This is a genomic window from Saccharothrix sp. CCNWYY140 (assembly GCF_037401995.1).
GTDB lineage: Bacteria > Actinomycetota > Actinomycetes > Mycobacteriales > Pseudonocardiaceae > Actinosynnema.
The window spans coordinates 1-50,916 of record NZ_JBBEGC010000052.1 but is presented as its reverse complement, the minus strand read 5'-3'; the positions used below and the strand labels follow the sequence as shown (position 1 = coordinate 50,916).

The 50,916-nt window shown below is 72.2% G+C and carries 56 protein-coding genes; 44 read left to right on the top strand and 12 right to left on the bottom strand.

All coding sequences use genetic code 11. The features are described from left to right. Window positions 1-118: 118 nt before the first annotated feature. The 4 genes from purU to WBN91_RS22460 are packed head-to-tail and all read right to left on the bottom strand — an operon-like array spanning window position 119 to window position 3,026. Window positions 119-970 (bottom strand): formyltetrahydrofolate deformylase, encoded by an 852-nt coding sequence (gene purU, locus WBN91_RS22475; protein WP_337727164.1) that lies wholly within the window; start codon window positions 968-970, stop codon window positions 119-121. A gap of 31 nt (window positions 971-1,001) precedes the next feature. Then, window positions 1,002-1,736, bottom strand: a complete 735-nt coding sequence (locus tag WBN91_RS22470; RefSeq protein ID WP_337727159.1) for a maleylpyruvate isomerase family mycothiol-dependent enzyme — start codon at window positions 1,734-1,736, stop codon at window positions 1,002-1,004. A 10-nt stretch (window positions 1,737-1,746) separates the two neighbouring features. Continuing rightward, window positions 1,747-2,550 carry a class I SAM-dependent methyltransferase gene (locus WBN91_RS22465; protein ID WP_337727160.1) on the bottom strand — a complete coding sequence of 268 codons (804 nt, stop codon included), beginning with the start codon at window positions 2,548-2,550 and terminating at the stop codon, window positions 1,747-1,749. Further along, window positions 2,529-3,026: a DUF2505 domain-containing protein gene (locus WBN91_RS22460; RefSeq protein WP_337727161.1), complete on the bottom strand. Its 498-nt coding sequence runs from the start codon at window positions 3,024-3,026 to the stop codon at window positions 2,529-2,531. The genes WBN91_RS22465 and WBN91_RS22460 overlap by 22 nt, the downstream gene beginning before the upstream one ends. On the opposite strand from WBN91_RS22460, the gene WBN91_RS22455 reads away from it, so the two are divergent. Continuing rightward, a complete protein-coding gene (locus WBN91_RS22455) occupies window positions 3,025-4,131 on the top strand; it encodes a UDP-N-acetylmuramate dehydrogenase (protein WP_337727162.1) in 1,107 nt (368 codons plus the stop codon). The two genes, WBN91_RS22460 and WBN91_RS22455, sit on opposite strands and share 2 nt — an antisense overlap. A gap of 299 nt (window positions 4,132-4,430) precedes the next feature. Beyond that, on the top strand, window positions 4,431-5,345 hold the full coding sequence (locus WBN91_RS22450; RefSeq protein WP_337726419.1) for a hypothetical protein: 915 nt from the start codon (window positions 4,431-4,433) through the stop codon (window positions 5,343-5,345). Here the strand turns inward: WBN91_RS22450 and WBN91_RS22445 are convergent. After that, window positions 5,342-6,073 carry an SDR family NAD(P)-dependent oxidoreductase gene (locus WBN91_RS22445; RefSeq protein WP_337726420.1) on the bottom strand — a complete coding sequence of 244 codons (732 nt, stop codon included), beginning with the start codon at window positions 6,071-6,073 and terminating at the stop codon, window positions 5,342-5,344. The two genes, WBN91_RS22450 and WBN91_RS22445, sit on opposite strands and share 4 nt — an antisense overlap. Window positions 6,074-6,151: 78 nt before the next feature. On the opposite strand from WBN91_RS22445, the gene WBN91_RS22440 reads away from it, so the two are divergent. Further along, on the top strand, window positions 6,152-7,297 hold the full coding sequence (locus WBN91_RS22440; RefSeq protein WP_337726421.1) for a L,D-transpeptidase: 1,146 nt from the start codon (window positions 6,152-6,154) through the stop codon (window positions 7,295-7,297). 45 nt (window positions 7,298-7,342) lie between these two features. Here WBN91_RS22440 and WBN91_RS22435 read toward each other — a convergent pair whose 3' ends face one another. Continuing rightward, window positions 7,343-7,810 (bottom strand): GNAT family N-acetyltransferase, encoded by a 468-nt coding sequence (locus tag WBN91_RS22435; RefSeq protein ID WP_337726422.1) that lies wholly within the window; start codon window positions 7,808-7,810, stop codon window positions 7,343-7,345. Between the two features lie 209 nt (window positions 7,811-8,019). Between WBN91_RS22435 and WBN91_RS22430 the strand changes: the two genes are divergently transcribed. The 5 genes from WBN91_RS22430 (at window position 8,020) to WBN91_RS22410 (ending at window position 13,491) form a co-directional block, all read left to right on the top strand. After that, the gene (locus tag WBN91_RS22430) at window positions 8,020-8,838 is read left to right on the top strand and encodes an alpha/beta fold hydrolase (protein ID WP_337726423.1); all 819 of its coding nucleotides are present in this window, start codon (window positions 8,020-8,022) and stop codon (window positions 8,836-8,838) included. Then, complete coding sequence (gene mshA, locus WBN91_RS22425) at window positions 8,835-10,088, top strand: D-inositol-3-phosphate glycosyltransferase (RefSeq protein WP_337726424.1); 1,254 nt, start codon at window positions 8,835-8,837, stop codon at window positions 10,086-10,088. Before WBN91_RS22430 ends, mshA begins: the two co-directional genes overlap by 4 nt. After that, on the top strand, window positions 10,085-10,567 hold the full coding sequence (locus WBN91_RS22420) for a YbjN domain-containing protein (RefSeq protein ID WP_337726425.1): 483 nt from the start codon (window positions 10,085-10,087) through the stop codon (window positions 10,565-10,567). Before mshA ends, WBN91_RS22420 begins: the two co-directional genes overlap by 4 nt. A gap of 71 nt (window positions 10,568-10,638) precedes the next feature. Continuing rightward, entirely contained in the window at window positions 10,639-11,535 is an 897-nt protein-coding gene (locus WBN91_RS22415; protein ID WP_337726426.1) for a DUF4349 domain-containing protein, read from the top strand. 393 nt (window positions 11,536-11,928) lie between these two features. Further along, a complete protein-coding gene (locus WBN91_RS22410) occupies window positions 11,929-13,491 on the top strand; it encodes a 4-coumarate--CoA ligase family protein (protein WP_337726427.1) in 1,563 nt (520 codons plus the stop codon). 9 nt (window positions 13,492-13,500) lie between these two features. Here WBN91_RS22410 and fxsT read toward each other — a convergent pair whose 3' ends face one another. Next, entirely contained in the window at window positions 13,501-15,483 is a 1,983-nt protein-coding gene (gene fxsT / locus WBN91_RS22405) for an FxSxx-COOH system tetratricopeptide repeat protein (protein ID WP_337726428.1), read from the bottom strand. A gap of 100 nt (window positions 15,484-15,583) precedes the next feature. Here fxsT and WBN91_RS22400 point away from each other — a divergent pair, with 100 nt between their 5' ends. Beyond that, on the top strand, window positions 15,584-15,973 hold the full coding sequence (locus tag WBN91_RS22400; RefSeq protein WP_337726429.1) for a hypothetical protein: 390 nt from the start codon (window positions 15,584-15,586) through the stop codon (window positions 15,971-15,973). Here the strand turns inward: WBN91_RS22400 and WBN91_RS22395 are convergent. After that, complete coding sequence (locus WBN91_RS22395; RefSeq protein WP_337726430.1) at window positions 15,970-16,785, bottom strand: SDR family oxidoreductase; 816 nt, start codon at window positions 16,783-16,785, stop codon at window positions 15,970-15,972. The genes WBN91_RS22400 and WBN91_RS22395 overlap by 4 nt on opposite strands. A 108-nt stretch (window positions 16,786-16,893) precedes the next feature. Here WBN91_RS22395 and WBN91_RS22390 point away from each other — a divergent pair, with 108 nt between their 5' ends. Continuing rightward, window positions 16,894-17,640, top strand: a complete 747-nt coding sequence (locus tag WBN91_RS22390) for a phosphoglyceromutase (RefSeq protein WP_337726431.1) — start codon at window positions 16,894-16,896, stop codon at window positions 17,638-17,640. A gap of 54 nt (window positions 17,641-17,694) precedes the next feature. On the opposite strand, the gene WBN91_RS22385 is transcribed toward WBN91_RS22390, so the two are convergent. Next, a complete protein-coding gene (locus WBN91_RS22385; RefSeq protein ID WP_337726432.1) occupies window positions 17,695-18,321 on the bottom strand; it encodes a DNA-binding response regulator in 627 nt (208 codons plus the stop codon). A 66-nt stretch (window positions 18,322-18,387) separates the two neighbouring features. On the opposite strand from WBN91_RS22385, the gene WBN91_RS22380 reads away from it, so the two are divergent. The 14 genes from WBN91_RS22380 to WBN91_RS22315 all read left to right on the top strand — a co-directional run bounded on the left by WBN91_RS22380 (window position 18,388) and on the right by WBN91_RS22315 (window position 30,492). Continuing rightward, window positions 18,388-19,188, top strand: a complete 801-nt coding sequence (locus WBN91_RS22380) for an oxidoreductase (RefSeq protein WP_337726433.1) — start codon at window positions 18,388-18,390, stop codon at window positions 19,186-19,188. Between the two features lie 108 nt (window positions 19,189-19,296). Next, window positions 19,297-20,490, top strand: coding sequence for a sensor histidine kinase (locus WBN91_RS22375; protein ID WP_337726434.1), 1,194 nt, complete (start codon window positions 19,297-19,299; stop codon window positions 20,488-20,490). Continuing rightward, window positions 20,487-21,167 carry a response regulator transcription factor gene (locus tag WBN91_RS22370; protein ID WP_337726435.1) on the top strand — a complete coding sequence of 227 codons (681 nt, stop codon included), beginning with the start codon at window positions 20,487-20,489 and terminating at the stop codon, window positions 21,165-21,167. Before WBN91_RS22375 ends, WBN91_RS22370 begins: the two co-directional genes overlap by 4 nt. A gap of 27 nt (window positions 21,168-21,194) precedes the next feature. Beyond that, window positions 21,195-22,205, top strand: coding sequence for a Ppx/GppA phosphatase family protein (locus tag WBN91_RS22365; RefSeq protein WP_337726436.1), 1,011 nt, complete (start codon window positions 21,195-21,197; stop codon window positions 22,203-22,205). Then, a complete protein-coding gene (locus WBN91_RS22360) occupies window positions 22,205-23,641 on the top strand; it encodes a hypothetical protein (RefSeq protein ID WP_337726437.1) in 1,437 nt (478 codons plus the stop codon). The genes WBN91_RS22365 and WBN91_RS22360 overlap by 1 nt, the downstream gene beginning before the upstream one ends. Beyond that, window positions 23,638-24,423 carry a sugar phosphate isomerase/epimerase family protein gene (locus WBN91_RS22355; protein ID WP_337726438.1) on the top strand — a complete coding sequence of 262 codons (786 nt, stop codon included), beginning with the start codon at window positions 23,638-23,640 and terminating at the stop codon, window positions 24,421-24,423. The genes WBN91_RS22360 and WBN91_RS22355 overlap by 4 nt, the downstream gene beginning before the upstream one ends. A 39-nt stretch (window positions 24,424-24,462) precedes the next feature. Then, on the top strand, window positions 24,463-25,383 hold the full coding sequence (locus WBN91_RS22350) for a proline dehydrogenase family protein (protein ID WP_337726439.1): 921 nt from the start codon (window positions 24,463-24,465) through the stop codon (window positions 25,381-25,383). 8 nt (window positions 25,384-25,391) lie between these two features. Beyond that, window positions 25,392-26,198, top strand: coding sequence for a thioesterase family protein (locus tag WBN91_RS22345; RefSeq protein WP_337726440.1), 807 nt, complete (start codon window positions 25,392-25,394; stop codon window positions 26,196-26,198). Further along, a complete protein-coding gene (locus WBN91_RS22340; protein WP_337726441.1) occupies window positions 26,195-26,647 on the top strand; it encodes a hypothetical protein in 453 nt (150 codons plus the stop codon). Before WBN91_RS22345 ends, WBN91_RS22340 begins: the two co-directional genes overlap by 4 nt. Window positions 26,648-26,699: 52 nt before the next feature. Continuing rightward, complete coding sequence (gene proC / locus WBN91_RS22335; RefSeq protein ID WP_337726442.1) at window positions 26,700-27,512, top strand: pyrroline-5-carboxylate reductase; 813 nt, start codon at window positions 26,700-26,702, stop codon at window positions 27,510-27,512. A 120-nt stretch (window positions 27,513-27,632) separates the two neighbouring features. Further along, on the top strand, window positions 27,633-27,842 hold the full coding sequence (locus tag WBN91_RS22330; protein ID WP_121010260.1) for a helix-turn-helix domain-containing protein: 210 nt from the start codon (window positions 27,633-27,635) through the stop codon (window positions 27,840-27,842). 125 nt (window positions 27,843-27,967) lie between these two features. Further along, a complete protein-coding gene (locus tag WBN91_RS22325) occupies window positions 27,968-28,069 on the top strand; it encodes a 30S ribosomal protein bS22 (protein WP_015105422.1) in 102 nt (33 codons plus the stop codon). Between the two features lie 215 nt (window positions 28,070-28,284). After that, a complete protein-coding gene (locus WBN91_RS22320) occupies window positions 28,285-29,322 on the top strand; it encodes an NAD-dependent epimerase/dehydratase family protein (RefSeq protein ID WP_337726443.1) in 1,038 nt (345 codons plus the stop codon). A 309-nt stretch (window positions 29,323-29,631) separates the two neighbouring features. Beyond that, a complete protein-coding gene (locus WBN91_RS22315) occupies window positions 29,632-30,492 on the top strand; it encodes a lysophospholipid acyltransferase family protein (RefSeq protein ID WP_337726444.1) in 861 nt (286 codons plus the stop codon). Window positions 30,493-30,693: 201 nt separating this feature from the next. On the opposite strand, the gene WBN91_RS22310 is transcribed toward WBN91_RS22315, so the two are convergent. From WBN91_RS22310 to WBN91_RS22300, 3 genes are all read right to left on the bottom strand, one after another. Continuing rightward, window positions 30,694-31,587 (bottom strand): HAD family hydrolase, encoded by an 894-nt coding sequence (locus WBN91_RS22310; protein WP_337726445.1) that lies wholly within the window; start codon window positions 31,585-31,587, stop codon window positions 30,694-30,696. Between the two features lie 39 nt (window positions 31,588-31,626). Next, window positions 31,627-32,910 carry a DUF5667 domain-containing protein gene (locus tag WBN91_RS22305; protein WP_337726446.1) on the bottom strand — a complete coding sequence of 428 codons (1,284 nt, stop codon included), beginning with the start codon at window positions 32,908-32,910 and terminating at the stop codon, window positions 31,627-31,629. Window positions 32,911-33,036: 126 nt separating this feature from the next. Continuing rightward, complete coding sequence (locus WBN91_RS22300; protein ID WP_443217770.1) at window positions 33,037-33,636, bottom strand: sigma-70 family RNA polymerase sigma factor; 600 nt, start codon at window positions 33,634-33,636, stop codon at window positions 33,037-33,039. Window positions 33,637-33,861: 225 nt separating this feature from the next. On the opposite strand from WBN91_RS22300, the gene WBN91_RS22295 reads away from it, so the two are divergent. The 20 genes from WBN91_RS22295 to WBN91_RS22200 all read left to right on the top strand — a co-directional run bounded on the left by WBN91_RS22295 (window position 33,862) and on the right by WBN91_RS22200 (window position 50,779). Further along, complete coding sequence (locus tag WBN91_RS22295) at window positions 33,862-35,331, top strand: AMP-binding protein (protein ID WP_337726448.1); 1,470 nt, start codon at window positions 33,862-33,864, stop codon at window positions 35,329-35,331. Window positions 35,332-35,348: 17 nt separating this feature from the next. Beyond that, complete coding sequence (locus WBN91_RS22290) at window positions 35,349-35,585, top strand: glutaredoxin family protein (protein ID WP_337726449.1); 237 nt, start codon at window positions 35,349-35,351, stop codon at window positions 35,583-35,585. A gap of 70 nt (window positions 35,586-35,655) precedes the next feature. Continuing rightward, complete coding sequence (locus WBN91_RS22285) at window positions 35,656-37,143, top strand: molybdopterin-dependent oxidoreductase (RefSeq protein ID WP_337726450.1); 1,488 nt, start codon at window positions 35,656-35,658, stop codon at window positions 37,141-37,143. An 87-nt stretch (window positions 37,144-37,230) separates the two neighbouring features. Further along, a complete protein-coding gene (locus WBN91_RS22280) occupies window positions 37,231-37,860 on the top strand; it encodes a fasciclin domain-containing protein (RefSeq protein ID WP_337726451.1) in 630 nt (209 codons plus the stop codon). A 261-nt stretch (window positions 37,861-38,121) separates the two neighbouring features. After that, entirely contained in the window at window positions 38,122-38,937 is an 816-nt protein-coding gene (locus WBN91_RS22275) for a redox-sensing transcriptional repressor Rex (RefSeq protein ID WP_443217769.1), read from the top strand. 70 nt (window positions 38,938-39,007) lie between these two features. Then, window positions 39,008-40,342 (top strand): glutamyl-tRNA reductase, encoded by a 1,335-nt coding sequence (locus WBN91_RS22270; RefSeq protein WP_337726453.1) that lies wholly within the window; start codon window positions 39,008-39,010, stop codon window positions 40,340-40,342. Continuing rightward, window positions 40,339-41,280: a hydroxymethylbilane synthase gene (hemC, locus tag WBN91_RS22265; RefSeq protein WP_337726454.1), complete on the top strand. Its 942-nt coding sequence runs from the start codon at window positions 40,339-40,341 to the stop codon at window positions 41,278-41,280. The genes WBN91_RS22270 and hemC overlap by 4 nt, the downstream gene beginning before the upstream one ends. Window positions 41,281-41,294: 14 nt before the next feature. Further along, a complete protein-coding gene (locus WBN91_RS22260) occupies window positions 41,295-42,827 on the top strand; it encodes a bifunctional uroporphyrinogen-III C-methyltransferase/uroporphyrinogen-III synthase (protein WP_337726455.1) in 1,533 nt (510 codons plus the stop codon). Between the two features lie 61 nt (window positions 42,828-42,888). After that, window positions 42,889-43,866, top strand: coding sequence for a porphobilinogen synthase (gene hemB / locus WBN91_RS22255; RefSeq protein ID WP_337726456.1), 978 nt, complete (start codon window positions 42,889-42,891; stop codon window positions 43,864-43,866). Beyond that, on the top strand, window positions 43,848-44,354 hold the full coding sequence (locus WBN91_RS22250) for a hypothetical protein (RefSeq protein WP_337726457.1): 507 nt from the start codon (window positions 43,848-43,850) through the stop codon (window positions 44,352-44,354). The genes hemB and WBN91_RS22250 overlap by 19 nt, the downstream gene beginning before the upstream one ends. 96 nt (window positions 44,355-44,450) lie before the next feature. Continuing rightward, the gene (locus tag WBN91_RS22245; protein WP_337726458.1) at window positions 44,451-45,191 is read left to right on the top strand and encodes a hypothetical protein; all 741 of its coding nucleotides are present in this window, start codon (window positions 44,451-44,453) and stop codon (window positions 45,189-45,191) included. An 81-nt stretch (window positions 45,192-45,272) separates the two neighbouring features. Beyond that, window positions 45,273-45,806 (top strand): hypothetical protein, encoded by a 534-nt coding sequence (locus WBN91_RS22240; protein ID WP_337726459.1) that lies wholly within the window; start codon window positions 45,273-45,275, stop codon window positions 45,804-45,806. Further along, on the top strand, window positions 45,803-46,204 hold the full coding sequence (locus WBN91_RS22235; protein WP_337726460.1) for a hypothetical protein: 402 nt from the start codon (window positions 45,803-45,805) through the stop codon (window positions 46,202-46,204). The genes WBN91_RS22240 and WBN91_RS22235 overlap by 4 nt, the downstream gene beginning before the upstream one ends. A 15-nt stretch (window positions 46,205-46,219) precedes the next feature. Continuing rightward, a complete protein-coding gene (locus WBN91_RS22230; RefSeq protein ID WP_337726461.1) occupies window positions 46,220-46,987 on the top strand; it encodes a DUF308 domain-containing protein in 768 nt (255 codons plus the stop codon). Further along, window positions 46,984-47,511, top strand: a complete 528-nt coding sequence (locus WBN91_RS22225) for a hypothetical protein (RefSeq protein WP_337726462.1) — start codon at window positions 46,984-46,986, stop codon at window positions 47,509-47,511. The genes WBN91_RS22230 and WBN91_RS22225 overlap by 4 nt, the downstream gene beginning before the upstream one ends. Then, on the top strand, window positions 47,511-47,948 hold the full coding sequence (locus tag WBN91_RS22220; RefSeq protein WP_337726463.1) for a DUF3093 family protein: 438 nt from the start codon (window positions 47,511-47,513) through the stop codon (window positions 47,946-47,948). The genes WBN91_RS22225 and WBN91_RS22220 overlap by 1 nt, the downstream gene beginning before the upstream one ends. A gap of 14 nt (window positions 47,949-47,962) precedes the next feature. Beyond that, window positions 47,963-48,262 carry a hypothetical protein gene (locus tag WBN91_RS22215; protein ID WP_337726464.1) on the top strand — a complete coding sequence of 100 codons (300 nt, stop codon included), beginning with the start codon at window positions 47,963-47,965 and terminating at the stop codon, window positions 48,260-48,262. An 11-nt stretch (window positions 48,263-48,273) separates the two neighbouring features. Beyond that, on the top strand, window positions 48,274-49,572 hold the full coding sequence (gene hemL / locus WBN91_RS22210) for a glutamate-1-semialdehyde 2,1-aminomutase (protein ID WP_337726465.1): 1,299 nt from the start codon (window positions 48,274-48,276) through the stop codon (window positions 49,570-49,572). Window positions 49,573-49,589: 17 nt separating this feature from the next. Continuing rightward, window positions 49,590-50,198: a histidine phosphatase family protein gene (locus WBN91_RS22205; RefSeq protein WP_337726467.1), complete on the top strand. Its 609-nt coding sequence runs from the start codon at window positions 49,590-49,592 to the stop codon at window positions 50,196-50,198. Continuing rightward, window positions 50,195-50,779: a TlpA disulfide reductase family protein gene (locus WBN91_RS22200; RefSeq protein ID WP_337726466.1), complete on the top strand. Its 585-nt coding sequence runs from the start codon at window positions 50,195-50,197 to the stop codon at window positions 50,777-50,779. The genes WBN91_RS22205 and WBN91_RS22200 overlap by 4 nt, the downstream gene beginning before the upstream one ends. Window positions 50,780-50,916: the final 137 nt, after the last annotated feature.

Genomic DNA, 50,916 nt, shown 5'->3' with positions numbered 1-50,916 from the left:
CCCTTCGGGCAGGCCATACGGTGGGGGAACCGAGGCCCTCCACTTGTAGGTAACACCTACCGCGCGCTGCGCGCGCGGACAACCGCGCTGCGCGCGTGAAAAGCAGGCGGCCTGGGTGTTAGAAGATGACGGTTTGGTTGCCGTGTACCAAGACGCGGTCTTCCAGGTGCCAGCGGAGGCCTCGGGCCAGGACCACCTTCTCGATGTCTCGGCCCTTGCGGACCATGTCCGGGATCGAGTCGGTGTGGTCTACGCGGATCACGTCTTGTTCGATGATCGGGCCTTGGTCCAGGTCTGCCGTGACGTAGTGGCAGGTGGCGCCTACTAGCTTCACGCCTCGGCTGTGGGCCTGGTGGTAGGGGCGGGCGCCGATGAAAGAGGGGAGGAAGCTGTGGTGGATGTTCAGTGCCCTGCCTGCCCAGTCTGCGCATAGTTCGGAGGGCAGGATTTGCATGAAACGGGCCAGGACTACGGCGTGGGGCTTGTGTGCGTCTACGAGTTGGCGTAGTTGGGCGAAAGCGGCCTGTTTGCCTTCGGGGTCGTTGGGTGGGAAGGGCACGTGGTGGAAGGGGATTCCGTGTGCCCTCGTGATGCCGGCCAGGTCGGCGTGGTTGCCGATGACGGCTGACACGTCCACGTCCAGTTCGTGCGAGGCGACCCTGCCCAGGAGGTCGTAGAGGCAGTGGCCTTCTTTGGAGACGAGGATTACCACGCGTTTGCGTTCGCCGGTGTCGCTGATGCGCCAGTTGGCGTTTGCGCCCAACTCTCGTGCCACCTGGCCGAAACGGGCGCGTAGCTCGTCGGCGCCGAAGGGCAGGGAGTCGGCTCGGACCTCCTGGCGGGTGAAGAACCAGTTGGTCGTCGGGTCGGTGTGGTAGGCGGCCTCGACGATCCAGCCGCCGTGTTCGGCCAGGAACGAGGAGATCCGGGCCACGATGCCGGTGCGGTCCGGGCACCCGAAGGTGATCACATAGCGTCGCTCTACCACGGTTCAGAAGTATTCACGGTCGGGGCAGGGAGTCCAGCAGGGACCTGTCACCCGACACGATGGCTCCGCTCGGCCTGCCCCACACCGCGCGGTAGACGGCGTCGGCGGTGCCGGCGACGGTGGTGTCCTCGTCGGTCGCGGAGTCGGTTGGTGCGCTGGTCTCGGGTACCTGGTCGGGGGCGATGCGCAGTTCCCATGTGCGGCCTGCGTCGGCTGCGTGGAACAGCAGGCGGCCCTCGCGGTCGATCGGGTGGACCTGGGCGGCGCGCACGAGCAGGCGGGTCAGGTACTCGTCGACGCCGTCGGCGGCGAACTCGGTGTCCCACAACAGGGTCGGGACCTCGTGGCCGTGCAGGGCGTGTTCGGCGTCCAGGCGGTGGATCGCGATCTCGTGCGCCTGCCGCCGTGCCCAGAAGCCCGCCTGCTTGGGGCCGATGAACGTCCACGTCGGGGTGTCGGAGTGCAGGCTCGTCAGCAGCCGCTCGAGCTCGGTGAAACGGTCGTCCCACCAGGTCAGGAGGTCGTCCCAGGACTGGGGGCGAGGGGTGGCCCGGGGGCGTTCACCGTCGGCGGGGGTGTGCAGGGCGGCCAGCGCCCAGGAGTGGACGCCCGCGAGGTGGTCGACGAGCTTGTGGACGGTCCAGCCGGGGCAGGTCGGCACCGGCACGTCGGGGCCGGCGGCCAGGACGGCGGCCCGCAGCGCGTCGTACTCGGCGCGGGCGTGCGCGAGGTAGTCGTGGTGCTGCACGGGCCCGAGCCTAGGGCTGGACCGAATGCCACGGCACGGTGACCTCGCCCAGCCGCCACCGCTTCCGGTCGTCCAGCACGGGCCACTTCGCGCTGAACAGGCGCACTGCCTCCACCCAGCGGGCGCGCGGGCCGAACGGGGCGTAGGTCGCGGCGGTGGCCCAGCACGCGTCGAGTTCGGTGAGCAGAGCGTGCACTCGTTCGCCTGGGACGTTGCGGTGGATCAGCGCCTTGGGCAGGCGTTCCGCGAGGTCGCCGGGGGTGTCGATGTCGCGGGGCAGGCACGACAGCGTGAACGTCTGCGGGCCGTCCGCGGTCAGCGCGACCCACGAGCAGCGCCGGCCGATCTCGTCGCACGTGCCCTCGACGAGGACGCCGCCGGGCGCGAGCCGGCCGACCATCGTGTCCCACGCCTCCGCCGCCTGCTCCTCGGTGTACTGGCGGAGGACGTTGAACGCGCGCAGCAGCACCGGGCGGCGGCCGGCCAGTTCGAACCCGCCGCGCCGGAACTCCAGGCGCGGCGGGTCGGCCACCGCCTCGCCCGCGGCGACCCGTTCGGCGTCCAGTTCCAGGCCCAGCACCCGCAGCCGCGGGTTGAGGTGCCGCAGCCGGGTGGCCAGCTCGACGGTCGTGATCGGCGAGGAGCCGTAGCCGAGGTCGACGACCAGCGGGTCGTCGGAGCGTTCGAGGAGCGGACCGCACGCGTGGGCGACCCACCGGTCGACGCGGCGGAGCCGGTTGGGGTTGGTGGTGCCCCTCGTGGGCAGGCCGAGCGCCCTGGCCCGGCCCGCCGCTAGGCGCGGCGTGCGAGCCATTCGGCGGTGAACTCGGATTCCTTGTCCAGCAGCAGGGCGACCTGCTCGGCGATCAGCGACTCCAGCTTGCCGCCCATCAGCGGGATGCTCACCTTGACCTGACCCACGAGGGTGAGTTCGCTCCCACCGGCGGCGGTGTCGGCGACGGTGAAGGTCCCGTCGAGGCGGCCCGGCACGCCGTTGAGCGTGACCTCGACCGTGCCCGTGTACCCGGCGTCGGTCCACGACTCGGCGCGGTTGATCACGAGGTCGCCGCCCAGCACGCCGCGTGCCATCGAGGGCAGCTTGTCCGCGGGCACACCCTGCTTGAGCTGGTAGGACGTGGTGCCGTCGGTCTTGTCGAAGGCGATCAGCGCGGCGTCGGCGCCGCCCAGGACGTCCAGCCGGTCGCGCAGGTAGGTCTCGTCCACGAGGGCGGAGTAGACGTCCGAGGCCGGCCAGCGGGACGTCGTCAGGTGCTCGATGCGGCGTGCCATGCCGCGGAGGCTACCGTTGACGCCCGTGACCACCCCGCTGTCCAGCACCCACGTGCGGCTCGCCGAGCACACCACGCTGCGGCTCGGCGGCCCGGCGACCCGGTTCGAGCGCGCCACCACGGCCGCCGACCTGGTCGAGGCCGTGCGCGCGGTGGACGCCTCCGGCGAACCGCTGCTCCTGCTGGGCGGCGGCTCCAACCTCGTCGTGGCCGACGCGGGCTTCACCGGCACCGTCGTCCAGGTCGGCACGCGCGGCCGGCGCCTGGACCCGCTGGGCGACGGCCTGGTGCAGCTGACCGTCGAGGCGGGCGAGGACTGGGACTCGGTGGTCGCCGAGGCGGTGTCGCAGGGCCTGGGCGGCCTGGAGTGCCTGTCCGGCGTGCCCGGCCTGGTCGGCGCGACGCCGGTGCAGAACGTCGGCGCGTACGGGGTGGAGATCTCCCAGGTGCTGACGTCGGTGGACCTCCTGGACCGCCGCACCGGCCGCGTCCACCAGGTCCCCGCGCACGACCTGGGCCTGGCTTACCGGACCAGCGTCCTGAAGGGCACCGACCGGGCGGTGGTGCTGCGGGCGCGGTTCGCCCTGACCTCCGGCGGCCAGTCCGCCCCCATCCGCTACGCCGAGCTGGCCCGGGTGCTGGGCGTGTCCCAGGGCGACCGGGTGCCCGCCGACGCGGCCCGCAAGGCGGTCCTGGACCTGCGCCGCGGCAAGGGCATGGTGCTCGACCCGGCCGACCACGACACGTGGAGCGCGGGGTCGTTCTTCACCAACCCCGTCCTGGACGCCTCGACGCTGACGGGCGTGCTGATCCGGATCGCCGAACGCCTGGGCCGCCACGTCGACGTGCCCACCTACCCGGGCGGTCCGGGCGCGAGCAAGCTGTCGGCGGCGTGGCTCATCGAACGCGCAGGCTTCACCAAGGGCCACCGCGGCCCGGGTGGGCGAGTCGCGCTGTCCGGCAAGCACACCCTGGCCCTGACCAACCGCGGCAGCGCCACCACCGAGGACCTCCTGGACCTGGCCCGCGAGGTCCGCGACGGCGTCCGAGCGGCCTTCGGCGTGGAACTCCACCCGGAACCCGTCCTGGTCAACTGCACCCTCTGACCCCACCATCCCCGCAGGTGGCGAACCCCGGCCGCCCACGCCCCCCGGCGAGGCCGCGTCGGCTTGTCGCGCCGATTTCCCGCCGATCAGCTTTTCCGATCGGCGGGAAATCGGCGCGATGAGCCGACAGCGGGGCGGCCTCGCCGCGCGACGCCGGAGGCGGCGCAATCCAACACCTCCGAACGGGTGACCAGGTGTGACGAAACCTCACCCCGCGCGTTTCATGGAGGCAGAGGTCCCTGTGGGAGGTCGTCATGGTGGGCGGCGGGCGTGGGGTGGTTTCGGCCATCAAGCGGTTGGTGGAGGGTGACTTCTTGGGTCGGCCCGGCGTGGTCGGGGTGGACGTCGGGGAGAAGGTCGTCGGCGGTCGGGGGACCGGGGTTCCCGCGGTGGTCGTGTTCGTGCGGGAGAAGCGGCGGTCCGCGCAGTTCACCATCCCGTCCGAAGTCCTCGGTGTGCCAACGGATGTCGTGGAGGACGTGTTCTACCCGCACCACACCCTCGCCTCCCCCGAAGGCGTCAGCGGGGCCGAGCGGCACGACGTGCTGGCCGGGGGTATCGGGATCGGGCCCAGTCGCGCGGTCCGGTTCGTGCCGCCGGACGTGCCCGAGGCGGACGACTACCTCGTCGCCGGCACGCTCGGCGCGCTGGTCACGCCGCGCACCCGTCGGCGCACGATGGCGTTGACGGCCTTCCACGTGGCCTGCGTGGACGACGCCTGGGCGGTCGGCGACCCGATGGTGCACCCCTCGCGGGTCGACGGCGGGCACCCGTACCGGGACCAGATCGGCGTCCTGGCGCGGGCGGCGCTGGCCGGGAGCGTCGACGCGGCGGCGATCCTGCTCACCACGCCGAGGGTGCGGCCCGAGGTGCTCGGCGTCGGACCCGTCGCCGGGCGCGGGAAGGCGCGGATCGGTCAGCGGGTGCGCAAGCGCGGGCGCACCACCGCCCTGACGGAAGGCGTGATCGCCTCCACCGAAGCGACGATCACGCTGGACTTCGGCGCGGGCCTGGGCGTGCGGACGTTGCGCGACCAGATCCGGGTCGAGGGCCCGTTCGCCGACCACGGCGACTCGGGCGCGGTGCTGCTGGACGACGACAACCGGGTGGTCGGCCTCTACTGCGGCGGCAGCGAGCGGCGCGGCTTCGCCAACCCGATCGGCGACGTCCTGGACCAGCTCGACGTGGACCTGATCGCGCAACCGTCCACTTAGGACCGGTGCACCCGCGTCGCCGACGCCTGCGCGCGCGGCTTCATGACGATCTGGTCCAGGTTCACGTGCGACGGCCGGGTCACCGCGAACGCGATCACGTCCGCCACGTCGTCGGCGGTCAGCGGTTCCACGCCCGCGTACACCGCCGCCGCCCGCTCGGCGTCGCCCGCGAACCGGTTGACCGAGAAGTCCGTCTCCACCATGCCCGGCAGCACCTCGGTGATCCGCACCGGCTGCCCGAGCAGCTCGCCGCGCAGCGTCCGGTGCAGCGCCGACTGGGCGTGCTTGGCCGAGGTGTAGCCCGACCCGTTGTCGTACGCCTCGTACGCGGCGACCGACGTCACGGTCACGATGTGCCCGTCACCGGACTCGATCAGCTTGGGCAGCAGGCCCTTGGTGACCCGCAGTGTGCCCAGGACGTTGGTCTCCCACATCCAGCGCCAGTCGTCCTCGTCCGCCGACGCCACGGGGTCCAGCCCGCGCGCGCCGCCGGCGTTGTTGACGAGCACCCGCGCGGACGGGACGGCGTCCAGGAACGCCTCGACCGACTCGACGGAGGTCACGTCCAGTTCGACCGCCGTGCCGTCGACGTCGTCCGCGATAGTCTTGAGGAGGTCGAGCCGCCGGGCGCCGAGCACGACGTGGAAGCCCTCGGCGGCGAGCCTGCGCGCGGTGGCCTCGCCGATTCCCGCGCTGGCTCCGGTGACTACTGCGATAGGACGGGTCACAGCGGTGATCCTAGGGTTGTGACGGGAGTCACCTGCACCGAAAGCCGCAGTGCGCGTCCTTTCGTTCGGGAGGTCGAAGTGCGCAAGAGAGTCACGGCCCTGCTGCTGGCGGGCCTCGTGCTGGCCGGGTGCTCCGCCGAGGTCCAGTCCGGTTCCGCGAAGCCGGAGGGCGGCGACAAGCCTCCGGTGGCGAAGTTCACCACCGCGCCCGCCGACGGCGCGACCGAGGTGCCGGTCAACCAGCCGGTCACGGTCACCGTCGCCGACGGCACGATCGACGAGGTGAAGCTGACCAACCCCGAGGGCAAGGCCGTCGAGGGCAAGGTCGCGGCGGACAAGAAGACCTGGTCGAGCGCCGAGCCGCTGGGCTACGGCAAGAGCTACAGCTACACCGGCAAGGCGACCGGCACCGACGGCAAGAAGGTCGAGCTGAAGGGCGCGTTCACCACGCTCACCCCGGCCGCCCAGGTGCGCGCCACCCTGTTCCCGTCCGACGACCAGACCGTGGGCGTCGCCGTCCCGATCATGGTCAAGTTCGAGGCGGACATCGCCGACCGGGCCAGCGCCGAGAAGGCCCTGACCGTCACCAACAGCGCGAACGTCAAGGGCAGCTGGGCGTGGCTGAACGCCCGCGAGGTGCACTACCGGCCCGAGACGTACTGGCCCGCGAACACCAAGGTCCACGTCGAGGCCAAGCTCTACGGCGTCCCCTACGGCGGCGGCGCGTTCGGCAAGGCGGACGTGACCAGCGACTTCACCATCGGCCGCAACCAGGTCGTGAAGATCGACACCCCGTCGCACCAGCTCGTGGTGCAGCGCGACGGCCAGACCGTGGCGACCTACCCGGCCTCTTTCGGTCGGGACAACGACCCGGAGCTGACCACCCCGAACGGCACGTTCGTGGTCATGCAGAAGGACCCGCAGTTCAGCTTCGACAACCCCCGCTACGGCTACACCAACGTGCTGAAGAAGTGGGCCGTCCGCTTCTCCAACCACGGCGAGTTCATCCACGAGAACAACGACAACGCGGGCAACATCGGCCGCGCCAACACCTCGCACGGCTGCGCGAACCTGCTGGAGGCCGACGCCAAGGCGTACTACGACAGCGCGATGGTGGGCGACCCGGTGGAGGTCACCGGCTCGATCACCACGCTGCCCGCCCAGTACGACTGGTACGACTGGCAGATCCCGTGGGCGCAGTGGCAGACGATGTCCGCGCTCTGACCAGCTGAAAAAGCCCGGTGGCTCGCGGAGCCACCGGGCTTTTGCTTATCCGCCGAACTCGTACAAGTGGACCTCCGCGCCGGCGTCGACGAGCGCGAAGCCCGCCTTCTCCAGCACGCGGACCGACGCCGGGTTGCCCGGCTCGACGCCCGCGTGGACGGTCGTCACGCCGGGCGCGGTGAGGGCGTGCACGGTCAGGGCGTGGGTGGCCTCGGTGGCGTAGCCGAGCCCCTGCCGTGACGGAACCACGCCGTAGCCGATCTCCAGGCGGCCCCCGGCCGGCGGCCAGAACAGGCCGATCGAGCCGACGACCAGGCCGGTGGTGCGTTCGACGAGCAGCCGGTGGCCGAACTCGCCACGCCACTGCGGCTGGTCGGCGAGCAGGCCCGCGATCACGCGGTCTCCGTCGGCGGGGAAGTCCTCCGCCCAGTGCGGCAGGCGGGTGCCCGCGGCGATCGCGGTCAGGTCCGCGTCGGTCCACAGGCGCAGGTCGAGACGATCAGTGCTGATCAAGGGAGTTGTCTCCGGGTTCTTCGAGAAGTGGGGTCGCGCGCTCAGGGGCGCGGCGACCGCATGAGGGCAGGCTGAACACGGCTGTGGGCAGCCATATTCACCAGCTCCTCGGTCCTCGAAGATCGACTCCGGCCGGAGGCTAGCACGACCCGATGTGATGTGGATGTGCATCGGGAAGTGATGGGGTCGTCCCGGCGTTGATCCAGGTCGTGCTGACTTCTCTCCTCACCGCCGAGGGCGTGCGGCTCGCCGTCCGGCAGGGCGGGTCCGACGGCCCGGCCGTGGTGCTGGTGCACGGTTGGGCCCAGTCCGGGGAGGTGTGGTCGCACCAACTCGCCGACCCGTCCTTCCGCGCGTACGCGCTCGACCTGCGCGGACACGGTGCGTCGGAGGTTCCCGAGGACGGCTACGGCGACTCGGCGGTGTGGGCGGGCGACCTGCGGACCGTGCTGGACCACACCGGTCCGGCGGTGCTGGTCGGCTGGTCCTACGGCGGTCTGGTGATCGCCGACTACCTGCGGGTCTTCGGGACCGCGGACGTGCGCGGGCTGGTGCTGGTCGGCGCCATCACCGAGATCGGCCGCGGCCGTCCCGGCGGTGCGACCGGACCGGCGATGCGCGCGGCGCTGCCCGCCGCGTTGGCCGAGGACCCCGCGGTGGCGGTGCCCGCGCTGGCCGGGTTCTACGAGCGCCAGGGGCGGTTCGACGGGCCGACCCGGCAGTGGATGCTCGGGACGGCCCTGCGGGTGCCCGCCAGGGTGCGCGGGGCGCTGTTCCGGCGTGATGTGGACTCCGCCGAGGTGCTGCGGGCGGTGGACAAGCCGACACTGGTGGTGCACGGCACCGCCGACGAGGTGGTGGACCCGGCCGCCGGGGCGCACGCGGCGGCCACGATCCCCGGAGCCGAGTTGCGCCACTACGAGAACACCGGCCACGCGCCGTTCCTGGAGCGGCCCGAGTGGTTCGCCGCCGACCTGGCCGCCTTCGTGGCCCGCGCGTCCGCCGACGCCGCGGGGGTGGGGCGGTGAAGCGGGTCGCGGTGCTGTCGGTGCACACCTCGCCGCTGGAGCAGCCCGGCACCGGCGACGCGGGCGGCATGAACGTCTACATCGTGCAGACCGCCGTCCGGATGGCGCGGCGCGGCCTGGAGGTGGAGATCTTCACCCGCGCGACCTCCTCGGACCTGCCGCCGGTCGCCGAGCTCGCGCCGGGCGTGACCGTGCGGCACGTCGTCGCCGGGCCGTTCGAGGGCCTGGGCAAGGAGGAGCTGCCCGGCCAGCTGTGCGCGTTCACCGCGGGCGTGCTGCGCGCCGAGGCCCGCCAGGACCCCGGCCACTACGACGTCATCCACTCGCACTACTGGCTGTCCGGCCAGGTCGGGTGGCTGGCCCGGGAGCGCTGGGGCGTGCCGCTGGTGCACACCGCGCACACCCTGGCCAAGGTCAAGAACGCCAACCTGGCCTCCTGCGACGCCCCTGAGCCCCGGATGCGCGTGATCGGCGAGGAGCAGGTGGTCGCCGAGGCGGACCTGCTGGTCGCCAACACCGACGTCGAGGCGGGCGAGCTGGTCAAGCTCTACGACGCCGACCCGGCCAAGGTCGCGGTGGTGCCGCCGGGCGTCGACCTCGACCGGTTCACGCCCGGCGACCGGGAGGCGGCGCGCGCGGCCCTGGGGTTGCGGCCGGACGCGGTCGTGCTGGCGTTCGTGGGCCGCATCCAGCCGTTGAAGGCCCCGGACGTGCTGGTCAACGCCGCCGCGGAGCTGCTCCGGCGCGAGCCGCAGGTGCGGGACCGGCTGGTCGTGCTGGTCGTCGGCGGGCCGTCGGGGTCGGGCATGAAGACGCCCGAGAGCCTGCGGGAGCTGGCCGGTCACCTGGGCATCTCGGACGTGGTGCGGTTCCTGCCGCCGCAGGGCGGCGACGCGCTGGCGCGGGTGTACCGGGCGGCCGACGTGGTGGCCGTGCCCAGCCACAACGAGTCGTTCGGGCTGGTGGCGCTGGAGGCCCAGGCGTGCGGCACGCCCGTGGTCGCGGCGGCGGTCGGCGGGCTGCCGGTGGCCGTGCGGGACGGCGTGTCGGGCCTGCTGGTCGCGGGCCACGAGCCGGACGCGTGGGCCAAGACGCTGGCCGAGCTGGTGCTGCACCCCGCGTACCGGGAGGAGCTCGCGAGCAACGCCGTGGGGCACGCCCGCCGGTTCTCGTGGGACCGCACGACTGATTCACTGCTCGAGGGGTACGCCCGTGCCCGGGACGTGTTCCGCGAGGAGGTGTTCGCTTGAGCCTGGACGAGACCATCGCGTCCGCTTTGGACGAGCGGGAGCTGGCCTACCAGCACAAGGAGCCCGGCAAGTTCTTCGTGACCCTGCCCGGCACGAAGAAGCTCCAGACCAACTGCTGGCTGGTCGTCGGCCGGCACGCCCTGGTCGTCGAGGCCTTCGTGTGCCGCAACCCGGACGAGTCGCACGAGGACGTGTTCCGCTTCCTGTTGCGCCGCAACGCGAAGCTCTACGGGGTGCACTACACGATCGACACCCGCGGCGACATCTACCTGGTGGGGCGGATCGCCCTGCACGCGGTGACGCCGGAGGAGCTGGACCGCGTGCTCGGGCAGGTCGTGGAGGCCGCGGACGGCGACTTCAACACGCTGCTGGAGATCGGCTTCAAGGGCGCGATCCAGCGCGAGTGGGACTGGCGGGTCTCGCGCGGCGAGTCGCTGGCCAACCTGAAGGCCTTCCAGCACCTGGTGTCCGAATCGTGATCGGTTGAGGCGCAACTGACCGTCGCGGGCGTTCCGTCCCCCGGGTGACATCAACCACCCAGGGAGGGGACATGGGCAGACGCACGGGGTTCGCCATCGCGGCCTTGGCGGTCTTCGCGCTGGCCGGGTGTTCGGCGGCGACTGACAGCTCCAGCGGGCAGGCCGCCGACGCCCGCATGGCCGAGCCGCCGCAGGGCGGGATGACACCGATGCAGGGCAGGCCCGAGCAGCCGGGGAAGGCCGGTGAACCGGCCAGGGGCGAGGCGCAGACCGCGGTGCAGGCGGACCGGATGCTGGTCCGCACCGCGTCGATCGAGCTGCGGGCCGCCGACGTGACCGCGGTGTTGGCGCAGGTCAAGGACCTGGCAATCGCCAAGGGCGGCTACCCGGCGCAGGAGAACTCGACCCGGTCGCAGGGCACCGTGACCCTGCGCGTGCCCGGCGACCGGCTCGACGCCGTGCTCAAGGACCTCCACGCCCTGCCCGACACCGAGGTGGCCCGGCAGGACCTGAAGAGCGAGGACGTCACCGAGCAGGTCGTGGACGTCGAGGCGCGGATCGCCAACCAGCGGGCCAGCGTCGAGCGGGTGCGCGGGCTGCTGGAACGGGCCGGCAGCACGTCGGAGATCACGCAGATCGAGGCCGAGCTGACCAAGCGCCAGTCCGAGCTGGAGTCGCTCCAGCGCCGCCACGACACGCTCAAGAGCCAGGTCGCCATGTCCACGCTGACCGTCACCGTGGCGCAGGCTCCCCCGGCTCCGGCCCCCGCGCGGGACGACGATCCGACGTTCCTCAGCGCCCTGGGCGGCGGCTGGGACGCGTTGGCCGGCGCGGGCGCGTGGGTACTGGTCGTGCTCGGCGCGGTGCTGCCGTTCGCCGTGGTGCTCGGCGTGCCGGCGGTGGCGTTCCTGGTGTGGCGGCGCAACCGGCGGCCGGCCGTCGTCACCCAGGAGAGCACGACTCCCTGACCGGACGCCCACGGAGGGTGTGCGTGCGCGCGGAGCGCGGGGCGGCTTGGGAGAGAGGGGGAGTCGCGAGCTCAAGCCGCCCCGCGTTGAGTCCCGCTACCTGGGGATCCGGGCGGGGGGAGCCCGAGAATCCCAGCGGGCCGCGGTTCGACGGGGGGATGGCGAACCGCGGTGGCGCCGACAGGGTCGTCGGAGTGCGTGGGAGCCGACCCGGTCGAACCCTGTCAACTTGGCAGATCGCCGGCGATCGCCACAAGACCTGGCGTTGCTCCATTCGAGTGTTCTTAGCCGCGTTAAGTAACGTCTCCGTGATCATGCGTTTGCCTTGACCTGGTTTGTGCCGTGGCTCACGATGGCGGGATCGCAGTTACTTACGAGTAGTGGGGTCGCCGCATGGTCTTCCGCAGTCCATTCCCCGATGTCGAGGTCCCGGACGTCTCTCTGCACGAGCTGCTGTTCGGCGACCTCGGCGACCGCGCCGACCGCGTCGCCCTGGTCGACGGCTCGTCGGGCGCATCCCTGTCCTACCGGCAGCTCGCGGGCGCGGTGGACCGGCTCGCGGCGGCCCTCGCGGAGCGGGGGATCGGCAAGGGCGACGTGGTCGGCATCCTCAGCCCCAACACCCCGTACTACGCGGTCGTCTTCCACGGCATCCTCCGCGCCGGCGCGACCGCGACCACGATCAACGCCCTCTACACGGCCGACGAGGTCGCCCACCAGCTGTCCGACGCGGGCGCGAAGATGCTGTTCACGGTGTCCGTGCTGCTGCCCAACGCCGCGCCGGGCGCCGAGAAGGCGGGCGTGTCCGACGTCGTCGTGCTCGACCAGGCCGAGGGCTACCCCAACCTGACCGAGCTGCTCGCCTCGACCGGCCCGGTGCCCGAGGTGTCCGTGGACCCGGCCGAGGACGTGGCGGTGCTGCCGTACTCGTCGGGCACCACCGGCAAGGCCAAGGGCGTGATGCTGACCCACCGGAACCTGGTGGCCAACATCGTGCAGTGCGGGCCGCTGCTCAAGGTCGACGGGGAGACCCGCATCCTGGCCGTGCTGCCGTTCTTCCACATCTACGGCATGCAGGTGCTGATGAACAACGGCCTGTACGTCGGCGCGACCGTCGTGACCATGCCGAAGTTCGACCTGCCGGAGTTCCTGAGGGTCATCCAGGACCACCGCACCGACCGCGTGTACATCGCGCCCCCGGTGGCCGTGGCCCTGGCCAAGCACCCGCTGGTCGACCAGTACGACCTGTCCGCGATCCACACCATCTTCTCCGGCGCGGCCCCCTTGGACGTCGACCTCGCCGCCGCGGTCGCCAAGCGCCTGGGCTGCCGCGTCTCGCAGGGCTACGGCATGACCGAGATGAGCCCGGTCTCCCACGCCATCCCGGACGGCCGCGACGACATCTCGGTGGGCACGGTCGGCGTGATCGCCCCGAACATGGAATGCCGCTTCGTCGACCCGGCCACCGGCGAGGACGTGGGCGTGGGCGAACGCGGCGAACTCTGGTGCCGCGGCCCGAACATCATGAAGGGCTACCTGAACAACCCCGACGCAACCGCCGCCACCCTGGACGACGAGGGCTGGCTGCACACGGGTGATGTGGGCGTGATCGACGAGGACGGCCTGGTCAGCATCGTGGACCGGGTGAAGGAGCTGATCAAGTACAAGGGCTACCAGGTGCCGCCGGCGGAGCTGGAGGCCCTGCTGTTGACCCATCCGGAGATCGCCGACGCGGCCGTGGTTGGCGTGCGCGACGAGGAGGGCGAGGAGGTGCCCAAGGCGTTCGTCGTGCTCCAGCCGGGGTCGTCGTTGGATGCTGCGGGCGTGATGGACTTCGTGGCTGCGCACGTGGCTCCGCACAAGAAGGTGCGGGTGGTGGAGTTCATCGAGGCCATCCCGAAGTCGGCGTCCGGCAAGATCCTGCGCAAGGACCTCCGGGCACGCGAGAACGCCTGATCGCTCGCTCTACCGGCCCAGGTCAGGCCTTCGTGGGCCTGACCTGGCCTGTAGTGAGGTCAGGTTCTTGCGGCTGGTGATGGTGTCGGGATGGTCGGCCCCCAGCATGTCGGTGCGGATGGCAAGAGCTCGGCGGAGCAGTCGTCTGGCTTCGCTCAGGTGTCCGAGGTCGGACAACACGAGTGCGAGGTTGTGCACGCAGGTCGCGACGACGGGGTTGTCGGGTCCGTAGGTGGCTTCGTCGATGGCGAGGGCGCGCTCGTACAGGGCTCGGGCTTCGTCGGGGCGACCAAGGTGGCGCAACGCGATGCCGAGGTTGTTGAGGCGGATCGCGACGGTGGGGTGGTCGGGTCCGTTGGCGGTTTCGTCGATGGCGAGGGCGCGCTCGTACAGGGCTCGGGCTTCGTCGAGGCGACCCAGGTCGCGCAACGCGCCGCCGAGGTTGTTGAGGCGGATCGCGACGGTGGGGTGGTCGGGTCCGTTGGCCGCTTCGGCAATGGCGAGGGCACGTTCGAACAGGGCTCGGGCTTCGTCGGGGTGCCCCAGGTCGCGCAGCACGAGGCCCAGGTTGTTGAGGCGGATCGCGACGTGGTGGTGGTCGGGTCCGGTGGCGGCTTCGGTGATGGCCAACGCCCGCTCGCTCAAGGGCCGGGCCTGGTCTGGGCGGCCGTGGGTGCGGAGGTAGGTCGCGGCGCGGTCGAGCAGCCATGCGGTGTCCTGTGTGGTGGTGCGGTCGTGGCCGAGGTCGTCGTGGAGGGCCAGGACGTGGGGGAGCAGGGCCTGCCACCGGGGCCAGTTCTCGGGCACGGTCATGATCTGGCCCGGGAGGTGGGTGCGGAGGAGGCGTTGTGCCACCGCCTCTCGCGGCGGTGTCGGGTGTCGGTCGTGGCGGGCGCGCAGGGATTGCTGGAGTAGGCGGTGGGCGATGGTCACGTCGCTGCCTGTGCGGCGGATGAGGTACCAGTCCGCGAGTGCGCCGACGGTGTCCACGAGTCCGACCGGATCGGTGACGACCGTGGCCAAGGGCTCGGGTAGCTCGTCGGGGTGGGTGGTGAAGAGGTCCAAGGGGACTGGTTCGGGGGCTAGCCACGCCAGGATTTCCACCAGTTGAACGGCTGCGGCGTCCTGGTCGGCCAGGGCGGTGAGGGACAGGTCCCACAGCGTTGCCAGGGTTTCGGCGCGGCCGGCTACTCGGCCGCGGGGCAGCATGCGGGTGGTTTGGGTGCGTAGTAGGTCCAGGTAGTCGTCGATGGGTAGGCGGGTGCTTTCCAGGTAGGCCGCGGCCTGTTCGATCGCCAGGGGAAGGTCGCCTACCAGCTCCGCCAACTCCTGTGCGGCAGCCTGCGGTACGGCGGGGATGCGGCTGTGCAGTAGGGCGATGCTCTCCGCGCGGTCCAGCACATCGACGTCGATGACCGGGCCTACGGCGCCGAAGCCGCCGCGTCGGGTGGTGATCAGGACTCGGCCCTCGCCGGAGGGCAGGTAGGGCCACAGGGCGGTGGGGTCCTCGGCGTTGTCGAAGATCAGCAGCCATCGGGCGCGGTGGTGCAGTGCGCTCAGGACTGAGCCGGCCATCGCGACCGCGTCCGGTTTCGCGGGCAGGCCCAGCGCGATGCCCAGTTCGGCCAGGTGGTCGGGGATCAAGGCCGGTTGTTCGGCCGGGATCCACCAGACGACGTCGAAGTCGGCGGCGTAGCGGTGGGCGTACTCGACCGCTGTCTGGGACTTGCCGACACCGCCCAACCCGAGCAGGGAGTGCACGGCCACCGCCCCCGAACCCCGGACCGCCTCGTGCAGCCGTGCCAACAGCTCCTCACGGCCGGTGAAGTGCGGGTTTCGGGCCGGTACGCGCCACGCCCTCCCGGCCGACGCCGCCGCCGGCGCGTGGTAGTGGACGTCGCGGCCGGCCTGGAACACCGTGCCGCCCGACCCCGCCTCGCCGGACTGCTCCACCCGGCCCGCCGTCTCGCCCAACGGACCACCCTCCTGCACGAACCGTCCGCAACCGCCTACCCATACCCCACGAACCCCGACACCGGCCCGCAAGGTTGCGGTGCCGCACGGGTGGGCGGTTCCGGCATACCATCGGTGGGTGAGCGAAGAGCGCGATCCCGCGGCTGATGAGCGGGACCGGCTTGCGGACGCGCGGGACCTGGCCGCCGACGAGCGCGACCAGGCCGCGGATCGGCGTGAGGCGCTCGCCGACGAGCGTGAAGGGCGTGTCGACCGGCGGGAGGACGACCTCCACCGGCACGACCAGGAGAGACTCGCGCGGCGGGGTGCGCGTGGGCACGTGGAGGGCAGTGCCGAGACGCTCCGGCTGGCGCAGGAGGCGATCGACCGGTCGCAGGCCAGGCTGGACCGGTCCGCCGCCGCCATCCGGTCCTCCTCCCGGCGGGCGTTGCGCGAGCAGGCCGAGGTGGATCGGGAGGTCCGGCGCAGCGAGCGCGATCTCGACGACCCCGAACCACCCGAGAACTAGCGGAACGAGGCCGCGTTCTCCGTCGCCCAGGACGTGAAGTCCCGGGGCGGGCGGCCCAGGAGGTTGGAAACCACCGGGGACACGCGGGTCGCGGCGGTGGGTGGGTTGCCGTGCCAGTCCAGCAGGAACTCGGCCATCTCCGGGTCCATCCCGGACGCCGTGTACCGGTCCAGCGCCTGCTCCCGGGTCAGCTCGTCGAACGTGAACCGCTGCCCGACCGCGTCGCCCAGGATGCGCAGCTTCTCCCGCGGTGACAGGACTTCCGGCCCGGTGACGGTGTACCGCCGCCCGCCGTGCCCCTCGGACGTCAGCACCGCCGCCGACACCGCGCCCACGTCGGCCTCGTCCACGCCCGCGGTCGCCACGTCCGCGAACGGCTCGTCCAGCACACCGCTCGCGCGCAGCCGCTCGGCCCAGGTGAACACGTTGGCGTAGAAGTCGGTCGCCTCCAGCACCGTCCACTCCAGACCGGACTCGGCCACGGCCTGCTCCACCGGACCCCAGAAACCGTTCCACAGCACGGAGATCCGCCGCACCCCCGCCTCGACCGCCAGCCGGACGATCTCCGGCCCGGTGGTCAGCGTGGCGTAGTCGTCGCCGCCGATCGTGAGCAGGTGGACACCGGTCACCCCCTTGAACGCGGTCTCCAGCGTTTCGGGCCGCGTCAGGTCGCCCTCGACCACCTCGACCCCCGCCAACCCGGCCCGCCGGGCGTCCCGGGTGAGCGCCCGCACGGGGTGCCCTCCTCGCAGGAGTTGCGCAACCACTTCGCGGCCCGCCTTGCCGGTCGCACCGGTCACCAAGAACGTCATGGTCCCGACGCTAGGACCTCCACCAAACTGGAGGTCAACTGCAACGATCCAGCGTCGGCGGTCACAGCGGATGCGACCCGCGCCGGGTCATCTGGCAGGCTTGCGGGCATGGCTGTCGGAACCCTGGTGCTGCTCCGCCACGGCGAGAGCGTCTGGAACGCGGAGAACCTGTTCACCGGCTGGGTGGACGTCCCCCTGTCCGAGAAGGGCGTGCGGGAGGCGCAGCGCGGCGGCGTGCTGCTGCGCGAGGCGAACCTGCTGCCCGAGGTCGTGCACACCTCCCTGCTGCGCCGCGCGATCTCCACCGCCAACCTGGCGCTGGACGCGGCCGACCGGCACTGGATCCCGGTCAAGCGGGACTGGCGGCTCAACGAGCGCCACTACGGCGCGTTGCAGGGCAAGAACAAGAAGCAGACCCTGGAGGAGTTCGGCGAGGAGCAGTTCATGCTCTGGCGCCGCTCCTACGACACCCCGCCGCCGCCCATCGAGCCGGGCACCGAGTTCAGCCAGGACGCCGACCCGCGCTACGCCGGTCTCGGCCCGGACCTGCCGCTCACCGAGTGCCTGCTGGACGTCGTGGAGCGGATGATCCCCTACTGGGAGTCCGCCATCGTCCCGGACCTGCGCGAGGGCAAGACCGTCCTGGTCGCCGCGCACGGCAACTCGCTGCGCGCCCTGGTGAAGCACCTCGACGGCATCTCCGACGAGGCGATCGCGGGCCTGAACATCCCCACCGGCATCCCGCTGCGCTACGACCTGGACGAGGACCTGCGCCCGGTCACCCCCGGCGGCACTTACCTGGACCCGGACGCGGCGGCGGACGCCATCAAGGCCGTGGCCAACCAGGGCCGCTAGCCCAAAACGCCAGACCAAGACCCGCCAGACCAAGACCCGCCAGACCGAGGGCCGCTAGACCAGCCCCAGGTCACGGGCGCGCACCCCGGCTTGAAAGCGGGACGAAGCGCCCAAAGCGGACATCAGCTCGGCCACGCGGCGGCGGTACGTGCGCACGGACATCCCCAGCGCGCGTGCCGCCGCCTCGTCGGTCCACCCGGCGTTGAGGGCGTCCACCACGCCGGGCACCACGGCCCGCAGCTCGGCCATCTCGGCTTCGTGCACGGCCAGCTCGGTCCCGCCGCGCCACGCCGCCTCGAACAGCGAGCGCACCCCGTGCACCACCTCGGCCCGGGTGATCACGCTGTAGCTGCGCGCCCCCTGTGACTCGTCGCCGGCCAGGATGGCGACGCGGTCATCCAGCAGGATCGTCTCGTTCACCTCGTGCGCGCTGACCCGCACCTGCGCCCCGTGCGACGCCATGACCCGCGCGTGCTCGGCCCACGCCGGCTCCAGCATGGTCGAGAGCCGGAACAGCTTGCGCACCTTGGACGCCCGCTGCCTGGGCAGGATCGGGTGGGTGCCCATCCAGGTGCGCAGGGCGTTGGCCGCGCACGCCAGCTCCGTGGTCGCCGCCTCGAACAGGTGGCCCGCCCGCTTGTACAGCTCCGCCTCGCCCCGCACCACCACGACACCGCTCACCCGCCCAGCTTGGCAGCTAGTTGCCAATCCCAGCGCCGGAAATCCGCCCCGACCACAGTGGACCGCGTGCTGAACCTCTCCCGCGTCGGTTACGGCGCCATGCAGCTCACCGGCCCCGGCGTCTACGGCCCGCCCGCGGACCGCGAGAACGCCGTGCGCGTCCTGCGCCGGGCCGTCGAACTCGGCGTCGACCACATCGACACCAGCGACTTCTACGGCCCGCACGTCGTCAACGAGCTGATCCGCGAGGCCCTCCACCCCTACGACGGCCTGACGATCGTCACCAAGGTCGGCTACCGCCGCACCCCGGACACGAGCTGGGTGCCCGCCCGCACCGCCGGGGAGCTGCGCGACGCCGTCCACGACAACCTGCGCAACCTCAAGGTGGACCGCCTGGACGTGGTCAACCTGCGCGTCGACGGCGCGCACGTCGACCTCGAAGAGCCCTTCACCGTCCTCGCCGAACTGCGCGAGGAGGGCTTGATCCGGGACCTGGGCATCAGCAACACCACCCGGCTCGACGAAGCCCGGAAGATCGCCCCCGTGGTCTGCGTCCAGAACCACTACAACATCGCCCACCGCGCGGACGAGGCCACTCTGGAAGCCACGGCCGCCCGGAACATCGCCTACGTCCCGTTCTTCCCCCTCGGCGGCTTCACCCCCTTCCAGAACGCCGTCCTGGACGAGGTCGCCCGCGAGCACGACGCCACCCCGCGCCAGGTGGCCCTGGCGTGGCTGCTGCACCGCTCACCCACCGTGCTGCTGATCCCCGGCACGTCGTCGGAACGACACCTGGAAGAGAACCTGGCGTCCGCCGCGCTGCGCCTGTCCGAACAGGACCTGACCCGCTTGGACACGATTGGGTGAACTGGAACCGACCGGGCGGAAAACATCGGTCCCAGACGGTGTCGCAGGAGTCACGAACCACGCCTGCGGACTAGGCCGTACCCGCCCTGACCTGCTTACGATGCCTTCGTGACCGCAACGGGTTACCTCGTCCTGTCGATCGGCGCTCTGCTGATCGGCGGTGCGGCGTTCCTCGTGGGGCGCGCCACCGGCAGTCCGAAGGCGCAGCGGCCGGCCGGGCTCACCGTCGCCGACCTGATGGCGATGGTGGTCCAGTCCTCCCACGACGGGATCGTCGTCCTCAACGTCTTCGGAGACGTCGTCCTGCACAACCCGCGCGCCGAGGAGCTGGGGGTCGTGCGCAACAACCGCGTCGACGACCGGGCCCGCCGCGCGGCCGAGCTGACCCGCCAGAGCGGCGAGGTGGTCCACGTGGACGTCTCGCCGCTGGAGGTCAAGGGCCGCCAGCCCGAGGCCGTGCACGCCGCGGTCAAGGTGCTCACCGAGGGGTTCGTCGTCGTGGACGCCTCCGACGAGTCGGACTCGGTCCGGCTGGAGGCGACCCGGCGGGACTTCGTCGCCAACGTCAGCCACGAGCTCAAGACCCCGGTGGGCGCGCTCGCCCTGCTCGCGGAGGCCGTCCTGGACGCCTCCGACGACCAGGAGGAGGTCCGCCGGTTCAGCGCGAAGATCATGCAGGAGGCCACCCGCCTGGGCACCCTGGTCACCGAGCTGATCGCGCTGTCCCGGCTCCAGGGCGCGGAGAAGCTGCCCGAGCTCAACCGGGTCGAGATCGACGTCGTGGTCAGCGAGGCGCTGGGCCGCTCCAAGCTCGCCGCCGAGTCCGCGGGCATCGAGATCACCACCGACGAGCCCAGCGGCCTGGAGGTCGAGGGCGACCGGACGCTGTTGGTCACCGCGCTGAGCAACCTGCTGGACAACGCGGTCGCCTACTCGCCGCCGGGCAGCCCCGTCTCGGTCAGCCGCAAGCTGGTCGAGGGGTTCGTCGAGATCGCCGTGACCGACCGGGGCATCGGCATCGCCGAGGACCAGCAGACCCGCGTGTTCGAGCGGTTCTACCGCGTGGACAAGGCCCGGTCGCGCGCCACCGGCGGCACCGGCCTGGGCCTCGCGATCGTCAAGCACGTCGCCGCGAACCACGGCGGCGAGGTCAAGCTGTGGAGCCTGCCCGGCACCGGCTCGACCTTCACCCTGCGCATCCCGGCACACCCCGACCGGGACGAGCAGACCACCGACCTACCCAAGCCGGAACTCGCTGTCCCTGTGCCGACCAGCGCGGGCAAACCCGGAGGAGAGCTGTGACCAGGGTGCTCATCGTGGAGGACGAGGAGTCCTTCGCCGATCCGCTCGCCTTCCTGCTGCGCAAGGAGGGCTTCACCGCGGCGCTCGCGGCCACCGGCCAGGAGGCGCTGGAGGAGTTCGACCGCAACGGCGCCGACATCGTGCTGCTGGACCTCATGCTGCCCGGCATGAGCGGCACCGACGTGTGCAAGCAGTTGCGCGCCCGCTCGGCCGTGCCCGTGATCATGGTCACGGCGCGGGACAGCGAGATCGACAAGGTCGTCGGCCTGGAGCTGGGCGCGGACGACTACGTCACCAAGCCCTACTCGGCGCGCGAGCTGATCGCCCGCATCCGGGCCGTGCTGCGCCGCGGCGGCGAGTCCGAGGAGCTGTTGCCGCAGGTCCTGGAGGCGGGGCCGGTGCGGATGGACGTCGAGCGGCACGTGGTGACCGTCGACGGCGTCGAGGTGAACCTGCCGCTGAAGGAGTTCGACCTCCTCGAGTACCTGCTGCGCAACGTCGGCCGGGTGCTGACCCGCGGGCAGCTCATCGACCGGGTGTGGGGCGCGGACTACGTCGGCGACACCAAGACCCTGGACGTGCACGTCAAGCGGCTGCGCTCGAAGATCGAGCCGGACCCGTCGACGCCCCGCCACCTGGTGACGGTGCGCGGACTGGGCTACAAGTTCGAGTCCTGACCGCCCCGACCGGGTACGGTGCACGCCGTGCGCCTCGGGGTCCTTGATGTGGGGTCCAACACCGTCCACCTGTTGGTGGTGGACGCTCATCGGGGTGCCCACCCCACGCCGATGAGTTCGGAGAAGTCCGTCCTGCGGCTGGCCGAGCAGCTCGACGGCGACGGCCTGCTGACCAAGGTGGGCGCGGACCGGCTGGTCCGGGCGGTCGCCGCCACCAAGGCGTCGGCGGCCCGGCTGGGCTGCGAGGACCTGATGGCCTTCGCGACCTCGGCGGTCCGCGAGGCGGGCAACTCCGCCGAGGTGCTGGACCGGGTGCGCACCGAGACCGGCGTGGACCTCAAGGTCCTGTCCGGCGAGGACGAGGCCCGCTACACCTTCCTCGCGGTGCGCCGCTGGTACGGGTGGTCGGCGGGCCGGCTGCTGTGCCTGGACATCGGCGGCGGCTCGCTGGAGCTGGCGTCGGGCGTGGACGAGGAGCCGGAGGAGGCGTTCTCGGTGCCGCTGGGCGCGGGCCGGCTGACCCGCACCCGGTTCCACCACGACCCGCCGACCCGCCAGGAGGTCAACGAGACCACCGAGTGGCTCGACGACCAGCTCGCGCCGGTGGCCAAGAAGCTGCGCCGGGTCGGCGCCCCGGACCGGGTGGTGGCGACGTCCAAGACGTTCCGCACGCTGGCCCGGCTGACCGGCGCGGCGCCGTCGTCGGCCGGACCGCGGGCGCGCCGCGTCCTCACCCACGCCGGCCTGCGGCAGCTGACCGGGTTCATCTCCCGCATGTCGGCGAGCGACCTGGCCGAGCTGGAGGGCGTGAGCTCCAGCCGGGCGCACCAGCTGGTGGCGGGCGCCCTGGTGGCGGAGGCCACCATGCGAGCCCTGTCACTCGGTGAGCTGGAGATTTGCCCCTGGGCGCTGCGGGAAGGTGTCATCCTGCGTCGCCTGGACCACACTGATGGCGCAGACCAGGACACCCCCGCGACCCGCACCCGCCGGTCGGGTGACACTGGACGGACTGGCCGCCACGGGGCACGGTGGAGTTGATGAGTCGAGAGAGCGAGTCGGAGCAGACCCAGCGCACGGTCGCGGAGTTGCTCGCCCAGTACGGCGGGGGCTCCGGCGAGGTGTCGCCGCGTCGGCGACGCCGCCGTGCCGAGGACGCGTCGGACACCGCTCCGCAGGCGATCATCGACCGGGTCAACTCCGACAGCGGCCGGCTGCTGCCGGTGCGCGACGACGACCCGCCGCCGACCGGCCGCCGCGCGGCTCCCGACCAGACCGCCTACGCGCCGCCGGTGACGCCCGAGCCGTTCGCCCGCCCGGCCGAACCCCCGTTCGAGGCCCGCCCACCGGTTGAGCCTCCCTTCGAGGGCCGGCGCGAGCCGGTCGAGCCCCCCTTCGACGGCCGCCGCGAGCCGGCCGAGCCGCCGTTCGAGGGCCGTGGCGCCCGCGGCGGGCGTGCCGAGGGTCGCGGGTCCCGGTCCGCCGAGGCGTTCGAGGGACGGCCCGCCCGGCCCGAGCCGTCCTTCACCCCCGAGCCGCCGCGGTCGCGGCTGGACGCCGCCTTCACCCGGACGCCGCCCCGGCCCGCCGAGCCGCCCCGCCGGGGCGTGCCCGCGCCGACGGAGGCCGAGGAGACCCGGCAGGTGCCGCCGATCGTCGACGACTACGCCGACGACTACGAGCCGCCGCGCCCCACCCCGCCCAAGCTCGACCCGCCCCGGCTCACGCCGCCGCTGGACCCAGCCCGGCTCGCCCCCGACGCGGCCCGGCCGGACGTGTCCCGGCTCAGCCCGCCCGAGGCGCCCCGGCCGGTCCCGCCGAAACCCGACGGCAACCGCGCGAGCCTCCCCCGGTCGGCGCCGCCGCCCCCGCCGCCTCCCGCGCGCGACCCCGTCACCGAGGTGCTGCCGCGCATCGAGGACGAGCTGACCCCGAACGTGCCGCTGGAGTCGCTGCCCACCGAGTCGGTGCTGATCGTGCCGCCCGCGCCGGCCCCGATGCCCGACCCGCTGCCCGACCAGACCGCCGAGGACTGGTTCGGCGACGACTCCGGCGAGATGCCGCGGGTCGAGCCGGAGAACACCCAGTTCCACCCCTACGTGGACCTCGACGAGGAGGACGAGGACGACGACTTCCGCCGTCCCGCGGCCTCCGACGACGAGGAACCCGCCGGGCTCGCCGACGTCGACGCGGACGAGCGGCCCGCCGACCGTTCCCCCGGCCGGGAGTGGCTGGTGATGATCGGCCAGCTGGCCGTCGGCGTGCTGGGCGGCGCGGCCCTGTGGCTGGGCTTCAACTTCCTGTGGCGGACCCTCGCGCCCGCCGCCCTGGTGGTGGCGCTGGCGGTGACCGTGGGCCTGGTGCTGCTGGTCCGCCGGATCCGCCGCGCCGACGACCTCCAGACCACCGTCCTGGCCGTGCTGGTCGGCTTGATCGTCACCGTCTCGCCGGCCGCGATGCTCCTGGTGAAGTCTTGATCCCGATCGGCCTGTCCACGGCCGCCGTGTGGCCGCGCCCGGTCGGCGCGGCGTTCGAGGCGGCGGCCGAGCTGGGCTACGACGGCGTCGAGGTCATGGTGTGGGCCGACCCGGTCAGCCAGGACGTGCGGGCGTTGCAGCGGTTGGTGCAGCGCAGCGGCGTGCCGGTGATGGCCGTGCACGCGCCCTGCCTGCTGATCTCCCAGCGGGTGTGGTCGCCGGACCCGGTGGAGCGGCTGCGGCGCAGCGTCCGGGCCGCGCTGGACCTGGGCGCGCGGACGGTCGTGGTGCACCCGCCGTTCCTGTGGCAGCGCCGGTACGCCGAGACGTTCCCGGACCTGGTCGCGGGCCTGGAGGACGAGACCGGCGTGGCGATCGCGGTGGAGAACATGTTCCCGGTCCGCCGCAAGCTCGGGCGGGGCCGGTCGGTGGCGGTGACGGCGTTCCGCCCGTCCATCGACCCGACCGACGTGGGCCACCGCAACTACACCCTGGACCTGTCCCACGCCTCCGCCGCGCACATGGACGCGATGGAGTTGGCCAAGCGCATGGGCGACGGTCTGACCCACGTGCACCTGGCGGACGGCAGCGGGTTGCCGAAGGACGAACACCTCGTGCCCGGCCGGGGCACCCAGCCGTGCGCTGAGCTCCTGGAATCGCTGGCGCCCTCGGGTTTCGCAGGCCAGGTCGTGCTGGAAGTCAACACGCGCAAGGCCAAGACCGACGCCGACCGGCGTGATCTCCTGGCGGAGTCGCTCCTGTTCGCCCGCCTCCACGTCTGAACCGAGCTTTCCCCCCGGCTAACGACTAGGGTCTTGATCGTGAACCCACTCCGTTCGTTGATCCTCGCCGCCGCGGGCAACGAAGCGGTGCGGCGGGCCGTCGCGTCGGCCCCGATCAGCCGGGACGTCGTGCGCCGCTTCGTCGCGGGAGAGACCGTGGCCTCCGCCGTGGACGCGACCGGCGACCTGGTCGAGGACGGCCTGCGGGTCACGCTGGACTACCTGGGCGAGGACACCACCGACCGCGCGCAGGCCGAGCGGACCGTCCAGGCCTACCTGGCTCTGCTGGACCAGCTGCACGACGTCGGGCTGGCCGCGGACGCCGAGGTGAGCGTGAAGCTGTCCGCGGTCGGCCAGGCCCTGGACGAGCGGCTCGCGCTGGACAACGCCTCCCGCGTGTGCGCGGCGGCCGAGCAGTCCGGCACGACGGTCACCCTCGACATGGAGGACCACACCACCACCGACTCCACCCTGCGCGTGCTGGACGAGCTGCGCCGGGCCTGGCCGGACACCGGCGCGGTGCTCCAGGCGTACCTGCGGCGGACCCTGGACGACTGCGTGGCCCTGGCCGGCACCCGGGTCCGGCTGTGCAAGGGCGCGTACGCGGAGCCGGCGTCGGTGGCCTTCGCCGACCCGCACGAGGTGGACCTGAACTACGTCCGGTGCGCCAACGCCCTGCTCGCGGGCGGCGGCTACCCGATGTTCGCCACCCACGACCCGCGGCTGGTCGAGATCGTGGGCGAGCGGGCGCGGTGGTACGGGCGGGCGGTGGAGGACTTCGAGTTCCAGATGCTCTACGGCGTGCGGCCGACCGAACAGCGGCGGCTGGCGGCGGCGGGGCACGTGGTGCGGGTGTACGTGCCGTTCGGCGAGCAGTGGTACGGGTACCTGATGCGGCGCCTGGCCGAGCGCCCGGCGAACGTGGCGTTCTTCCTGCGGTCCCTGGTCAGCCGTTCGTGAGGAGTTCGGTGGCATTTTCGGTGGCCAACGCCGTGCGCGCGTTGGGCGACGGCACGTACACGGCGGCGCTGCCCGGCGAGTGGACCATCGGACCCAAACCGCACGGCGGGTTCCTGCTGGCCCTGGCGGCACGGGCCGCGGTGGACGCGGCGCGGGTGGCGATGCCGGGCGACGAGCGCGAGCCGCTGGCGGTGAGCGCCCAGTTCCTGCACGCGCCCGAGGTGGGTCCGGTGCTGCTGCGGACGTCCGTGCGCAAGGCCGGGCGGACCGCGACCGTGGTGTCGGTGGTGATCGAGCAGCGCGGCCGGGCGTGCGTCGAGGCCGTCGTGACGGTCGGGCGGATGCCCGCGACCAAGCCGGACTACGCGGACCTGCCCCTGGTGTCCGCCACGCCGCCGCCGGACGCGGTGGACCTGGCGACCCTGGGTTCGGGCGGCGTCTACAAGCTCGGCGAGGTCTGCGACGTGCGGCTGGACCGCGCAGGAGCGGGCTTCCTGACCGGCCGCGTCGGCGACCCGCTGGCGCTGACCCTGTGGGCCAAGCCGCTGGGCGAGGACGCCGACCCGTACTTCGCGCTGGTCGCGGGCGACATCTCGATGCCGGTGACGTTCAACCTGGGCCGGTTCGGGTGGTCGCCCACGGTGCAGCTGACCGCGCTGCTGCGCGGACGGCCCGCGTCGGGCTGGCTGCGGGTGCGGGTGACGTGCACGGCGGTCCACGGGCAGTGGTTCGACGAGGACGCCACCGTGATCGACGCGACGGGCCGCCTGGTCTGCCAGGCCCGGCAACTCGCCCTGACCCCCGCCACGGCGTGAAGCACGTCAAGCTGGAGGGGACCGACGGCGGCAACTTCCTCGACCCCGACGCCTACCTCGACCTGCTGCCGACGCTGGTCGACGCCCTTCCGCCCGGCGCGCGGGCGTTCGCGGCCGACCCGGACCACTACGACTTCTTCAGCCGGCGGTGCGTCAAGGACCTCACGCCCGACACCGTCCTGCGCGGGACGGCCGACGGCGAGGCCTGGCTGGAACTCGGCTTCCGCCACAACTGCTGGAAGCACGAAGAAGACCTGAGCATCCGGTACGTCGGCGTCGCCGGCCCCGACACCGTCGACTGGACCGGCTTCGGCGCGGTCACGCTGGACGAGGTCCTGCCCCACGAGCACGGGTGCAGCCACGAGATCGGCTTCCTCGGCGGATCGCTCACCGTCGTCAGCCGCGACCTCGTCGCGACCTGGACCGAAGCGGACTGCCCCGACAAGTGACCTCCCCGGGGGTGCGCTGTGGGTCCGCCGAGCGGGTGGCAGGCTTTGCGCCATGACGACGATCGCGGTGTTGGGTGCGGGGAAGATCGGGGAGGCGCTGCTGTCCGGGTTGCTGCGCGGCGGCCGGGCGGCGGAGGAGCTGGTGTTCACCGAGAAGCACCCCGACCGGGCCGCCGCCCTGACCAAGGAGTACGGCGTCGAGGGGCTCGACGTCACCGAGGCCGCGCGGCGGGCCGACGTGCTGGTGGTGGCGGTCAAGCCGCAGGACATCGAGCCGCTGCTGGACGAGCTCGCGCCCGTGGTCAAGCCCGGCACCCTCGTCGTGTCGCTGTGCGCGGGCCTGCCGACCTCGCTCTACGAGCGCCGGCTGCCCGAGGGCACGCCCGTCGTCCGGGTCATGCCCAACACGCCGATGCTGGTCGGCGAGGCCATGAGCGCGATCTCCGCGGGCCGGTACGCCGGCGCCGACCACCTCAACCTGGTCGAGGAGCTGCTCACCACGGTCGGCAAGGTCGCCCGCGTCCCGGAGAGCCAGCAGGACGCCGTCACCGCCCTCTCCGGCTCCGGCCCCGCGTACTTCTTCTACCTGGTCGAGGCCATGATCGACGCGGGCATCCTGCTCGGCATCCCGCGAGACCTGTCCACGCAGCTGATCATCCAGAGCGCGGTCGGCGCGGCGCAGATGCTCAACCGCAACGACACCCACCCGGTGATCCTCCGCGAGGCCGTCACCTCGCCCGCCGGCACCACCATCATGGCCATCCGCGAACTGGAGAAGCACGGGGTCCGTGCGGCCATGCTCGCCGCCATCGAGGCTGCTCGGGACCGTTCGGTCGAGCTCGGACAGGCCCACGAGGCCCACTGATACCGCCATTGGCCGTCGCACCAGTCCCACGTGTCCCGTTACTCTCACAGGAGCACGTGCGTGTCGAACCGTCGGTGGGGAAGCCGACGGCACGACGCGTGTCGAAGGACGCGGTGATCCATGCCGGAGGAGAACGATCGAGCACCCCTGGTCCAGGTCAAGTTCCTGACCGTCGCCGAGGTGGCGTTGGTGATGAGGGTGTCCAAGATGACGGTGTACCGGTTGGTGCACTCGGGTGAGCTGACCGCAGTGCGCGTCGGCAAGTCGTTCCGGGTGCCGGAGAAGGCGGTGCACGAGTACCTGCGCAACGCCTACTTCGACGCCGGGTGAGGGCGGGCGCCGGCAGCCGGGTAAACTCACAGGCCGTTCGTGCCTGGTGTCGGCGCGCCCGAGTTTGGCGGGTGTCTCCACCAGCGCGTGGAGAAACACCTTCGTCTAGTGAGTGAGGAACCCGCATGGGCTCGGTCATCAAGAAGCGCCGCAAGCGCATGTCGAAGAAGAAGCACCGCAAGCTGCTGCGCAAGACCCGCGTCCAGCGCAGGAAGCGCGGCAAGTAAGTCCCGGTCTTCGGTGCCGGCGTCCCCCTCGGGGCCGCCGGCACCGGCATGTCCGGGGTCGGGTGCGCCCGGCACCGTCCTGTCGGGCGGCCATCCGGGTGAATGGCTCGGTGACCTGCGTCAAGAGCGTGACCACGAGACGATCGGGTACCCGAATCCGTGGGTAGAGTCCACGTCGCAGCAGTCCGCGCAGGTCGCAACCGTCTCGGAGTCGCATGGCGCCCAAGGTCGTTCTCGTCACCGGATGCAGCCGCTTCCTCGGCGGCCGGCTCGCCGCGCGGTTCGCCGCCAACCCCGAGATCGACCGGGTGCTCGGCGTCGACACCGAACCGCCGCCCCGCGACGTGCTGCGCCGCATGGGCCGCGCCGAGTTCGTCCGCGCGGACATCCGCAACCCGCTCATCGCCAAGGTCATCTCCACCGCGCACGTCGACACCGTCGTGCACGCCTCGGTGACCGCCAACCCGGCCGGACCGTCCGGGCGCACGGTGATGAAGGAGATGAACGTCATCGGCACGATGCAGCTGCTGGCCGCGTGCCAGAAGTCGCCGCACGTGCGCAAGCTCGTCGTGAAGTCCACCAGCGCCGTGTACGGGTCGTCTTCGCGCGACCCGGCGGTGTTCACCGAGGACATGGGCCCCAAGGACCTGCCGTCCAGCGGGTACGCCAAGGACGCCGTCGAGGTCGAGGGCTACGTGCGCGGCTTCGCCCGCCGCCGCCCGGACGTGGACGTGACGACCCTGCGGTTCACGAACTTCATCGGCCCCCGGATCGACACCGTGCTGACCAGGTACTTCGCCCTGCCGGTGGTGCCGACCGTGCTGGGTTACGACGCCCGCGTCCAGCTGCTGCACTCCGAGGACGCCCTGGCCGTGCTGGAACGCGCCACGCTGCACGACCTGCCCGGCGTGTTCAACGTCGGCGGCGACGGCGTGCTGCTGCTGTCCCAGGCCATCCGCCGCGCGGGCAAGCTGCCGCTCCCGGTGCCCACGGCCGCCGTGCCGACGGTGGGCAGGCTCTTCCGCAGCGCGCGCCTGGTGGACTTCTCCCCGGACCAGATGCGGTTCCTGAACTGGGGCCGCGTCGTGGACACGACACTGCTCAAGCGCGAGTTCGGCTTCACCCCGAGGTGGACCACGCAGCAGGCGTTCGACGACTACGTGAGCGGTCGCGGCATGCGACCCCTGCTCGACCCCGAGCTGCTGACGTCGGTCGAGCGCTCGGTGCTCGACGCGGCGGCGAAGCTCAGGTGAGAGGCTCAGGTGAGGAGCTCAGGTGAGGAGGTGGACGTGGCAGAGGCAAGGGTGATCCCCCTGCGCACGCCGGCCCGGCGGGACCAGCGGTCGAAGCAGCCCCGGCCCCCCGGCCCAGCAGAACCGACTCCGAACGATCGAACCCCCAACGATCGTTCCGCAAACGATCGTTCCACAAACGATCGGCCGACAAGTGTCGGGACCGCAAGCGCTCGGACGCCGAACGATCGTGCCGCAAACGATCGTTCCGACAATGATCGTGGCGCAAACGATCGTGCGGCAAACGATCGGTCCGCTGGTGATCGTTCTGTGGGCGAATCCGTCCCCTCGGAGTGGGAGGAGCGCCTGGCCGGGGTGCTGTCGTTCCTGCGCCGCCGCGTGCAGGGCGACTACGAGGTGGACGAGTTCGGCTTCGACCCGGACCTCACCGACCACGTCCTGATGCCCCCGCTGAAACCGCTGTACGAGAAGTGGTTCCGGGTGGAGACCATCGGCCTGCACAACGTGCCCGCGACCGGCGGCGCGCTGATCGTCGCCAACCACTCCGGCACACTCCCGCTCGACGCCACCATGACCGCCTACGGCATCCGCGCCGAACACCCGGCCCGCCGCCACCTGCGCATGCTCGGCGCGGACCTGGTGTTCAAGACCCCGGTCCTGGGTGCCCTGGCCCGCAAGTCCGGCCAGACCCTGGCGTGCAACCCGGACGCCGAACGCCTGCTGAGGTCCGGCGAGCTGGTCGGCGTGTGGCCCGAGGGCTTCAAGGGCATCGGCAAGCCGTTCAAGGACCGGTACAAGCTGCAACGCTTCGGCCGGGGCGGCTTCGTGTCGGCGGCGCTGAAGACCGGGGTGCCGATCATCCCGTGCTCGATCGTGGGCGCGGAGGAGATCTACCCGAAGATCGGCGACATCAAGGCCTTGGCGCGGCTGTTCGGCTTCCCGTACTTCCCGGTGACGCCGTTCTTCCCGCTGCTGGGTCCGCTGGGCGCGATCCCGCTGCCGTCGAAGTGGTACATCGAGTTCGGCGAGCCGATCCGCACCGACGTGCACGGCGAACAGTCGGCCGACGACCCGATGCTGGTCTTCAACCTGACCGACCAGGTCCGCGAGACCATCCAACAAACCCTGTACCGCCTGCTGACCCAGCGCCGGAACGTCTTCCTGGGCTGACCGCGGCAGTGGCGGCGGGCCGTGATCGCGGGCTGTGATCGCGGGGCGGGGTGGCGGGCTGTGGCGGCGGCAAAGTGCGGGCTGTGAGGGCGGGCTGTGGCGGCGGCAAACTGTGGGCTGTGAGGGCGGGCTGTGGCCGGCGCAAGTGCGGCCGAAGCGCGGGCCGTGATCGCGGCCGAACTGCCGGCCCACGCGAGCGGATCAGCCGCGGCGGCGGTAGGCCATGCCCGCTGCGATCGCGCCGGCCAGCGCGCCGGCGCCCAGCACCGAGGGCACGCCGATCTTGGCCGCCTTGCGCCCGGTCCGGAAGTCGCGGATTTCCCAGCCGCGCTTGCGGGCCGTTTCGCGCAGGCCCGAGTCCGGGTTCACGGCCACCGCCGTGCCGACCACCGACAGCATCGGCACGTCGTTCACCGAGTCCGAGTACGCCGTGCAGCGGCGCAGGTCCAAGCCCTCCTTGGCGGCCAGGGCGCGGACCGCGTGGGCCTTCGCGCGGCCGTGCAGGAGGTCGCCGACGAGCTTGCCCGTGTAGATGCCGTTCTCGCTCTCCGACACCGTCCCCAAGGCGCCGGTCAGGCCCAAGCGCCGCGCGATGATCTGCGCCAGCTCCACCGGGGTCGCGGTGACCAGCCACACGCGTTGGCCGGCGTCGAGGTGCATCTGGGCCAGGGCCTGGGTGCCGGTCCAGATCTTGTCGGCCATCAGCTCGTCGTAGATCTCCTCGCCCAGGCTGACCAGTTCCGCCACCGACCTACCCGCGACGAACGACAGGGCCTGCTCGCGGGAGGCCTTCACGCTCTGCGGGTCCTCCCGACCACCCACGCGGAACTTGATCTGCTGCCACGCGAAGCCCATGAGATCCGAGTTCTTGAAGTACTTCCGGGCCGCCAGGCCGCGGGCGAAGTGGAAGATCGACGCGCCCATCATCATCGTGTTGTCCACGTCGAAGAACGCGGCGGCGGTCAGGTCGGTGGGTGCTCCCGACGGTTCCGGCGACGGCGGGGTGGTCAGTGCCGCCTCGGCCGAGGCCGCGCCGGCCAGTTCGGCGAGTCGTTCCCGCTCGGCCGAGCTCTCCACCACACGCCTTTTCACCACGTCAGCGCCTCCCGGGGTCCGATGGGGACAGGGTAGCGATCAGCCGGTGAGACCGGGCAGCGGCAGCTGCGGGAGGGACAGCGTCGGCAGCTGGACGGGTGGCGTGACGGTGGCCGTCACGGACGGCAGCGGCAGGGGCGGGTTGCCGGTGCCAGGTGTGCCGGGGGTGGCCGCGGGCGGCGCGGTGGACTCGCCGCCGCCCGGGGTGGTCGCGCCGCCGGGGGTCGACAGCGGGATCGCCGGCTGGTCGGTGGACGACGGGCTGGGCGCGGTGGACGGGGGCGTGCACTCGCCGGTCGCGGGCACGGGGCCGACGTCGTCGACCTGGCCGGTGGTGACGGTGGCGCAGCTGGTGCGCGCGGCGAGGTCGGCGGCACGCTTGCCGATCCGGTCGAGCAGCTCCAGGGACGTGCCGGCCCGCGCGGTGGCTTCGGCGGGCAGCCGGCCGCGCAGGTCGCCCAGCCGGGTCGTCTGGGCCAGCGCCCAGTCGCGCAGCCCGGCCAGGGTGCGCTGGTCCGAGTTCGAGCCGTGCGCGGCCAGCACGCGGGAACCGGCCGCGGCGTCGGCGTCGAAGTCGGTCAGCGCCGTCAGGTACCCGCCCAGCGGGCCGCCGCCGGAGTCGCGGTAGCGGTCGGTCAGCGTCTCCATCTCCGAGACGCGGGCCGCCGCGAACTCCAGCCGCTTGTACCCCTTGGACTCCTCGCCGAAGGTCAGGCCCAGCGAGGCCGTCTCGGCGGTGCGCTTGACGCCGTACAGCGCGTCGCCGGGCAGCGCGTCGCGGGACAGCAGGAGGCTCATCCCGGCCAGCGAGAACACCAGGCACAACGCGGCGGCGAGGGCTATCGCTAATCGCCCACGCGCTCCACCCCGGGGTCGGCGGGTGCCGACCGCGGTGGGCTGGGACGGGCCGGACCCGGTGCCGGACCGGGCGGGACGCGTGCCGACGGGGGTGGGCCGGGACGGGCCGGTGCCGCCCGCGCCGGTGCCCGCCTGGGACGGGCTCGCGTCGGCGGGGCTGGTGCCTGCCGGGCTGGTGCCTGCCGGGCTGGTGCCTGCCGCGGCCGGGCTGGTGCCACTCGCGCCGGTGCCTGCCGGGTTGGTGCCTGCCGGGTTGGTGCCGGCCGCGGACGGGCTCGCGCCGAGCACCCGTTCCCGCATCCGGGCCCTGGTCGCCTCGTCCGGACCGCTGGTCGCCGCCGCCTTCCGCAGCAGCGCGACGACGGCCAGGTCGTCGGCGAGCTCGGCGCTCACGGGTCCGGCGGCCTCATCGGGCTGTGCGTCGACCGCACGAGCGAACTGCTCGTGCTGCCTGCGACGCCCCATCGGCGTGATCCTTCTGCCCACCATCCCGCACCGACTCGTGGAGGAGTACCTGCCCGAGTAACGAAGCCGGAGGTTCCGGGGTTACGCGGACACGACTGGCGCGATCGGGGGAACCCCGGCGGCGCGTCAGCGCAGCCAGTTCGGCAGCAGTTGTGCCAGACGGCGCACCGCGCGGTGCTGGAGGGCCTTGATCGCGCCTTCGTTGCGGCCCATCTTCGCCGCGGTTTCCGCCACGGACAAGCCCTGGATGAAACGGAGAGTGATGCATTCCCGCTGGTCGTCACCCAGTTGGGCCACACACCGGAGGAGCTCGGCGTTGGCCGCGTCGGTCAGCACCTCCTGCTCCGGACCGCTCGCGACCTCGCGGTTGTCGTCCGGATCGGCCGTCGTGACCTCCAGCCGGTAGCGGCTGGACTTCACGTGGTCGAAGACGATGTTGCGGGCGATGGTGACGAACCACGCACCCACGTCCCGGCCCTGGTAGCTGATGGACCCGATGCTGCGCAGCGCGCGCAGGAACGTCTCGCTGGTCACGTCCTCGGCCAGCGTCCGGTCGCCGACCCGGAACAGCACGTACCGGTAGACCACGTCCACGTACCGGTCGTAGAGCAGCCCGAACGCGTCCGTGTCACCCGCCTGGGCGGCACGCACCAGCTCCCACGGCTCTCCGGCCGGGTCCGTCTCCACGCTCTCGATCGTGCTGGACTGCCCTCCACTGCTCCACATCGAGCGGAGCGTCCGGTTGGTCCTGATGGTGTTGTCGCTAGCCCTTGCGCTCATCGGCTCGCGGCACCTCCACAGAGTCGCCGTTCGGGCAGCATACGTGTTGTTACTCCGTAGTAGGTAGCGGCAACCGGTCTCGAATCTGCGACGCGTTCGGAGGCACTGCGTGACGCCGCCCGTGCGTGACAGACTGCGCGGAGGGTCCGCAGTGTTCACCAGGAGGTCACCTTGACCGCTTCCGCTCGCAACGTCGCCGACCTGGTTCGCGCCTCCGCGCACCGTGGACCCAAGCACGTCGCACTGGTGGATGTCACGACTGCGAACAGTTACACCTGGGGCGAAGTCGACTCGTTCGTGGATCGCGAGGCTCACCGACTCGTGGACTCCGGTGTCGAGCCCGGTGACCGGGTCGTCGTGCGGCTGCCCACGGGTGTCGGGTTCTGCGTCGCCGTGTTCGGCGCGCTGCGCGCGGGCGCGGTCGTCGTGCCGGTCGGACCGGGTCAGCCGGCCCGCGAGTTGCAGCGGGTGCTGGCCGACTCCGGCGCGCGCCTGCTGGTCGGCGACGCGGGCGGGACGGACGTCGAGGCGCTGCCGGAGCCCGAGTTGGCGCCCGGCGAGGAGTTCACCGCGATCCGGTCGGGCGAGGACGTCGCCGTGCTCGGGTACACGTCCGGCACCTCCGGCAGCCCGCGCGGGGCGATGCTGTCGCACCGGGCGCTGCTGGCCAACGTCGACCAGTGCGCGTCCCTGCGGCCCGCGCCCGTGACGGCGGGTGACCGGGTGCTGCTGGCGCTGCCGCTGTTCCACGTCTACGGGCTGGGGCCGGGCCTGTTGCAGGTGGCGGGTGCGGGAGCGACCGCCGTGCTGCTGGAGCGGTTCGACGCCTCGGCCGCACTGGACGCCATCCGCGAGCACCGCGTGACCACGCTGGTCGGCGTGCCGCCGATGTACCAGGCGATCCTCAACCAGCCCGTCGAGCGGCTGCGCGAGGACCTGGCGACCGTGCGCCTGTTCACCTCCGGCGCCGCGCCCTTGGCGGCCGGGGTGCTGGAGGCCCTGCGCCAGGCCGTGGGCCTGCCGGTGTACGAGGGCTACGGGCTGACCGAGACCGGCCCGGTGCTGACGTCGACGCTGGTCGGCGGGGTGCCCAAGGCCGGTTCCGTGGGCCGGGCGCTGCCGGGCGTCGAGGTGCGCCTGGTCGACACCGACGGCCGGCCGCTGGACCTGGAGGAGGACGAGCCGGGCACGGGCCTGGTCGCGGCCCGCGGCGACAACCTGTTCAGCGGCTACTGGCCGGACGGGGCGCACGGCCCGGACGGGTCGGGCTGGTTCCGGACCGGTGACGTGGGCTTCTTCGACGAGGACGGCGACCTGCACCTGGTGGACCGGGCGGGCGACCTGATCATCGTGAACGGCTTCAACGTGTACCCGCACGAGGTCGAGCAGGTGGTGGCCGAGCTGGCGGGGGTCGCGGAGTCGGCGGCGGTCGGGGTGCCGGACGAGCGGACCGGGGAGTCGGTGAAGGTCGTGGTGGTGCCGGCGGCCGGCGCGGACCTGACCGAGGACGCCGTCAAGGAGCACTGCGCCGCGCGGCTGGCGAAGTTCAAGGTGCCGACGGTGGTGGAGTTCGCCCAGACCCTGCCGCACTCGCCCACCGGCAAGCTCGCCCGCGCCCGCCTGCGGATGCCACTGGCGTGAGCGGCACAATCGGCTCCGTGAGCCACCACGTGACGCTGATGAGCCGGGTCGACTGCCACGCGTGCGAGCAGGCCAAGGCGGACCTGGAGCGGATCTGCGGCGAACTCGGCGTGCCCTGGGACGTGCAGGACGTCGACAGCGACCGCGAACTGCGCGCCGAGTACGGCGACCGCGTGCCGGTGATCCTGGTCGACGGCGAGGAACACGGCTACTGGTCGGTCGAGGAACCCCGCCTCCGCGCCGCCCTCGCTTGAGAGCACCCCCGGATTACCGCCCGCTTACGGAATCGGCGAACCGGACGGCGGCGGGTGTCGAATTCCCCTTATGAACCGTTGGACCGCCGCCCTGGTCGGGATCGTGAGCGTGGTCGCCGCACTGGCCGCCGGGCACCTCGTCGCCGCGCTCGTCGGGCCGTCCGCCTCGCCTTTCCTCGCGGTCGGGAACACGTTCATCGACCTCACCCCGTCGCCGCTCAAGGACTTCGCCGTCCGGACCTTCGGCACCTACGACAAGCTCGTCCTGCTGATCGGCATGGCGGTGGTCATCGCGGCGCTCGCGATCGCCGCCGGGCTCCTGTCGCGTCGGAGTCCCACGCCGGGCACGGTGTTGGCCGCCGCTCTCGGCGTGGTGGGGGTCGCCGCCGTGCTCTACCGGCCCGACCTGGGCCAACTCGGTCTCCTCGCACCCCTGGCGGCCGGGGCGGTCGGGATCGGGGTGTTCCGGTGGTTGCACGCCGAAGCGCAGCGCGAGCGGCAGGTCGAGGGGCGGCGCAGTTTTCTGATCGTCGCCGGGGGCAGCGTCATCGCCGGGCTCGGTGGGCAGCTCCTCGGTCAGCGCACGGACGTCGAGGGGTCGCGCGCGGCTGTCGGCGAGCTCAAACCGACCGTGAAAGCGCCGGCGATCCCGGACGGCGCGGACTTCGCCGGGCAGGGCACGCCCTCGTTCATCACGCCCAACCGCGACTTCTACCGCATCGACACCGCGCTGAGCGTCCCGCGCCTGCGCGCCGAGGACTGGATCCTGCGCGTCCACGGCCTGGTCGAGCGCGAACTGACCCTCGACTACGCCGACCTGCGCCGACGTGACCTGGTCGAGCGCACGATCACCATGACGTGCGTGTCCAACGAGGTCGGCGGGCCGTACGTGTCCACGGCCAACTTCGTCGGCGTCCCCCTCCACCAGGTCCTGGAGGAGGCCGGGGTCAAGCCCGAGGCCGACCAGCTGTTCTCCACCAGCGCGGACGGCTGGACGGCCGGCTCGCCCGTGGACGTCGTCCTCGACCCCGACCGGGGCGCGCTGATTGCCCTGGGCATGAACGGCGAGCCCCTGCCGATCGAGCACGGCTTCCCGGCCCGCCTGGTCGTCCCGGGCCTCTACGGCTACGTGAGCGCCACCAAGTGGGTCGTGGAACTCGAACTCACCACCTTCGCCGCCAAGCGCGGGTACTGGCTGGACCGCGGCTGGGCGCAGCGCGCCCCGATCAAGACCATGTCCCGCATCGACAGCCCGAAGGGCCTGTCCAAGACCGGCGGCAAGGTCACCGTGGCGGGTGTCGCGTGGGCGCAGCCGACCGGTGTCGCGAAGGTCGAGGTGCGGGTGGACGGCGGACCGTGGCAGGTCGCCGAGCTGTCCGCCGACGTGAACGACTCGGCGTGGCGCATGTGGCGGCTGCCGCTGGACCTGCGGCCCGGGAGCCACACGGTCGAGAGCCGCGCCACCGACAAGTCCGGGTTCACCCAGCCCCAGGAGCGGGTGGCCCCGGTGCCGGACGGCGCGACCGGCTGGCACTCCCTCTTCTTCACGGTCGAGTGATCGCCGAAATTCACCCGAACCGGAGCGAACCGAGCATCGAACGTCTCAGTGAATACCGAACCCGGTAAAACTGAGGAGTGATCCGCCGTGCGGAACAGCAAGCTCGCCCTGGTCGGAGCCGCCGTCGCCGCCCTCGCGCTCACCGCGTGCAGCGCGAACGACAACGCCTCCACCGCCACCACGACCACCACCACGACCACCCAGGCGGTGGCCGACGGCGTCACCAAGACCACGGACGTCTTCGGCTCCGGCTGCGCCGGCGTCCCCCAGGACACGCAGAACGAGGGCTCCCTCCAGGGCATGGTGGACGACCCGGTGGCCACCGCCGCGAGCAACAACCCGCTGCTCACCAAGCTGGTCGCGGCGGTCAAGGCGGCCAACCTGGTGGACACGCTGAACTCGCAGTCCGCGATCACCGTGTTCGCGCCCGCCGACCCGGCGTTCGCCGAGCTCGGTGACGCCAAGTTCGCGGAACTGGCCGGTCAGCCCGACACGCTGGGCAAGATCCTCCAGTTCCATGTGGTCGGCAAGCGCTACGACGCCGAGGGCCTGCGCGCGGCGGGCACGGTCAAGGCGCTCACCGGGCAGGACCTGAAGGTCGAGGGCTCCGGCGCGACCATGACGGTCAACGGCGCGCCGGTCCTGTGCGGCAACATCCCGACCAAGAACGCCACCGTCTTCGTGATCGGCAAGGTGCTCACGCCTCCCGCGGCGTGACCTCGAGCGGACCTCGCAGCAGGTTCACTCGATGGTGGAACCACGCTGGAAAACCGGCGGTCCACCGCCCGGGGCCGAGTGCGGCGCGTATCCACGCCCGCCCTCGGCCCCCTTTCGTTGCGGGGGGATGTTCCGTGGGGTGTGGAGCAACATCAAGAAGTACCGCCGAGCGGTGTCCATCAACTTTGTGCATACGTTCACAAGCGGTACGGTGGGGCCATCACCCCGCTGGTGACGGTGCCCGGCGGGTCAATCGGTCGGATGTCGAGGAGAGCCAGCGTGGTGGATCGGCGGGGCGCGGGTGACGAGGTTGTGACCACCGCCGCCAAGAGAGCCGCCGACGCCTCCGCCGAGTCCACTCAGGCCGAGTCCGCCTCTGACGTCCGCGAGCGCGCCCGCGCCATCCCGGAGGCCGCCGTCGCCCGCCTCGCCGTGTACCTGAGGGTGCTCTCCGGCCTGGCCGAGCAGGGCGTGACCACCATCTCCAGCGAGGAGCTGGCGGGCGCCGCCGGGGTCAACTCGGCGAAGCTGCGCAAGGACCTGTCCTACGTCGGGTCGTACGGCACGAGGGGCGTCGGCTACGACGTCGAGGTCCTCGTGAGCCACATCGAGCGCATCCTCGGACTGACCCGGAAGCACTCCGTCGCGGTCGTCGGGATCGGTAATCTTGGTCACGCGCTGGCCAACTACGGCGGGTTCCCGAGCCGGGGTTTCCCGGTCGCCGCGCTGTTCGACATCGACCCCGACCTGACCGGTGTGCCGGTAGGTGGCATACCTGTCAACCACATCGACGACATCACGTCCGTGTGCGCCGAACGCGAGGTCTCGATCGGCGTCATCGCGACGCCGCCGCAGGCGGCTCAAGCCGTCTGCGACCGTTTGGTATCCGCCGGAGTGCAGTGCATCCTGAACTTCGCACCCGTTGTGCTCCAAGTGCCGGATTACGTCGAGGTGCGGAAGGTCGACCTGGCGGTCGAGATGCAGATCCTGTCGTTCCACGTCGCGCGACGGGCTGACGAAGCCGCCGGTGACGTCGTCAACGGTGTCGGTGTGGACGGGGTGGTGATTCGCCCGTGATCGTGCGGGTTGTGCGCCAGGTGGCGCTCATGGGCACGTCGGCGGAGCCGACCACGGGCAGGGTCCCGGTATGAGTGTCCTCGTCGTCGGACTTTCGCATCGCACCACCCCCGTTCCTGTGCTGGAGCGCGCCGCCGTCGCCGACTCCGACCTGGGCAAGGTCCTCGACCAGCTGCTCCAGGCGCCCAGCGTCTCCGAGGCCGTGCTGCTCTCGACCTGCAACCGGGTCGAGGTGTACGCGGTCGTCGAGACCTTCCACGGCGGCATGAACGAGGTCGTCGAGGTGCTGGCCCGGCAGGCCTCCGCCGAGCCGGCCGACCTGTTCGAGCACCTCTACGTGCACTACTCCGCCGCCGCCGTCGAGCACCTGTTCTCCGTCGCGGGCGGCCTGGACTCGATGGTCGTCGGCGAGGCCCAGATCCTCGGCCAGCTGCGCACCGCCTACAACCGGGCCGACGAGGCCGGCGTGGTCGGCCGCACCCTGCACGAGCTGGTCCAGCAGGCGCTGCGGGTCGGCAAGCGCGTGCACTCCGACACCGACATCGACCACGCCGGCGCGTCCGTGGTCTCCGAGGCCCTCTCCGACGCCGCCGAGGCGCTGGGCGGGCTCGCGGGCCGCCGCGCGCTGATCGTGGGCGCGGGCTCGATGGGCGGCCTGGCCGCCGCGCACCTGCGCCGCGCCGGCGTCGGCGAGGTCGTGATCGCCAACCGGACCGCCGCCAACGGCGCCCGCCTGGCCGAGTCGCTGACCGCCGACGGCGTGCCCGCCCGCTCCACCGGCCTGACCGACCTGGTCGCCGAGATCGCCCGCGCCGACGTGCTGTTCGCCTGCACCGGCTCGGTCGACACCGTCGTGGGCGCGGAGCTGATCGGCGACCGCGAGCCCGGCCGCCCGCTGGTCGTGTGCGACCTGGGCCTGCCCAAGGACGTGGACCCGGCCGCCGCGCTGCTGTCCGGTGTGCGCGTGGTCGACCTGGAGACCCTCCAGCGCCGGCTGTCCGAGGCCCCCGCGGGCCTGGGCGCGAGCCGTGCCGCCGAGATCGTGACCGAAGAGGTCCGCAGCTACCTGGCGGGCCAGCGCAAGGCCGAGGTCACGCCCACCGTGACGGCGCTGCGCAAGCGGGCCGCCGAGGTCGTGGACGCCGAGCTGCTGCGCCTGGACTCCCGGCTGCCGCAGCTGGACGGCACCGTCCGCGACGAGCTGGCCAAGACCGTGCGCCGCGTGGTCGACAAGCTCCTGCACACCCCGACCGTGCGGGTCAAGGAGCTGGCCGCCGCGCCCGGCGGCGAGGGCTACGCCGACGCGCTGCGCGAGCTGTTCGGCCTCGACCCGCAGAAACCGGCCGCCGTCAGCACCCCCCTCTCGACGCAGAACCCGACGCAGACCAAAGGTGAGAAGCGGTGAACCGCACCCTGAGGATCGGCACGCGCGGCAGTGCCCTGGCACTCGCGCAGACCGGTCACGTGGCCGACGCGTTGCGCGCCGCGGGCGCCGACGTGGAGATCGTGACCATCTCGACCCCCGGCGACCGGTCGTCCGCGCCGATCGCCGAGATCGGCATCGGGGTGTTCACCTCGGCGCTGCGCGACGCGCTGGCGAACGGTGAGATCGACATCGCCGTCCACTCCTACAAGGACCTGCCCACCGCGCCCGACCCGCGCCTGTCGCTGGCCGCGGTGCCCCCGCGCGAGGACCCGCGCGACGCGCTGGTCGCCCGGGACGGCCTGACCCTGGGCGAGCTGCCCGCCGGGTCGCGCGTCGGCACCGGCTCGCCCCGGCGGGCCGCCCAGCTCGACGCCCTCGGGCTCGGCCTGGAGGTCGTGCCCCTGCGCGGCAACGTGGACACCCGCATCCGCAAGGTGCGCGACGGCGAGCTGGACGCCGTGGTGCTGGCCCGCGCGGGCATCGCGCGACTGGGCCGGACCGCGGAGATCACCGAGACCCTGGAGCCCATCCAGATGCTCCCCGCGCCCGCCCAGGGCGCCCTCGCGGTGGAGTGCCGGGTCGACGACGTCGACACCGAGCACCTCCTCCGGTCCACTCTGGACGACTCGGCCAGTCGGGCCGCTGTCGCCGCCGAGCGCGCGCTGCTGGCCGCGCTCGAAGCTGGTTGCAGCGCGCCGGTCGGCGCACTGGCCGATGTGGTGGAAGACCTCGACGACCAGGGAGCGGTGGTCCACCGCCTGTCCCTGCGCGGGGTCATGGCGGCGGAGGACGGCGACCTCCTCCGTGCGTCCGCCACCGGTGACTTGACCGCAGCAGAGGAACTCGGCCGCGCGCTGGCCGCCGAGTTGCTCGACCTTTCCGGCCTCGCCGCTGCGCGGTCGGAAGGGCGTAGTTGATGGGGAGTGCCCTGATGACCCGCGCACGCAAGACCCCTGGCCGCGTCGCCTTCGTGGGTTCCGGCCCCGGCGACACCGGCCTGCTCACGGTCCGTGCCCGTGACCTGCTGGCCAAGGCCGAGCTGGTGGTGACGGACCCGGACGTGCCGTCCGAGGTGGTCGCCCTCGTACCGGACGGCGTCGAGACCCGCCCGGCGGTCGGCGACCCGGCCGACGTGGCGAAGGACCTGGTCGCCGAGGCGAAGAACGGCCACACCGTGGTCCGGCTGGTGGCGGGCGACCCGCTGACCCTGGACTCCGTGGTGAAGGAGGCGCACGCCGTCTCGAAGACCACGATCGCCTTCGACGTGGTGCCGGGCGTCCCGGCGGGCACGGCGGTGCCCGCGTACGCGGGCGTGGCGCTGGGCGCCGTGCACACCGAGGCCGACGTCCGGGGCGTGACCGACTGGGCGAGCCTGGCTTCCGCGCCCGGCACGCTCGTCCTGCACGCGACCGGCAGCCACCTGGCCGAGGCCGCGTCCTCGCTGGTCGAGCACGGCCTGGCCCCGCAGACCCCGGTCGCGGTGACCGCGGACGGCACCGGCTTCGGCCAGCGCACCGTGGACACCACCCTGGCCTCGCTGGCCGCCGACGCCGGTGACCTGGGCGGACCGCTGGTGGTGACCGTCGGCGCGGCCGTCGCGAACCGCGCGAAGCTGTCCTGGTGGGAGTCCCGCGCCCTGTACGGCTGGCGGGTGCTGGTGCCGCGCACCAAGGAGCAGGCGGGCGCGATGAGCGACCGGCTGCACTCGCACGGCGCGATCCCGGTGGAGGTGCCGACCATCTCGGTCGAGCCGCCCCGCTCGCCCGCGCAGATGGAGCGCTCGGTCAAGGGCCTGGTCGACGGCCGCTACCAGTGGGTGGTGTTCACCTCGACCAACGCCGTGCGCGCGGTGTGGGAGAAGTTCCGCGAGTTCGGCCTGGACGCGCGGGCGTTCTCCGGCGTGAAGATCGCGTGCGTGGGCGAGTCCACGGCGGCGAAGGTGCGCTCGTTCGGGATCATCCCCGAGCTGGTGCCCTCCGGCGAGCAGTCCTCCGAGGGCCTGCTGGCCGACTTCCCGCCCTACGACGACATCCTCGACCCGGTGGACCGCGTGCTGCTGCCGCGGGCGGACATCGCCACCGAGACCCTCGCGGCGGGCCTGCGCGAGCGCGGCTGGGAGATCGACGACGTGACGGCCTACCGGACCGTCCGGGCCGCCCCGCCGCCCGCCGACACCCGCGAGATGATCAAGTCCGGCGGGTTCGACGCGGTGTGCTTCACCTCGTCGTCCACCGTGCGGAACCTGGTCGGCATCGCGGGCAAGCCGCACGCCCGGACCCTCGTGGCGTGCATCGGCCCGCAGACGGCGGAGACCGCGCGCGAGTTCGGCCTGCGGGTCGACGTGCAGCCGGAGGACGCCAACGTGCCGGCCCTGGTCGACGCGCTGGCCCAGCACGCGGCCCGGCTCCGGGCGGAGGGCGCACTGCCCCCGCCTCGCAAGACCAAGCGTTTGCGCCGCTCGTAAACAGCAATCGGTCGGGGCCACTTCACGGTGGCCCCGACCGCGTTTCGTAGGGAGTGCCGCCGTGTTCCCCGCCCACCGCCCCCGCCGCCTGCGCACCACGCCCGCCATGCGCCGCCTGGTCTCCGAGACCACCGTGCGCCCGCGCCAGCTGGTGCTGCCCATGTTCGTCAAGGAAGGCGCCGACGCGCCGAGCGAGATCGCGTCCATGCCGGGCGTGCTCCAGCACACCCGCGAGTCGCTGCGCAAGGCCGCCGTCGAGGCCGTCCAGGCGGGGGTCGGCGGCATCATGCTGTTCGGCGTCCCGAGCACCCGCGACGCCGTCGGCTCCGGCGCGACCGACCCCGACGGCATCCTCAACGCCGCCCTGCGCGACCTGCGCTCGGAGCTGGGCGACAGCACCGTGCTGATGTCGGACTGCTGCCTGGACGAGTTCACCGACCACGGCCACTGCGGCGTCCTCACCCCCACCGGCGAGGTCGACAACGACGCCACGCTGGAGGTCTACGGCGAGATGGCCGTCGCCCAGGCCCGCGCCGGCGCCCACGTCGTCGGCCCCAGCGGCATGATGGACGGCCAGATCGGGTTCATCCGCGCCGCCTTGGACGAGGCCGGGTACACCGACACCGGCATCCTCGCCTACGCGGTCAAGTACGCCTCCGCGCTCTACGGGCCGTTCCGGGACGCGGTGGAGTCGCAGCTCAAGGGCGACCGCAAGACCTACCAGCAGGACCCGGCCAACGCCCGCGAGGCGCTGCGCGAGGTCGAGCTGGACCTGGCCGAGGGCGCGGACATGGTCATGGTCAAGCCGGCCCTGCCCTACCTGGACGTGCTGGCGTCCGTCGCGCAGGTCTCGACCGTGCCGGTCGCGGCGTACCAGATCTCCGGCGAGTACGCGATGGTCGAGGCCGCCGCCCGCAACGGGTGGATCGACCGCGAGCGGACCGTGCTGGAGACCCTGACGTCGATCCGCCGCGCGGGCGCGGACATCGTGCTCACCTACTGGGCGGTGGAGGCGGCACGGTGGCTCGACCGGGAGTGACCCCGCCCCCGCGCTGGATCGAGATCTCGCGCTGGCTGTGGATCGGCAGCGCCGTCGTCGGCCTCGGCCGGTTCCTGGTGCAGCTGGCCGACCGGGAGATGCTGATCGGCAGGCTGCGCCAGGAGCAGCCCACCCTGTCCCAGGACGAGCTGGACGCCGCGGCGACCGGTGGCGTGGTGTTCGGCCTGCTCCTGGGCGGTCTGCTGGTGCTGGTGTACGCGCTGCTGGCCAACCGCATGGCGCAGGGCCGCAACTGGGCGCGGATCGTGCTGACCGTGTTCGGCGCGGTCGGCGTGTTCCTGGGCGTGGTTCGGCTGATCGCCGTGGGCTCGGGGCTGGCGGCGGCGTTCCAGCTGGTCATCCCGACCGCGGACCTGGTGTTCGGGGCGATCACGATGGTCCTGGACGCCATCGCCCTGGTCCTGATGTACCTGCCGTCGGTGTCGTCCCACTTCGTGGTGTCCCGGACTCCAGTTCAAAGGACCTGACGGACACAGCGGTCCGTCAGCCCCGGTGCACCACGGGTAGCTAACGGATTGTGGTTTCCGGTCGACGCGGAGCGCACGGGCTTCTACGGTCCGCGCATGACCACTCCTCAAAACCCGTACGGCCAGGGTGGGCCGGGCGGCCCGCAGCAGCCGGGCGGGTACCCCCAGCAGGGCGGCCACCCGCAGCAGGGTGGCTACCCCCAGCAGGGCGGTTACCCGCAACAGGGTGGCTACCCGCAGCAGGGCGGGTACCCCCAGCCGGGCGGACCCCAGGGCGGCTACCCCCAGCAGGGCGGGTACCAGCAGCCCGGCGGCTACCCGCAGCAGCCCGGCTACCCGCCGGCCGCCCCGCCACTCGGGCACCACGAGCTGCACCGACCCCAGCGCCCGAAGTCCGTCGACACGGCCTTCCTGCTGTACATGGTCCTCGCGGGTCTGGGCATCCTGGCCACGGTCTTCAGCTTCTTCACCGCCAAGCAGGCCGCGGAGCAGGCGCTCAAGGACCTCCGCGACGCCGGTCTCGACACCTCGAACATCCCGGTGCCGGAGCCGTCCTACGGCAGCGCGATCGTCAACCTGATCCTGTTCGCGGTGATGATCGCCCTGGTCATGCTGATGCGCAACGGCCAGAACTGGGCGCGCATCGTGCTGGCCGTCCTGAGCGGCCTCTACCTCATCCTGGCTCTGATCCTCGCCATCGGCATCGGAGTGCTGTTCAGCTTCGGCATCTTCGGCATCATCCAGGGTGTGTTGATCATCGTGAACATCGCGCTGACCATCGGTGCGCTGGTGATGATGTTCCGGCCGGACGCCAACCACTACTTCAAGGCGAGCTGATCCCAGCCGCCCGGTCACGAGGTCGCTGCACACCGCCTGTCGCGGTGGACAGCGACCTTGTCTGGTTCTAGCGTTTCGATCGTGACCATGCCTCAGGACCCCGACGAGGGTCGGCAGCAGCCCGCGATACCCCCGCCACCGCCGTTGAGCGAATCCGAGCTGTCCGGTGCGCAGGCGGTCGACCGGCCCGCGGCGCCCACCGAGGTGCGGGTGTCGTTCTGGATCTGGGTCGCCGGTGCGGTCCTGTTCGGGCTCGGCGCGATCTACGCGCTCACCCAGCGCGACCAGTTCACCGAGGCGGTCCGGGCGACGCCGCAGGCCAAGGACCTCGCGCCGGACGCCATCGAGGCCGCCGCGACCGCGAGCTGGCTGTTCGCCGTGCTGCTGAACGTGGTGCTGGCCGGTCTGCTGGTGCTCTTCGCGTTCCAGGTGCGGGCGGGCAAGAGCTGGGCCCGGGTCGTGCTCGCCGTGCTGACCGCGCTGGTCCTGCTGATCGTGCTGTTCGGCCCGTCGCCGCTCGGCCTGCTCACCGCCCTGCTCAGCATCGTGGGCGTGGTCCTGCTGTACCTGCCCAACTCGAAGGCCTACTTCGACGCGGTGAAGCGGGCGCGGTGACCGACCAGCCGCCGGCGACCGCTCGGGCGGCGGTGGCGCTGTGGTACGCGCTCGCCGCGTTCGGCGTGGTCAACGTCGCCTACCTGTGGGTGCGCCGCGACGCGCTGGAGGAGGTCGCCGCCCGCGAGGGCTTCGACGACGGCGCGGTGACGGCGTTGTTGCTCCAGCTCACCGCGGTCGCGGTGGTGTTCGGGGCCGGGTACGCGGTCTTCGGGCGGATGCTGCGGCTGGGCAAGCCGTGGGCGCGGCGCGCGGTCACCGCCGTGGCGCTGCTGCACGTGGTGTGGCTGCTGCTGTCCCGGTCGGCGTCGGCGAACGTGGTGGTGGTGCTGCTCATCGTCGCCGGATGTGTGCTCACCTGGCTGCGCGGTACGGCAGAGTGGGTGAAGCAGCACTAGCTCCCGGAGTCGACCATGCCCGAGCCAGACCCGTTCGCGTCGCCGTTCCACCACGTCCGGTTGCCCGGCGAGCCCGAGCCGACCACCGGGTACGGCTACCTGGGGCCGATGCCCGGCGCGCCCGAGCACCCGGTCGACCCGTACGCGGCCTCCAGCCCGTACGCGTCCAGCCCTTATGCGGCGCCCAACGCGTACGAGACGTCCAATCCGTACGCGACGCCGACCTCGGCACCCAACCCGTACGCGGTGCCGGTGGGGTACCCGTACGTGTCGGCGGCGGCGGACGTGCACGTCAAACTGTTCCAGCGGCCGATGGCGCTGCTGGTGTCGTCGTGGAGCTGGCTCGCGGCGACCGTGCTGGTGGTGCTCGTGCTGCCCGCCCTGTTCTTCCTGGACCCGGACGTGCACGCGGCCGAGCTGTACGAGGAGTCGCAGACCGAGCTGGAGCCGATGACCCGCGCCGAGGCCGAGATCGTCGCCCAGATCACCCCGATGATCTTCGCGGTGATCTTCGCCGTCCTGGCCGTCCCGTACGTCGTCGCGGCGATCAAGCTGCGCGGCGGGCGGAACTGGCCGCGGGTGGTGCTGGCGGTGCTCGGGGCGCTCGCTGCGGTGTTCGGGCTGATCATGCTGGCGGTGTTCGCGGGCGGCGCGGTGCCGTACGTGAACTGGGTGGCGGGCACGGTCTGGGCGCTGCTGTTCCTCGCCGCCGTCTTCCTGGGCATAGTGGCCATGTTCGTCCCGCCGGCCAACGCGTACGTGAGAGCGGTGAGCGCCCGATGACCCAGCCGCCGTACGGGCCGCCCCAGGACCCGCAGCAGCACCCCTACCAGCAGTACCCGCAGGCCGGGCAGGTCCAGCACGGGTTCCCCGCCATGCGCGGCGTCGACCAGCGGACGACCGGTGTCGTGCGGCCCCCGGTGGTCCTCGTCGGGTTCGTGCTGTGGCTGGTGGCCGCGATGGCGTGGCCGGTGGGCACCGTGGTCCGGGTCGGCGTCGAGGAAGGCAGCTTCGAGGGCTTCGGGCCGATCATGTCGATGTTCGTGTCCCTGTGCCTGTTCGTCGGCGGGCTGTGGGGCGCCGTGGCGTTCTACGGCGGCAGCTACTTCGCCCGGATCGCGCTGTGCGGCGGCTCGATGGTGATCGGCGTGCTGGCGCTCGCGGCGGCCCTGGTCGCGGCCCGGGACGAGCTGGACGAGCCGCTGTCGTGGGTGGTCATCGTGGCCAGGCTGGTGCTGCCGGTCGTGGCCGCGGTGGTGAGCTTCCTGCCGGGCACCCGGCACTTCTTCGCGGGGAACCTCGGCTAGTGGAACAGCCCGTCCTGTACGCCGAGCCCGGCGCGTCCTGGTGGCCCCTGCTGTGGGGACCGGTGTTCGTGCTGGTCGGCGTGGTCGTGGAGGCGGTCACCGGCGGCGTGTGGATCGCGCTGTGGGCGGTCGTCGGGTTCGTGCTGACCTGCTGCGCCGCCCTGTGGGTGGCCGGGCGGCGGCGCGTCTACGGGGTGCGGCTCACCCCGGTGTCGCTGCGCCTGGGCCAGGAGGAGCTGCCCACGCGGGACATCGCCGAGGTCGAGGGCGTCGAACCGCGCGCCGGTGCGAAAGTGCTGGGTGGCGGGTGGACCGTGCCGCGCGGGACCAGTGAAGTGCCGATCCGGCTCGCCGACGGAGCCGTGGTCACCGGGTGGGCGCGGGACCCCGACGCGCTGCGCGAGGCCGTCCACCGCCTGCTGACGCACCGGACATGAGAGGCTTGCACACCGTGACGACTGTTCCCGGGCTGCACCAGCCGAAGCGCGCGATCGTCGCCGCGGTCGAGGTGGTGGCGGTGGTGGCGCTGGCGTTCGCGGTCGTGTGGTGCTGGCACCGGGGTGTCCTGCGCTACAGCTACCCGGCCGCCGACCGCGCCCCGCTGGAGTCCACGCGGTACCTCGGCAACTGGATCGGCGCGGCGATCGGCCTGGCCACACTGGGTGGTGTGCTGCTGCTCGACGCGGCCCGCCAGGTGGTGCTCGCGGTCCGTGCCCGTGGTCGGAAGCAGGCCGATCCGCCGGACGTGTGAGACTGGGGGGCGTGACTTCGACGCGATCCCAGGCGCTGTTCGAGCGCGCGGCGGCGGTTATCCCCGGTGGCGTCAACTCGCCGGTCCGGGCCTTCCACTCGGTGGGCGGCACGCCCCGGTTCATGGTGCGCGGCGAGGGACCCCATCTGTGGGACGCCGACGGCAACCGGTACGTCGACCTGGTGTCCTCGTGGGGGCCCATGATCCTCGGCCACGCCCACCCGTCGGTGGTGGAGGCCGTGCGCGCCGCGGCCGTGCACGGCCTGTCGTTCGGCACGCCGACCGAGGGCGAGATCGAGCTCGCCGAGGAGATCATCGACCGGGTCGGACCGGTCAACCAGGTGCGGCTGGTCAACTCCGGCACCGAGGCCACCATGAGCGCCATCCGCCTGGCCCGCGGGTTCACCGGGCGGCGCAAGGTGATCAAGTTCGCCGGCTGCTACCACGGGCACGTGGACGCGCTGCTCGCCCAAGCCGGGTCCGGAGTCGCCACGCTGGGCCTGCCGACCTCGCCGGGCGTGACCGGCGCGCAGGCCGCCGACACGATCGTCCTGCCGTACAACGACGTCAAGGCCGTGCGGAAGGCGTTCGAGGAGAACCCGGACGAGATCGCCTGCGTGATCACCGAGGCGGCGGCGGGCAACATGGGCGCGGTCGCGCCCAAGCACAACGCTGAGCTGCGCGAGCTGTGCCACGAGCACGGGGCGCTGCTGGTGATGGACGAGGTGATGACCGGGTTCCGGGTGTCCCGCTCGGGCTGGTTCGGGCTGGAGAACGTGCCCGGCGACCTCTACACGTTCGGCAAGGTCATGTCCGGCGGCCTGCCCGCGGCGGCGTTCGGCGGGCGCTCGGAGATCATGTCCCGGCTCGCGCCCAGCGGTCCGGTGTACCAGGCCGGGACCCTGTCCGGTAACCCCGTGGCGGTGGCGGCCGGCCTCGCCACCCTGCGCGCCGCGACCGACGAGGTCTACCTGAAGCTCGACGCCAACGCGACCCGCCTGGGCGCCCTGTTCACGGCGGCGCTGACCGAGGCCGGCGTGCCGCACCGCGTCCAGTTCGCGGGGAACCTGGTGAGCGTGTTCTTCACCGAGGACGAGGTCACCGACTACGCCGGCGCCCAGGCCGCGCAGACCTGGCGCTTCCCCCCGTTCTTCCACGCCCTGCTGGAGCGCGGCGTGTACGCGCCGCCCAGCGCCTTCGAGGCGTGGTTCGTCAACGCCGCCATGACCGAGGAGGACTTCGCGGTGATCGCGGACGCCCTACCCCACGCCGCCCGCGCCGCCGCCGCTGCCACCGAGGTGCAGAAGTGAGCCGCACCGTCGTCCACATGCTGCGACACGGCGAGGTCCACAACCCGACCGGCATCCTCTACGGCCGCCTGCCCGGGTTCAAGCTGTCGGAAAGAGGCCAGAAGCAGGCCCTGACCGTCGCAGAGCACCTGAGGGACCACGACATCGCGCACGTCGTGGCGTCCCCTTTGGACCGTGCACAGCAGACCGCCGCACCGATCGCCGACTCCCACCGGCTGGAGCTGGCGACGGACGACCGGCTGATCGAGGCGGACAACCAGTTCGAGGGCTTGAAGGTGGCGGTGGGGGACGGTGCTCTGCGGTCGCCCAAGCACTGGCCGAAGCTGGTGAACCCGTTCCGGCCGTCGTGGGGCGAGCCGTACCTGGAGATCGCCCACCGGATGTTGGGCGCCGTCCAGCGGGCGCGGTTGGCGGCGGAGGGCCACGAGGCGGTGTGCGTGTCGCACCAACTGCCGATCTGGACCCTGCGTAGGTTCCTGGAGGGCAAGCGCATGTGGCACGACCCCCGGCGGCGAGAGTGCTCGCTGGCGTCCCTGACCAGCCTCGTGTTCGAGGGCGAGGAACTGGTGAGGGTCGTCTACACCGAGCCCGTGGGCGCGACCAACCCGAGGGTGACCGGGGCATGAGGCGGTTTGTGCTCGCGTTGGTCGGTGTTCTGGTCGGCGTGCCGGCCCTGGCGGGTTGCTCCACCGGGGACGACGCGGTGGTCGCCGGCTCGGACTTCCAGTTGGTCGCCCCGGCCGGCCAGGTCCGCATCCGCTACGACGCGGACGAGCGCAAGGTCGTGCGCGGCCTGACCGGCCCGGACGTGCGCGACAACGCGAAGACCGTGAACCTGGACGACTACGCGGGCAAGGTCGTGGTGGTCAACATCTGGGGTTCGTGGTGCCCGCCGTGCCGGACCGAGGCCCCCGAGTTGCAGAAGGTCCAGGACGAGCTGGGCGCGGACGCGGTGCAGGTGCTCGGCGTGGCGGTGAAGGAGAGTTCTACCGAGGGGCCTCGGGACTTCCTGGCCAATCGGGGGTTGACGTATCCGTCGATCTACGACGAGTCGGGGCGGTCGATCCTGGTGTTCAAGGGGTTGCCGCCCAATGCGGTGCCGTCCACGTTTGTGTTGGACAAGCAGCATCGGGTGGCGGCGGTGTTCTTGGTGGGGGTTATCGCTTCGGACCTCACGCCGATCGTGAAGGAACTCGCGGCGGAGTAGCTCCGTCCTTCGCACTGGCCGCCCATCGCGCCGAAGGCGCACGCCCGAAGGGCGGGGGGTTCTTGCGTTCCGCCAAGCGGCAGCGACCACGGGAAGGGCCTCGGTTTCTTTCCCCGTCCGGCCTGGGCGAAGCCCAA

Excerpts from the sequence above, each read along its gene's own strand:
- WBN91_RS22465 (WP_337727160.1), bottom strand. The coding sequence starts at position 2,550 with ATGGCTCGCACGCCGCGCCTAGCGGCGGGCCGGGCCAGGGCGCTCGGC.
- WBN91_RS22455 (WP_337727162.1), top strand. The coding sequence starts at position 3,025 with ATGCCGCGGAGGCTACCGTTGACGCCCGTGACCACCCCGCTGTCCAGC.
- WBN91_RS22460 (WP_337727161.1), bottom strand. The coding sequence starts at position 3,026 with ATGGCACGCCGCATCGAGCACCTGACGACGTCCCGCTGGCCGGCCTCG.
- WBN91_RS22415 (WP_337726426.1), top strand. The coding sequence starts at position 10,639 with ATGGGCAGACGCACGGGGTTCGCCATCGCGGCCTTGGCGGTCTTCGCG.
- WBN91_RS22410 (WP_337726427.1), top strand. The coding sequence starts at position 11,929 with ATGGTCTTCCGCAGTCCATTCCCCGATGTCGAGGTCCCGGACGTCTCT.
- WBN91_RS22395 (WP_337726430.1), bottom strand. The coding sequence starts at position 16,785 with ATGACGTTCTTGGTGACCGGTGCGACCGGCAAGGCGGGCCGCGAAGTG.
- WBN91_RS22390 (WP_337726431.1), top strand. The coding sequence starts at position 16,894 with ATGGCTGTCGGAACCCTGGTGCTGCTCCGCCACGGCGAGAGCGTCTGG.
- WBN91_RS22360 (WP_337726437.1), top strand. The coding sequence starts at position 22,205 with ATGAGTCGAGAGAGCGAGTCGGAGCAGACCCAGCGCACGGTCGCGGAG.
- proC (WP_337726442.1), top strand. The coding sequence starts at position 26,700 with ATGACGACGATCGCGGTGTTGGGTGCGGGGAAGATCGGGGAGGCGCTG.
- WBN91_RS22330 (WP_121010260.1), top strand. The coding sequence starts at position 27,633 with ATGCCGGAGGAGAACGATCGAGCACCCCTGGTCCAGGTCAAGTTCCTG.
- WBN91_RS22325 (WP_015105422.1), top strand. The coding sequence starts at position 27,968 with ATGGGCTCGGTCATCAAGAAGCGCCGCAAGCGCATGTCGAAGAAGAAG.
- WBN91_RS22320 (WP_337726443.1), top strand. The coding sequence starts at position 28,285 with ATGGCGCCCAAGGTCGTTCTCGTCACCGGATGCAGCCGCTTCCTCGGC.
- WBN91_RS22305 (WP_337726446.1), bottom strand. The coding sequence starts at position 32,910 with ATGGGGCGTCGCAGGCAGCACGAGCAGTTCGCTCGTGCGGTCGACGCA.
- WBN91_RS22300 (WP_443217770.1), bottom strand. The coding sequence starts at position 33,636 with ATGTGGAGCAGTGGAGGGCAGTCCAGCACGATCGAGAGCGTGGAGACG.
- WBN91_RS22285 (WP_337726450.1), top strand. The coding sequence starts at position 35,656 with ATGAACCGTTGGACCGCCGCCCTGGTCGGGATCGTGAGCGTGGTCGCC.
- WBN91_RS22275 (WP_443217769.1), top strand. The coding sequence starts at position 38,122 with ATGTCGAGGAGAGCCAGCGTGGTGGATCGGCGGGGCGCGGGTGACGAG.
- WBN91_RS22270 (WP_337726453.1), top strand. The coding sequence starts at position 39,008 with ATGAGTGTCCTCGTCGTCGGACTTTCGCATCGCACCACCCCCGTTCCT.
- WBN91_RS22260 (WP_337726455.1), top strand. The coding sequence starts at position 41,295 with ATGACCCGCGCACGCAAGACCCCTGGCCGCGTCGCCTTCGTGGGTTCC.
- WBN91_RS22245 (WP_337726458.1), top strand. The coding sequence starts at position 44,451 with ATGACCACTCCTCAAAACCCGTACGGCCAGGGTGGGCCGGGCGGCCCG.
- WBN91_RS22230 (WP_337726461.1), top strand. The coding sequence starts at position 46,220 with ATGCCCGAGCCAGACCCGTTCGCGTCGCCGTTCCACCACGTCCGGTTG.
- WBN91_RS22225 (WP_337726462.1), top strand. The coding sequence starts at position 46,984 with ATGACCCAGCCGCCGTACGGGCCGCCCCAGGACCCGCAGCAGCACCCC.
- WBN91_RS22205 (WP_337726467.1), top strand. The coding sequence starts at position 49,590 with ATGCTGCGACACGGCGAGGTCCACAACCCGACCGGCATCCTCTACGGC.
- WBN91_RS22200 (WP_337726466.1), top strand. The coding sequence starts at position 50,195 with ATGAGGCGGTTTGTGCTCGCGTTGGTCGGTGTTCTGGTCGGCGTGCCG.